The sequence below is a fragment of the Pseudogemmobacter hezensis genome (assembly GCF_013155295.1).
GTDB lineage: Bacteria > Pseudomonadota > Alphaproteobacteria > Rhodobacterales > Rhodobacteraceae > Pseudogemmobacter > Pseudogemmobacter hezensis.
This window is the reverse complement of sequence record NZ_JABJXT010000008.1, coordinates 114,391-168,080: the sequence shown is the minus strand read 5'-3', so window position 1 is coordinate 168,080 and position 53,690 is coordinate 114,391. Positions and strand designations below refer to the sequence as shown.

The 53,690-nt window shown below is 62.5% G+C and carries 64 protein-coding genes and 1 tRNA gene (2 of these 65 only partly in view); 44 read left to right on the top strand and 21 right to left on the bottom strand.

The window, feature by feature from the left end; genetic code table 11:
* The 23 genes from HOY34_RS11105 to HOY34_RS10995 all read left to right on the top strand — a co-directional run.
* On the top strand, positions 1-784 hold the 3' portion of the coding sequence (locus tag HOY34_RS11105; RefSeq protein ID WP_172362764.1) for a phage major capsid protein. Its footprint begins 491 nt before the window's first position; 784 of the gene's 1,275 nt are visible here — the last part of the coding sequence; its start codon lies off the left edge, out of view; it ends in the stop codon at positions 782-784.
* A 58-nt stretch (positions 785-842) separates the two neighbouring features.
* The gene (locus HOY34_RS11100) at positions 843-1,028 is read left to right on the top strand and encodes a hypothetical protein (RefSeq protein ID WP_216654720.1); all 186 of its coding nucleotides are present in this window, start codon (positions 843-845) and stop codon (positions 1,026-1,028) included.
* Positions 1,029-1,030: 2 nt separating this feature from the next.
* The gene (locus HOY34_RS11095) at positions 1,031-1,579 is read left to right on the top strand and encodes a head-tail connector protein (protein WP_172362760.1); all 549 of its coding nucleotides are present in this window, start codon (positions 1,031-1,033) and stop codon (positions 1,577-1,579) included.
* Entirely contained in the window at positions 1,576-1,923 is a 348-nt protein-coding gene (locus HOY34_RS11090) for a head-tail adaptor protein (RefSeq protein ID WP_172362758.1), read from the top strand. Before HOY34_RS11095 ends, HOY34_RS11090 begins: the two co-directional genes overlap by 4 nt.
* Positions 1,920-2,495, top strand: a complete 576-nt coding sequence (locus HOY34_RS11085; protein ID WP_172362756.1) for an HK97-gp10 family putative phage morphogenesis protein — start codon at positions 1,920-1,922, stop codon at positions 2,493-2,495. Before HOY34_RS11090 ends, HOY34_RS11085 begins: the two co-directional genes overlap by 4 nt.
* A gap of 3 nt (positions 2,496-2,498) precedes the next feature.
* On the top strand, positions 2,499-2,891 hold the full coding sequence (gp17, locus tag HOY34_RS11080; RefSeq protein ID WP_172362754.1) for a tail completion protein gp17: 393 nt from the start codon (positions 2,499-2,501) through the stop codon (positions 2,889-2,891).
* A 1-nt stretch (position 2,892) separates the two neighbouring features.
* Complete coding sequence (locus tag HOY34_RS11075; RefSeq protein WP_172362752.1) at positions 2,893-3,369, top strand: phage tail protein; 477 nt, start codon at positions 2,893-2,895, stop codon at positions 3,367-3,369.
* A 13-nt stretch (positions 3,370-3,382) separates the two neighbouring features.
* A complete protein-coding gene (locus tag HOY34_RS11070) occupies positions 3,383-3,721 on the top strand; it encodes a hypothetical protein (protein WP_172362750.1) in 339 nt (112 codons plus the stop codon).
* 357 nt (positions 3,722-4,078) lie between these two features.
* Positions 4,079-6,328, top strand: a complete 2,250-nt coding sequence (locus HOY34_RS11065; protein ID WP_172362473.1) for a phage tail tape measure protein — start codon at positions 4,079-4,081, stop codon at positions 6,326-6,328.
* Positions 6,325-6,990 (top strand): hypothetical protein, encoded by a 666-nt coding sequence (locus HOY34_RS11060; protein WP_172362748.1) that lies wholly within the window; start codon positions 6,325-6,327, stop codon positions 6,988-6,990. The genes HOY34_RS11065 and HOY34_RS11060 overlap by 4 nt, the downstream gene beginning before the upstream one ends.
* A gap of 22 nt (positions 6,991-7,012) precedes the next feature.
* Positions 7,013-7,246: a hypothetical protein gene (locus HOY34_RS11055; protein ID WP_172362746.1), complete on the top strand. Its 234-nt coding sequence runs from the start codon at positions 7,013-7,015 to the stop codon at positions 7,244-7,246.
* A gap of 142 nt (positions 7,247-7,388) precedes the next feature.
* Entirely contained in the window at positions 7,389-7,985 is a 597-nt protein-coding gene (locus HOY34_RS11050) for a hypothetical protein (RefSeq protein ID WP_172362744.1), read from the top strand.
* A gap of 12 nt (positions 7,986-7,997) precedes the next feature.
* A complete protein-coding gene (locus tag HOY34_RS11045; protein ID WP_172362742.1) occupies positions 7,998-8,216 on the top strand; it encodes a hypothetical protein in 219 nt (72 codons plus the stop codon).
* Positions 8,213-8,581 carry a DUF6950 family protein gene (locus HOY34_RS11040; protein ID WP_172362740.1) on the top strand — a complete coding sequence of 123 codons (369 nt, stop codon included), beginning with the start codon at positions 8,213-8,215 and terminating at the stop codon, positions 8,579-8,581. The genes HOY34_RS11045 and HOY34_RS11040 overlap by 4 nt, the downstream gene beginning before the upstream one ends.
* A complete protein-coding gene (locus tag HOY34_RS11035; protein WP_172362738.1) occupies positions 8,574-10,799 on the top strand; it encodes a phage tail protein in 2,226 nt (741 codons plus the stop codon). The genes HOY34_RS11040 and HOY34_RS11035 overlap by 8 nt, the downstream gene beginning before the upstream one ends.
* A 19-nt stretch (positions 10,800-10,818) precedes the next feature.
* Positions 10,819-12,210: a hypothetical protein gene (locus HOY34_RS11030; protein ID WP_172362736.1), complete on the top strand. Its 1,392-nt coding sequence runs from the start codon at positions 10,819-10,821 to the stop codon at positions 12,208-12,210.
* Complete coding sequence (locus tag HOY34_RS11025; protein WP_172362734.1) at positions 12,210-13,259, top strand: hypothetical protein; 1,050 nt, start codon at positions 12,210-12,212, stop codon at positions 13,257-13,259. The genes HOY34_RS11030 and HOY34_RS11025 overlap by 1 nt, the downstream gene beginning before the upstream one ends.
* A 232-nt stretch (positions 13,260-13,491) precedes the next feature.
* Positions 13,492-14,091 (top strand): hypothetical protein, encoded by a 600-nt coding sequence (locus HOY34_RS11020; protein ID WP_172362732.1) that lies wholly within the window; start codon positions 13,492-13,494, stop codon positions 14,089-14,091.
* 89 nt (positions 14,092-14,180) lie between these two features.
* A complete protein-coding gene (locus HOY34_RS11015) occupies positions 14,181-14,534 on the top strand; it encodes a hypothetical protein (protein WP_172362730.1) in 354 nt (117 codons plus the stop codon).
* A 286-nt stretch (positions 14,535-14,820) separates the two neighbouring features.
* On the top strand, positions 14,821-16,011 hold the full coding sequence (gene chrA / locus HOY34_RS11010) for a chromate efflux transporter (RefSeq protein ID WP_172362728.1): 1,191 nt from the start codon (positions 14,821-14,823) through the stop codon (positions 16,009-16,011).
* Between the two features lie 692 nt (positions 16,012-16,703).
* Positions 16,704-17,246: a lysozyme gene (locus HOY34_RS11005; RefSeq protein ID WP_172362726.1), complete on the top strand. Its 543-nt coding sequence runs from the start codon at positions 16,704-16,706 to the stop codon at positions 17,244-17,246.
* Positions 17,247-17,248: 2 nt separating this feature from the next.
* The gene (locus HOY34_RS11000) at positions 17,249-17,458 is read left to right on the top strand and encodes a hypothetical protein (RefSeq protein WP_172362724.1); all 210 of its coding nucleotides are present in this window, start codon (positions 17,249-17,251) and stop codon (positions 17,456-17,458) included.
* A 141-nt stretch (positions 17,459-17,599) separates the two neighbouring features.
* Positions 17,600-17,806, top strand: coding sequence for a hypothetical protein (locus HOY34_RS10995; RefSeq protein ID WP_172362722.1), 207 nt, complete (start codon positions 17,600-17,602; stop codon positions 17,804-17,806).
* Between the two features lie 199 nt (positions 17,807-18,005).
* Here HOY34_RS10995 and HOY34_RS10990 read toward each other — a convergent pair whose 3' ends face one another.
* The 8 genes from HOY34_RS10990 to sciP all read right to left on the bottom strand — a co-directional run bounded on the left by HOY34_RS10990 (position 18,006) and on the right by sciP (position 23,384).
* The gene (locus HOY34_RS10990) at positions 18,006-18,488 is read right to left on the bottom strand and encodes a hypothetical protein (protein ID WP_172362720.1); all 483 of its coding nucleotides are present in this window, start codon (positions 18,486-18,488) and stop codon (positions 18,006-18,008) included.
* Positions 18,489-18,492: 4 nt separating this feature from the next.
* Positions 18,493-18,975: a hypothetical protein gene (locus HOY34_RS10985; protein ID WP_172362718.1), complete on the bottom strand. Its 483-nt coding sequence runs from the start codon at positions 18,973-18,975 to the stop codon at positions 18,493-18,495.
* Positions 18,976-19,010: 35 nt separating this feature from the next.
* On the bottom strand, positions 19,011-19,721 hold the full coding sequence (locus HOY34_RS10980) for a hypothetical protein (protein ID WP_172362716.1): 711 nt from the start codon (positions 19,719-19,721) through the stop codon (positions 19,011-19,013).
* Positions 19,722-19,767: 46 nt separating this feature from the next.
* Positions 19,768-20,010, bottom strand: coding sequence for a hypothetical protein (locus HOY34_RS10975; RefSeq protein WP_172362714.1), 243 nt, complete (start codon positions 20,008-20,010; stop codon positions 19,768-19,770).
* Positions 20,011-20,758: 748 nt separating this feature from the next.
* Positions 20,759-21,076: a hypothetical protein gene (locus HOY34_RS10970; protein WP_172362712.1), complete on the bottom strand. Its 318-nt coding sequence runs from the start codon at positions 21,074-21,076 to the stop codon at positions 20,759-20,761.
* A 245-nt stretch (positions 21,077-21,321) separates the two neighbouring features.
* Positions 21,322-21,397 (bottom strand) — tRNA-Thr (locus HOY34_RS10965).
* Between the two features lie 883 nt (positions 21,398-22,280).
* Entirely contained in the window at positions 22,281-22,994 is a 714-nt protein-coding gene (gene ctrA, locus HOY34_RS10960; protein WP_172362710.1) for a response regulator transcription factor CtrA, read from the bottom strand.
* A 111-nt stretch (positions 22,995-23,105) separates the two neighbouring features.
* Positions 23,106-23,384: a CtrA inhibitor SciP gene (sciP, locus tag HOY34_RS10955; RefSeq protein WP_172362708.1), complete on the bottom strand. Its 279-nt coding sequence runs from the start codon at positions 23,382-23,384 to the stop codon at positions 23,106-23,108.
* Between the two features lie 127 nt (positions 23,385-23,511).
* Between sciP and mnmA the strand changes: the two genes are divergently transcribed.
* The 4 genes from mnmA to HOY34_RS10935 all read left to right on the top strand — a co-directional run bounded on the left by mnmA (position 23,512) and on the right by HOY34_RS10935 (position 26,877).
* The gene (mnmA, locus tag HOY34_RS10950) at positions 23,512-24,651 is read left to right on the top strand and encodes a tRNA 2-thiouridine(34) synthase MnmA (RefSeq protein WP_172362706.1); all 1,140 of its coding nucleotides are present in this window, start codon (positions 23,512-23,514) and stop codon (positions 24,649-24,651) included.
* 326 nt (positions 24,652-24,977) lie between these two features.
* Complete coding sequence (locus tag HOY34_RS10945; protein WP_172362704.1) at positions 24,978-25,853, top strand: hypothetical protein; 876 nt, start codon at positions 24,978-24,980, stop codon at positions 25,851-25,853.
* 209 nt (positions 25,854-26,062) lie between these two features.
* Entirely contained in the window at positions 26,063-26,401 is a 339-nt protein-coding gene (locus tag HOY34_RS10940) for a hypothetical protein (protein ID WP_172362702.1), read from the top strand.
* 122 nt (positions 26,402-26,523) lie between these two features.
* Positions 26,524-26,877, top strand: a complete 354-nt coding sequence (locus HOY34_RS10935; RefSeq protein ID WP_172362700.1) for a RidA family protein — start codon at positions 26,524-26,526, stop codon at positions 26,875-26,877.
* Between the two features lie 177 nt (positions 26,878-27,054).
* On the opposite strand, the gene HOY34_RS10930 is transcribed toward HOY34_RS10935, so the two are convergent.
* A complete protein-coding gene (locus tag HOY34_RS10930; RefSeq protein ID WP_172362698.1) occupies positions 27,055-27,288 on the bottom strand; it encodes a hypothetical protein in 234 nt (77 codons plus the stop codon).
* A gap of 289 nt (positions 27,289-27,577) precedes the next feature.
* Here HOY34_RS10930 and HOY34_RS10925 point away from each other — a divergent pair, with 289 nt between their 5' ends.
* The 3 genes from HOY34_RS10925 to HOY34_RS10915 all read left to right on the top strand — a co-directional run bounded on the left by HOY34_RS10925 (position 27,578) and on the right by HOY34_RS10915 (position 29,271).
* On the top strand, positions 27,578-27,817 hold the full coding sequence (locus HOY34_RS10925; protein WP_172362696.1) for a hypothetical protein: 240 nt from the start codon (positions 27,578-27,580) through the stop codon (positions 27,815-27,817).
* A 463-nt stretch (positions 27,818-28,280) separates the two neighbouring features.
* Positions 28,281-28,844 (top strand): hypothetical protein, encoded by a 564-nt coding sequence (locus HOY34_RS10920; RefSeq protein ID WP_172362694.1) that lies wholly within the window; start codon positions 28,281-28,283, stop codon positions 28,842-28,844.
* Between the two features lie 130 nt (positions 28,845-28,974).
* Positions 28,975-29,271, top strand: a complete 297-nt coding sequence (locus tag HOY34_RS10915; protein WP_253944384.1) for a DUF2218 domain-containing protein — start codon at positions 28,975-28,977, stop codon at positions 29,269-29,271.
* Between the two features lie 108 nt (positions 29,272-29,379).
* On the opposite strand, the gene metG is transcribed toward HOY34_RS10915, so the two are convergent.
* Together metG and HOY34_RS10905 are read right to left on the bottom strand one after the other, a co-directional pair.
* Positions 29,380-31,098, bottom strand: a complete 1,719-nt coding sequence (gene metG, locus HOY34_RS10910) for a methionine--tRNA ligase (protein ID WP_172362692.1) — start codon at positions 31,096-31,098, stop codon at positions 29,380-29,382.
* Between the two features lie 93 nt (positions 31,099-31,191).
* On the bottom strand, positions 31,192-31,629 hold the full coding sequence (locus HOY34_RS10905; protein ID WP_172362690.1) for a protein tyrosine phosphatase family protein: 438 nt from the start codon (positions 31,627-31,629) through the stop codon (positions 31,192-31,194).
* Positions 31,630-31,801: 172 nt separating this feature from the next.
* Between HOY34_RS10905 and HOY34_RS10900 the strand changes: the two genes are divergently transcribed.
* Positions 31,802-31,984, top strand: coding sequence for a hypothetical protein (locus tag HOY34_RS10900; protein WP_172362688.1), 183 nt, complete (start codon positions 31,802-31,804; stop codon positions 31,982-31,984).
* Positions 31,985-32,233: 249 nt separating this feature from the next.
* A complete protein-coding gene (locus tag HOY34_RS10895) occupies positions 32,234-34,141 on the top strand; it encodes an enoyl-CoA hydratase/isomerase family protein (RefSeq protein ID WP_172362686.1) in 1,908 nt (635 codons plus the stop codon).
* A 16-nt stretch (positions 34,142-34,157) separates the two neighbouring features.
* Here HOY34_RS10895 and HOY34_RS10890 read toward each other — a convergent pair whose 3' ends face one another.
* Positions 34,158-34,373, bottom strand: coding sequence for a hypothetical protein (locus HOY34_RS10890; protein ID WP_172362684.1), 216 nt, complete (start codon positions 34,371-34,373; stop codon positions 34,158-34,160).
* A gap of 159 nt (positions 34,374-34,532) precedes the next feature.
* Between HOY34_RS10890 and HOY34_RS10885 the strand changes: the two genes are divergently transcribed.
* On the top strand, positions 34,533-34,778 hold the full coding sequence (locus tag HOY34_RS10885) for a DUF2312 domain-containing protein (RefSeq protein WP_172362682.1): 246 nt from the start codon (positions 34,533-34,535) through the stop codon (positions 34,776-34,778).
* A gap of 61 nt (positions 34,779-34,839) precedes the next feature.
* Here HOY34_RS10885 and HOY34_RS10880 read toward each other — a convergent pair whose 3' ends face one another.
* The 4 genes from HOY34_RS10880 to HOY34_RS10865 form a co-directional block, all read right to left on the bottom strand.
* On the bottom strand, positions 34,840-35,673 hold the full coding sequence (locus HOY34_RS10880) for a metal ABC transporter permease (RefSeq protein WP_172362680.1): 834 nt from the start codon (positions 35,671-35,673) through the stop codon (positions 34,840-34,842).
* Positions 35,670-36,533: a metal ABC transporter permease gene (locus tag HOY34_RS10875; RefSeq protein ID WP_172362678.1), complete on the bottom strand. Its 864-nt coding sequence runs from the start codon at positions 36,531-36,533 to the stop codon at positions 35,670-35,672. Before HOY34_RS10875 ends, HOY34_RS10880 begins: the two co-directional genes overlap by 4 nt.
* Entirely contained in the window at positions 36,533-37,429 is an 897-nt protein-coding gene (locus HOY34_RS10870) for a manganese/iron ABC transporter ATP-binding protein (RefSeq protein ID WP_172362676.1), read from the bottom strand. The genes HOY34_RS10875 and HOY34_RS10870 overlap by 1 nt, the downstream gene beginning before the upstream one ends.
* An 86-nt stretch (positions 37,430-37,515) precedes the next feature.
* Positions 37,516-38,418: a metal ABC transporter substrate-binding protein gene (locus HOY34_RS10865; RefSeq protein WP_172362674.1), complete on the bottom strand. Its 903-nt coding sequence runs from the start codon at positions 38,416-38,418 to the stop codon at positions 37,516-37,518.
* Positions 38,419-38,615: 197 nt separating this feature from the next.
* Here HOY34_RS10865 and HOY34_RS10860 point away from each other — a divergent pair, with 197 nt between their 5' ends.
* Positions 38,616-40,157 carry a trimethylamine methyltransferase family protein gene (locus tag HOY34_RS10860; RefSeq protein WP_172362673.1) on the top strand — a complete coding sequence of 514 codons (1,542 nt, stop codon included), beginning with the start codon at positions 38,616-38,618 and terminating at the stop codon, positions 40,155-40,157.
* A 105-nt stretch (positions 40,158-40,262) separates the two neighbouring features.
* On the opposite strand, the gene HOY34_RS10855 is transcribed toward HOY34_RS10860, so the two are convergent.
* Both HOY34_RS10855 and HOY34_RS10850 read right to left on the bottom strand, forming a co-directional pair.
* The gene (locus HOY34_RS10855) at positions 40,263-41,486 is read right to left on the bottom strand and encodes a DMP19 family protein (RefSeq protein ID WP_172362671.1); all 1,224 of its coding nucleotides are present in this window, start codon (positions 41,484-41,486) and stop codon (positions 40,263-40,265) included.
* A 201-nt stretch (positions 41,487-41,687) separates the two neighbouring features.
* Complete coding sequence (locus HOY34_RS10850; protein WP_172362669.1) at positions 41,688-41,975, bottom strand: DUF6477 family protein; 288 nt, start codon at positions 41,973-41,975, stop codon at positions 41,688-41,690.
* A gap of 201 nt (positions 41,976-42,176) precedes the next feature.
* Between HOY34_RS10850 and HOY34_RS10845 the strand changes: the two genes are divergently transcribed.
* Positions 42,177-43,430: a DUF6456 domain-containing protein gene (locus HOY34_RS10845; protein WP_172362667.1), complete on the top strand. Its 1,254-nt coding sequence runs from the start codon at positions 42,177-42,179 to the stop codon at positions 43,428-43,430.
* An 81-nt stretch (positions 43,431-43,511) separates the two neighbouring features.
* On the opposite strand, the gene aqpZ is transcribed toward HOY34_RS10845, so the two are convergent.
* Entirely contained in the window at positions 43,512-44,207 is a 696-nt protein-coding gene (gene aqpZ / locus HOY34_RS10840) for an aquaporin Z (protein WP_172362665.1), read from the bottom strand.
* Positions 44,208-44,363: 156 nt separating this feature from the next.
* Between aqpZ and lipA the strand changes: the two genes are divergently transcribed.
* From lipA to HOY34_RS10820, 4 genes are all read left to right on the top strand, one after another.
* Positions 44,364-45,314: a lipoyl synthase gene (gene lipA / locus HOY34_RS10835; protein ID WP_172362663.1), complete on the top strand. Its 951-nt coding sequence runs from the start codon at positions 44,364-44,366 to the stop codon at positions 45,312-45,314.
* 209 nt (positions 45,315-45,523) lie between these two features.
* On the top strand, positions 45,524-46,564 hold the full coding sequence (locus HOY34_RS10830; RefSeq protein ID WP_172362661.1) for an aldo/keto reductase: 1,041 nt from the start codon (positions 45,524-45,526) through the stop codon (positions 46,562-46,564).
* 192 nt (positions 46,565-46,756) lie between these two features.
* The gene (locus tag HOY34_RS10825; protein ID WP_172362471.1) at positions 46,757-47,431 is read left to right on the top strand and encodes a hypothetical protein; all 675 of its coding nucleotides are present in this window, start codon (positions 46,757-46,759) and stop codon (positions 47,429-47,431) included.
* A 101-nt stretch (positions 47,432-47,532) separates the two neighbouring features.
* The gene (locus HOY34_RS10820; RefSeq protein ID WP_366926947.1) at positions 47,533-48,009 is read left to right on the top strand and encodes a lipocalin/fatty acid-binding family protein; all 477 of its coding nucleotides are present in this window, start codon (positions 47,533-47,535) and stop codon (positions 48,007-48,009) included.
* 58 nt (positions 48,010-48,067) lie between these two features.
* On the opposite strand, the gene HOY34_RS10815 is transcribed toward HOY34_RS10820, so the two are convergent.
* Positions 48,068-48,784: an NUDIX hydrolase gene (locus HOY34_RS10815; protein ID WP_172362659.1), complete on the bottom strand. Its 717-nt coding sequence runs from the start codon at positions 48,782-48,784 to the stop codon at positions 48,068-48,070.
* Between the two features lie 12 nt (positions 48,785-48,796).
* The gene (locus HOY34_RS10810) at positions 48,797-49,144 is read right to left on the bottom strand and encodes a DUF983 domain-containing protein (RefSeq protein ID WP_253944393.1); all 348 of its coding nucleotides are present in this window, start codon (positions 49,142-49,144) and stop codon (positions 48,797-48,799) included.
* A 368-nt stretch (positions 49,145-49,512) separates the two neighbouring features.
* Between HOY34_RS10810 and HOY34_RS10805 the strand changes: the two genes are divergently transcribed.
* From HOY34_RS10805 to HOY34_RS10785, 5 genes are all read left to right on the top strand, one after another.
* On the top strand, positions 49,513-50,127 hold the full coding sequence (locus HOY34_RS10805) for an RNA polymerase sigma factor (RefSeq protein WP_172362655.1): 615 nt from the start codon (positions 49,513-49,515) through the stop codon (positions 50,125-50,127).
* 3 nt (positions 50,128-50,130) lie between these two features.
* Positions 50,131-50,640 carry a hypothetical protein gene (locus tag HOY34_RS10800; RefSeq protein WP_172362653.1) on the top strand — a complete coding sequence of 170 codons (510 nt, stop codon included), beginning with the start codon at positions 50,131-50,133 and terminating at the stop codon, positions 50,638-50,640.
* 27 nt (positions 50,641-50,667) lie between these two features.
* On the top strand, positions 50,668-51,183 hold the full coding sequence (locus tag HOY34_RS10795) for a periplasmic heavy metal sensor (protein WP_172362651.1): 516 nt from the start codon (positions 50,668-50,670) through the stop codon (positions 51,181-51,183).
* A 350-nt stretch (positions 51,184-51,533) separates the two neighbouring features.
* A complete protein-coding gene (locus HOY34_RS10790; RefSeq protein WP_172362649.1) occupies positions 51,534-53,315 on the top strand; it encodes a 3'-5' exonuclease in 1,782 nt (593 codons plus the stop codon).
* Between the two features lie 139 nt (positions 53,316-53,454).
* Positions 53,455-53,690 carry the 5' portion of a DUF1489 family protein gene (locus HOY34_RS10785; protein WP_172362647.1) on the top strand. The gene runs 193 nt beyond the window's last position, so only the first 236 of its 429 coding nucleotides appear in the window; the start codon lies at positions 53,455-53,457; its stop codon lies off the right edge, out of view.

The window sequence follows — 53,690 nt, the reverse complement described above, 5'->3', positions numbered from 1 at the left end:
GCCGATGTACGACGAGGACATCACCACCACCATGACCACGGCCTCGGGTAACCCGATCAAGATCCCGACTGTGGACGACACCGCCGTGACCGCTGAGCCGCATACCGAAGGTGAAGCGCTGACCGACGATGGCGGCAAGGATGTGACCTTCGGTCAGAAATCGCTCGACGCCTATGTCTACGACACGGAGTTCGTGCGCTGGTCGATGGAACTCGGGCAGGACAGCATCTTCAACTTCGAGCAGCTTTTGGGTGAATTGCTTGGCGAGCGCCTTGGCCGGATCTCCAATCGTGAACTGACCATCGGCGCTGGCACCACCAACCCGCACGGCATCGTAACCGCGTCGTCCCTGGGCAAAACCACTGCCGCTGCTGCTGCGATCACCTCGGACGAAATCATCGACCTGATCCACTCGGTGAACCCGGCTTATCGCCAGTCGCCGAAAGTGCGCTTCATGTTCAATGACCTGACGCTGGCGGCGATCCGCAAGCTGAAGGACAGCGAGGGCCGCTATATCTGGAGCGGTGGCGATATTCAGAACGGTGTTCCGGGCACACTGCTTGGCTATCGCTACAGCATCAACCAGGCGATGGCAGGCGTGGCGACTGGCCAGCGCTCGATGATCTTCGGTGACTTCGGCAAATACTTCGTCCGCAAGGTCGGATCGCCGATCATCGGTGTGCTGCGCGAGCGCTTCTGGCCTGATCTGGGGATGGCTGGCTTGATCCGCTTCGACGGCGAGCTGGGCGACACCGCTGCCGTCAAGCACCTGATCCAGGCCTGATCGGCTTTCCGAGGGGGCGGGCAACTGCCCCCTTTCTCAAGCCGATATGGAGGATGCCATGAAGATCAAGATGCTGACGGGCCTGAGCGGCTCTGAATACAACCTCACCCCTGGCGATGAACGGGATTTCCCGAACGAGGAGGCCAAGCGCCTGATCGATGCGGGATTTGCTGTTGCTGCTTCCGGCGAGAAGCGCGAGACGGCCGTGAAGAAGCCTGCGGCAGAGACGCGAGCAAAGGGCTGATTATGTGGTATCCGGTCGCGGATGAGGTCACGGTCGAGTCGGTAACGGATGCCGAAGCTCTGGCGCAGGCGCAGCTTGATCCTGACGATACCGATTTTGCAGCAAGCATAGCCATGCTGATCGCGGCGGCCCGCGCTCATGTCGAAGCATATTGCAACCGACAGTTCGCAGAGCATGCGATGGTCTGGGCCTGTGACAGCTTCACCGATCTGCGCCGCCTGCCTGCTGCTCCGGCGAAAGATATCACCGCAATCAGCTATGTGGATGTTGCTGGCGAAGAACAGATGATCGAAGCTCAGGCCTACATCCTGCGCGCTGACGGTCTGAGCCCGTGGATAGCGCATGCTGACGGGAGGCCGTGGCCTGCCGCGAAACATGGATCGCGCATCACTGTCACTGGCACCTTCGGTGGTGATTGCCCGCCTGATGTGAAGCACGCCATGCTCCTCCTTATCGGCGACGGCTTCACCATCCGCGAGAATGTCGCACGTCCAGTCTGGACGGCGGTGGATGCTCTTCTCGCAAATCATCGCCGGGGAGCGTGGGCATGAAGGCCGGGGAGTTCAACCGTCGCGTCCAGTTTCAGCGTGGCACGCTGGTTGATGACGGCCTGCAAGCACACCTGCGCTGGAATAAAACTGACCCATCCCAGGACAATCACGGCGCCCCACGCTGGGCGGCCCGCAAGGATGTTTCGGACGCAGAGCGCGCGCAGGCGGGCTGGATAGAGGCCACCGTCGTCAGTCGCTTCACAGTGCGCTCCAGCGAGTTCACCCGGGGCCTGACCGCGAAGGACCGCCTGATCTGCGGCGGTCTGACCTTTGATATTCAGGGTATCAAGGAAATCGGCCGGTCTGAGCTGGAGATCACGGCCACGGCGAGGGCTGACCTGTGAAAACCACGGTCAGCCTGACGGGCTTCAAAGAGTTGGAACAGGCCCTTGCCCAGATTGAGAAGCAATCCACCCAGAAGGCGGTCGCACGCCGCGCGCTGAAAAAGGGTGGCGAGCCGCTGGCTGCGAAAATGCGGCAGAAGGCTCCGCGCGATGACGGTCAGTTGCAGGACAATATCGCGGTCAGCACCAGGATCAAAAACGAAGTGGGGAATGCGGCCTATGCGAGGGTGATGCGTGACAGCGGCGGGATCGATAAGGAAACCGCGCTCTCGGCAATGCGCGATGCTCGCCGCGCTGCCAAAGGAACCGTGCCGCCGGTGTTTATGTATGTCGGGCCGACTGTCAAAGCGCCTCACGCCCATCTGGTGGAGTTCGGCACCGCGCCGCACATCAACGGCGGAAAGTTCGCGGGAACCAAACACCCCGGCACCGCGCCACAGCCCTTTGCGCGCCCGGCCTGGGACGAGGACAAAGAGGCCGTCCTGAAGCGTATCGGCGAAGAGCTCGGCAAGGAAATCACCAAGGCTGCGCGGCGCGCCGCAAACAAGGCCGCCAAGGCCGCGAGGGGCTGACCTATGGAAACCGCACTCCGGGCGCTGCTGGCATCCTCGCCAGCGGTGTCTGCGCTCATTTCCGACACCCGCCTCCAGATCAACTGGGGCGTCCATCCGCAGGGTGTAGCCTTGCCCGCGCTGGTGCTGAACGTGATCAGCGACCGCGACAACAGCCTGCACATGCAGGGCACGGGTGGCCTGTGGCAGGGGCGGGTCCAGATCGATTGCTACGGCGCGGTCTATGCCGATGCCCTGGCTCTGGCCGATGCGGCTATCGCTTTGCTGCACGGGCACCGGGCAGCCCCCTTCGCGCTCATCCTTATGGATGCCCGCCGCGATCATCACGATACCGGGGCCGCAGATCGGCCTTACCGGATCGGACTTGATTTCATCATCAACTATCGGAGGGCCTGAAATGGGCGTCGAAGTAGCAAGCCGTGCCCGTGTGGCATGGCAGGACGAACTCTGGATCGGCCGGACTGCCACCGGCGGAGGCGGCCCGGACTGGGTGCAGATCCTTGGTATCGAGACTATTGCGATGCCGGATCGCGTCCCTGAAAGCATCCGCGTTACCCATATGCAATCGCCTGGGCGGGCCCATGAGGATGTCCCCGGCTTCATGGAGTCCGCAGATTACAGTCAGGATCTGCAGGACTGGGGCGAGGATGAGGAATTTCTCGAATTGCTGGATGACCTCGCGGCCCTCACAGAGGCCGGCACGCCGGAGTTCGTTCAGATCGCCTTTGTCGTCGGTGGACGGCAGCGGACCTACCGGGGCTATGTGAATTCCTTCACCCCGGCTGGCACTGTCGCCGAAAAGCGCACTGCGGCAGCCTCCTTCAAGATCCTCAACCGCATCACCCCGAACCCGGCGCTGCCGGTCACCCCATAAGGAGGGCTGAGATATGGCCGACGTAACCGGTGCGCTGCATCATGCTTTTGGTGGCAAAACGTACACTCTCCGCCTGACGCTTGGGGGTATTGCTAAGCTGCAGGACAAATACGGGAATGACGTGGGCGGGCTTTTGACCGGCGGCATCGAGGGAATTCCCCCGATGGGCTTGCTGGTCAGTGTCGTGGCCGAGGCCCTGGTCAAAGGGGAGAAGATGCCACAGGCGGAAGCTTATGAGCTCGCCGACGATATTGTGACGGCGGATCAAAGCATTGTCGGGCAGATCATTGTCGCTGCGTTTCCGGACGCTGAGGGAAACGGAAAAGCCCCGGGAACGAAGCGCAAGCGCTAGACCTCGGGGCGATCTGTAAGGCCTATATCAGGGCCGGGCTGGACCCGGCCCGATTTTGGGAAATCACGCTGCGCCTCGCATTCCTGGAAATGGAGGCGGCAGAAGACAGGGCGGCAGATCAGCGCGCTATGGTCTGGTGGGGTGCAATGATGCCTTACCTGAAAAAACCAATGCCGCTTGAAAAGTTTATGGGTGCAAGGCCTGACCCGAAGGACCAGGCCAGAGACTTCCACGACGCCTGGGACAGGATTGATCGGGCACTGGCGCGCGGGCGTTAGGCCTGCCGAATTTGCCCTGCTCTCTTGTTCTCAAACATCACGGCCGCAAAAGCCAAAGTAATCACCTCAAGGTAGAATCATGGCCGCATCCTCGATCATAGGCGCGCTCCGCGTTAACCTTGGCCTGGACAGCGCTCAGTTTTCCCGTGGCGTTAAACAGGTCCAGACCCGCGTCGGTGCGCTTGCCGACAGTCTGAATAAGCGCCTTGGAGGGCTGGGCAATATCCCTGGTATCCGGCAGCTGCAGGGTGCGCTTTCCGGCATCAGCGCAAATGCTGCGGCAGCGTTTGGCGCGATGGCAGGTACTGCGACGGCTGCGCTTGGGGTCATGTCGATCAGCGCCATCAATTCAGCGAAGGAGCTGCAGAACCTCTCACGGCTGGCCAATGCCACCCCTGAGGAGTTTCAGCGTATGGCCTATGCCGCTGATCAGGTCGGGATCAGCCAGGAGAAGTTCTCAGACATCCTGAAGGATGTGAATGACCGCGTCGGCGATTTCGTTGCCACAGGTGGCGGGCCGATGGCGGATTTCTTCGAAAGGATCGCCCCAAAGGTGGGGGTGACAGCGGATCATTTTCGAAAATTGTCCGGCCCCCAGGCGCTCCAACTCTATGTGGACAGCCTTGAAAAGGCCAATGTCAATCAGCAGGACTTCACCTTCTTTATGGAAGCGATGGCATCGGACAGCACGGCGCTGCTGCCCGTTTTGCGGAATGGCGGAAAGCTGGCGCAGGAATATGGTGATCGGCTGGCAGCCCTCGGTGGTGTGCGAAGCAACGAGACTGTCGCCAGACTTGCAGCAATGAAAACCGCGCTTGGTGAAGTCGGCGTGGTGATGACCGGGCTGAAAAATCAGATCGGCACGGCCTTTGCCCCTATTGTTGAGGCGGCTGCGAAATGGCTGGTGAAGCTCCTCGAGGTCGGATCACCGCTGCGTATAGTGATTGACGGCCTGACGGGTGCAATCGGATGGCTGGCCAGCGGGCTATCTGCGATTGCGAACATTACAATCCATGTCTGGACGGGGATTTGGGAGGCGGTCAAGGCAGGCGCAGCCTGGATAAATCAGACCACTGGCATCGGCACGGCCTTGCAGACTGTTTGGGATTGGACTTTCGGCGCTCTCGGCAAACTGGTTGGGCGCATCAGCAATCTTCTTGATGCTGTGGGCGGTATCGGCAACGCCTTTGTGCTTTTGGGAAAGATCGCCTCTGGCGTCTGGAATGGTATCGTTGAAACCGCAAAGGCAATTCCAACCGGCCTCCAATCGATATGGGCATCGGTCAAGGCCAGCTTCTTTGGCCTGATGTTTATGCTCATGCAGAAATGGTCAGAATTTGTGACCATGATGTACAACACCACCGCCGGAACGCCGATTGAAATGGATCTGCTGCGGAACGCCATGAATTCGGCTTCCGCCGGTCTGACGATTTTCAAGCAGGCAGAGATCGATGCGGCAGATGAGGCTGAAACGCTGGGCGCAAGCTTCAAGGGTGCCATTGCTGATGGCTTCAAGCCCGCCCAGGAGGCCCTCGCTGAACTTTGGGCGGGCACTGAGAAAACCAAAAGCGCCATGGATGAGGCGACTGATACAGCGGGCGGATTGGGTGGCGGCCTCGACGCCCTGGCGAATAAGGCGGGCGGCGGTGCGGCCAAGCTGACAAAGCTGCAGGAAATCATGAAGTCCCTGCGCGAAGAGGCATCGCTGCTGCGGGCCACCTTTGGCATGTCGGATCTGGATGCCGAAATCTGGGCCAAGCAGCGCGAGGCGGGCGTGCAGGCGACCAGTGTCCAAGGGCAGCAGATCGCAGGCACCATGACGCTGATCGACCGGATGAAGAGCCTCAAGTCCTCGACCGACGAATGGCGCGACAGCATGAAGGGCGCATTCGCCAGCTTTGTGACCGGGGCTAGCAGCTTCAAGGATATGATCGGGCAGATCATTGGGAAGCTGGCCGAGATGCTGGCCAATTCGGCCTTTGACAAGCTGTTCGCAGGCTTTGGCGGCGGCGGGAAAGTCGGCGGCTTCCTCTCGCTTCTTGGCTTCGATGGCGGCGGCTATACGGGCAGCGGCCCGCGCACGGGCGGCGTCGATGGCAAGGGCGGCTTTCCGGCCATCCTGCACCCGCAGGAAACGGTGATCGACCACACCAAAGGCCAGACCTGGGGCGGCGGCACCACGAATGTTCAGGTGGTGCCCAGCCCGTATTTCGACACGGTCGTCGATGGCCGCATCCGCCGGGCCAGCCCGTCGATCATCAGCGGTTCCGTGCAGGCCTCCTCCCGCGCGGCCCGGCAATCCAAATCCTTCTTTGGGAGGGGCCGTTGAGCATTGACGTTTTCGCCTGGCCTCCGGTTGGGGTGCAGGGGCGCAGCTGGAAGGTCGAGGATCCGGTCGCGGGTCTGCGCTCTGCCCTGACGGGGCGCGAGCAGCTGCAGGCCAGCCAGCGCCAGCGGCGTTGGGTCGAGCTGGATGTTTCAGCGCTGGCGCGTGGCCGGATTGGCGGGGGCTATATGGAAATGCTGGCCCAGCTGCTGCGCGGCGGGATCAATGCCGTCAGGCTGACCAGCTTCTCGCCCAACTGGCACCTCGATGCCGAACCGGATCAGGGGTTTCACTGGTACTCGATCCCGATGACGGCGGTGGCCGCGACCTCGAACGGCTTTCCGGCCTGGCGGATCGCGGATCTGCCGCCCTATCTGCAGGTGATCCGCCCGGGCGAGCGCTTTTCGGTCAATGGCACCGTCTATCAGGCGCTGAACAATGCGCAGGCCGATGCGGCCGGAACCGCGCTGATCCGCGTCATGACCCCGGTCAGCGGCTCGGGCGTCATTGATTTCTCGGCGCAGGAAAGCCGGGTTTTCCGACCCAGCGGCGGCATTCCGACCGGGCAGCAACCCACCGGGGCCGATTGGTCCTATAGCTGGACCTTCCGCGAGGTCTTTGCCGATGAGGTCGGCGGTTTCACGGAGCGCAACCCATGGGTCTGAGATCCATCAAAGGAGACTGAATATGTGGAGAGACATTCTTCTGATCGTCATAGCGATCCACCTGGTGCGCCGCTGGTATTTCCAGAGGCACATCTATGAGGCGATATGGGGTGTGCCCCGTTATGTCTGGCATGGCGGAGATGACGGCTTCCGCCATGCAGTCAGAAAAGGGACCAAGCCCGGCACGGGGCTGGTCCCGACGCTGAAACAGCGCTTCTATGGCCAATCCTCAGCCACGGATATTGTCGAGAATTGATGCCTGTTTCTTCGTGAAGTTGGGTGATCCCCGCGTAATCGGGGGCGCCATCTTCCCTGGCTGCGATGATGCCGCATAATCCGCGTATTTGCGCAGCCATTGAGTGAGAAAGCCAATGACCGAGTCAATCATAGGGTGATCCATGGACCTGAGGCGCAACATCCACCCAGACACACTTGGCGTGCTGTCTGGCCCGGCCTTCTATCCGGTGATGATGGTCTGGCTTGACTGGCCGGGCGAGACCTTGCGGGCGCATAGCGGCACAGGGCCGATCACCTGGGGCGGCGAGGTCTGGCAGGGCGTCGGCAAGTTCGGCGCGGTCGAGGTGCCTGAAGAAAGCAGCTCGGGCGTTCCGGTCGATGTCTCGCTGTCGCTGGTCTGCGATCTGCCGATGCTGGCCGAACATGCCGATGCGGTGATCCGGCAGCGCCCCGGCGCGATCTGGATGGGCGTCACCAGCGCCCCGGGCGGCAATGTCCTGATCGGCGAGCCGTTTGAGCTGGCGCGGGGCACCATGGATACGCTGGTTCTGACCACCGAGATCGAGGGGGCGGACGGCGCGACTGCGATCCTCTACCGCCTGACCGCTGGCCTGACCACCGGGCCGGGCTATCGGACCTCGGCGGCGGTGGCCCATAGCCATGAGGATCAGTCGCGGCACTATCCCAATGACACGGCGGGCAAAAAGCTGGTGCTGGCCAATGCCCGCGCCGAAAAGACGCTCTGGCCCGCGCCATAGGAGGCTCTTAAAATGTCGATCAAGCGCACATCCATTGCCGCAGCCATTCGCATGAAGTCAGTGCGACCGCTGCCAGATGCTATAGCTCTGCGTGCAAGCAAGAGTTTTCCCACACTGGTTCGAGCTGTCGAGCTCATCGGCGAGGCTGCCGATCTCCCTCAGAATTTGCCTGGCCTTGTCATTGAGGCCAAGAGCATCCCTGTCGGCATGAAGCTCTGGCCCGCGCCATGACCCCTGAGCATGTGCTGGAGACCGTGGAGGCGGTCATGTCGCAGCCCTTCGAATGGGGGCCCTGCGATTGCTGCTCTGCCTCTTGCGATGTGTTTCTGCGGTTGTGGGGCTTTGACCCAATGGCCCCTGTGCGCGGCTATATCGGCCCGCGTCAGGCCCTTGGCGTGATCGGCGGGGATCTTGGCGCATTGGCGGATCGGCTGGCGGCAGAGGCGCGATTGCGGCCAGGGCATCAGACCGGGGGGCTGGCGCTGTCCACGGATGGGCGCTCGCTGCTGATTTGCATCACACCCGGCCAATGGGCGGGCAAGACAAGGCGCGGCTTCGCAATCCTGCGATCCGCAGCAAGGGGCTGGCATGCGTAAGCTTTTCCTGATCACCACCGCAATCATCGGCACCCTGACTGCCAGCCCGGTCGAGGCCGCGCCCGTGGCGACCGTGGTGGCGCTGATGTCGGGGGGCGCGAGCTTTGGCGCGGCCATGACGGCGGTCTTTGGCACCTTCGGCGTGGCGGCGATGCAGCTAGGCCTCTCGATCCTGTTGAGCATGGCGGTCGCGCCGGGCAAGCCCAAGCAGGACAAGCAGCGGGCGGAACTGACCCGCCCCGGCGCTTTGCCAGCCTATCGCTATATCTATGGCAAGGGCTGGGCCCCGGGCACGCCTGTCGCCTGGACGGTTCTCGGTGACGTTCTCTATATCGGCTGGCTGGTGAACTCGCGCCCCTCAGCGCTGAGCACGCATACGATCCTTTTTGACAAGCGCGGCGTGACGCCTGAGGGCGATCCCTTTGACTTCGCAGGCCCTGGCGCGACGGGGGTCAATTCTGTCTTTGGCAACGGCCATGTGCGCTATTGGATCGGGCGCGGCGATCAGACCACCTGCCCGGACGCGATGGTCACCGGGTCTGAGGGGTATTTCAAGGCAACCGACGCCTGGCAGGGCCGCACCGTCGTCTGGGCCCGGCTGCATTGCGGTGACAATGGTCAGATGCGCGAGCGCTGGCCCTCAACCCCGCCAGAACTGAATGTCGAGGGCGACTGGTCGCTGATCTGGGATCCGCGCGACGACAGTCTCACGCCCAGCAGCAACCAGGCGCTGATCACGCTGGATGCGCCGATGAACAATCCGATCCGGCCCTATGCGGAAACCTATTTGCGGCTTGATACCTTCGCCTGGGCAGCAGATGTGGCGGACCAGGCGGTGCCTGCAAAAGGCGGCGGCACCCTGCCGCGGTATCGTGCCGATGGGGTTCTGGTCTGGTCAGACGGGGCCGAGCTGGAAGATCAGATCAACCCCTTGCTCGATGCCGGGGCTTCAAGGCTGATCCGCATCGGCGGCCAGCTGGGCATTGTGCCGGCCATTGCCCGCCCCGCGGTTCACACCATCACCGACTGGACCGATGGGCAATCGGTCGAGATGGTGCGCTGGCAGCCTGGCGACGACATCTATAGCGAGGCGGTGGCCTCTTACGTTGCGCCCGACCGGGCCTATGAGATGGCCGAGGCCCCGGTCTATATCGTGCCCGGTGCTGCAGCCGAGGATGGCGGCCTTGTGCGCAGGCTCGATCTATCGCTGGATTTTGTGGTGGATCATAGGCAGGCGCAGCGGCTGGCCAAGATCGTGGCCATGCGCTCGCGCATGCAGCGCACGGTCTCATGCGAGCTGTTCCCCGACGCGATGGTGCTGGTTGCCGGATCTGTCGCAGCGCTTGACGTGCCCGCGCCCTATACCGCCTGGAATGGCCTTTATGAGGTTGAGCAGATCCAGCCCGCCGCCGGGGTGAATGATGATCTTTCGATCACCATGCGGCTGCCTTGCAGCCTGCGCGAGACCTCGCCCGCGATCTATGCCTGGGATGCCGAGACTGAAGAGCAATTCGTCGAGGGGGCGGTGCTGGACCCATGGGTTGCAACCCTGTCGCCGCCAACGGGCGTCTCGATCATCAGCGGTGGTGAGGCGGCGGATATCTCTGCCAGCGGCACGATCACACCACGGGTACAGGTGTCCTGGGATCGCGCGGCCAGCTCGTCGGTGCTGCGCTACGAAGTTCAGATCATGGCGCAAACCCTTCGGCGACAGGGCGACGATTTTGTCCTGGTATGGCCTGCGCGGTGGAATGACCGCGCTATCGTCGGGGTCGAGGACAGCGCAGAGGCCCGGCTCTATTACTATGTGCCGATGGTCGATCTGGGGCATGGCTACCGGGCGCGGGTTCGCTCGGTCGGGATCTACGGCGAAAGCGATTGGGTGACCTCTGATGACATTGTCGCCTCGGCGCCAGAGCGGGTTATCCTTGCGCCGTCGATCCTGATGGCGACGGGCGGTATTGGTCGCGTGGATCTGACCCTGCGCCAGTCGAACGATGCCAATGCGGTCACCATGCAGCTGGCGGCCAGCCTGACCCCCAATGTGGCGGCATCGGCGATCATCGCCACGGTTCCGGCCGGATCGAATGTGACGGTTGCTCAGACCGAGAGCGGCCTTGGTAATGGTGTGACCCGTTATTACTGGCTGCGCGCCCGCGACAGCTTTGGCAATGCCTCGCCATGGTCGGCTATGGCCTCGGCAACTACCACAACCTGACAATCTGAGGGCCTCAAATATGGCTGTACTTCGCACCCGGGTCACCGGACCTGTTATGCTGCCCGATGGATCGGCGGCCCCCTCGGGCGGCAAGATCATCTTTCGCCTGCGCAGCTGGGATCGGCAGGCGGGCGCTTTGATCATGAAGGGCCCGGTTGAGGCCCCGGTGATCGGGGGCGCGATTGACTGCCTGCTTGAGCGGACCTCGAGCGGTGAGCGGGGCACGCTTTACGACGTAGTCTATGCCTATCCGAATGCCGCGATGCGGGGGGCCTGGGTCGAGGATCAGATGGGCTCGATCTCGCTGACGGGCGCTGGTCCCGTCTCGCTGGCCGATCTTCTGCTCTTGCCCGCGCCGATCCCGAACACCCCCGACGCGGTGGCGCAGGCCCTCGGCGCGGCGGCCGCAGCCAGAGCCGATGCCAGCCAGACGGAAAGCGACCGCCTGGCATCCGAGGGTGCAGCGATCATCGCGCAATCCACCGTGATCACCTATCCGACCGCTGAGGACATGGCGGCGGATCTGGCCTGGCTGAATACGCTGCCGGTGGGCACCACGGTCCGGGCGGGCGGCGTGGCTTATACGCGGGTGCATCCGGGTGGGCTGAGCCATCTGCCAGGCTGGACCTTCTTCGACCGTCCCGCCGCCACGACTGTTGAGGCCCCCAGTTCGCCCCCGGGCAGTCTCGCCAGCGCCAAGAGTATGCAGGAAGCGCAGGCCGCGCTTGGGGCTGCAGCGCGCCGGATCGCGGTCACAGGGGCAAACCGGGTCTATGCCGTGCATGCGGCGGATTTCGCGCCCGCCTACCACCAGGTGCTGCCCAACACGAACGGCACGATCATGATGGATGTGTCCGGGATCGCGCTGGATCGGGAATATGAGATCGTCAACAATGGGAACACCACGACGGGCGTCATCGTTGATTGTGGGGCCAGCGCCTATTTCAAGGCGCGCTGGCTTTCTCCCAACCAGACAGCCTTGCGCCGCTTCTACCTTGCGCCGGGCGAGACAGCAGTTTTGCGCCGGATCTTCGCGGGCCAGATCCTCGTTGATCGCCGGGTTGCGCCCTTTCTCTGGACCAATACCAACGGCACCCATTATTATCGCCAGCCCAACGGCCTCTGGACCTATTCGCTTGTCAGATCTGACCCGCTGAGTGCCGGTGCTGAGGGCCTGAACACGATTGGCACCCGTTTCTCGCTCGACGGGGCCTATTACATGGGTCTGACGCCCATTCCAAATGAGGCTGGTACCGACTGGACGGGCGAGCCTCCTCGGATGCTCAAGCAGGGCACCCAGCATGGTCTGCTGGCGCATCAGTTCACGCTGCGGAACCCGAATGCGGCAGTCTGGGATCACCGGATCCGGATCACTTTCACCAACGTCACCGATCTGAACGAGGTTCTCTGATGGCTTTTGAGCGCACCCGCTATGCGGCTTTCTTCGGCCAGTCCTATGGGCGTGAGGGCTTCCAGGTCGGCGGGGCCTGGGCGGCCTTCATCGAGTCGATCCGCCGCCTGATCGACAGCGATCCGACACTGATCCAGAGCCGGATCGGCGGCAGCCCGGCCATTGCCGCCACCCAGACCTTCCAGAACCTCAACTGCGCCTGGGATGGCTCGGCGGTTTTGCAAAAGAACACGGGCGCGGCTGACAATTACTGGCTGGAGAACGATGGCACCACGGCAGGCCCGCGCCTGATTGCGGCGCTGGCGGCCATGGCTGGGGCTGGCGTGGGCTATGGCGCACTCTGCTATTCCCACGGCGAACAGGATGCGGCCTTCACCACCACTACAGCCCTTGCCAATGAAGTCCGGGCCGGGATGGAAGCGATCCGCCAGGCGGTCAGGACCGCGATCAACCCCGGCAACCCCAATGGGATCCCGTGGTTTGTCGATCTGCTTGGCCCGCGCTTCACCCTGCATGAGATGAACGAATACCGCCTGCGCGATGCGATGCTGGATATGATCGGGGGCGACACCCGCACCTTTCGCGGGGCCGAGAAATACGCGGCCAACCTCGATGCGACCACCCACCCGGCCGAGGATTTCAGCGGCTATGCCCGGCTTGGCGCATGGGCGGGGCGCAAGGTGGCCAAATGGATGAGCGACCTGGGCGAGCTGCGCGGCCCGCAGATCGGGGCCGTCACCCGCAGCGGGGCGACGGTCACGGTCCCAATCACCACGCCGGGAGATGTGGCGCTGGTCAGACCGGATCGCCCCGATTTCTTCGGGCTGTGGGATGCCAGCGGCACCCGCCTGCCGATCACGGGCTTTGGCTGGACAGGCAACACGCTGACGATCACCGCAGGCGGCACACCTGCGACGATGCGCTATCCGGCCCGCTCCGACCGCCCGCACGACATCACCAATATCATCCGCCTGAACAACCCGGCTGACCCGGTGTTCCCGGGAGAGCCGGGCCTGCCGCTGGAAAGCGTCAGGACGGTTTCGCTGTAAGGGTTCGCGCTCACCCGATCACCTAAAGACAATGCTTAGGAGGCTTGTATGTCATCTGCTTGCGACCAACCTGATTTCGCCGATCTCACAGCCCGACCTCGTGTCATCTATCTCGCAGGCGCCACACTGCCTGCTGGGATGCGTGACGACTGGTCGCCGAATTGCGCCACTAAGATGGACTCCATGGGTGCCGCTGCAGGATACTCGGTCGGGTTGATTGAGGAGAATCGCATTGGCACAAATGGTACCACTCAGTTCAGATAGTCCGGCGGTCAAGCATTTCGAGAAAGTCGTTGGAAGTACACTTCAGGTTGTTCCGAGCACTTGTGACGGTGCATTTGGGCAATGCTATTGGAACGTCGATAAATTCGTGGAAAAATTTGGGGGAAAGGCAGCTTATGGCTGGCTCGTATTCCAACGCTGGGGCATTCTTGCCGAAGCCGTTCACCACGCAGTTGTGGAGATGCCCGACGGATCACTCTTGGATGTTACCAGCTCTCGAGTGGGCACTGGTGACAAGATCGGCTTTTTGCGAGACGATAGCGTAATCCCACCTAGGGATTTCCCGATCTTCATCAAGTCGCATTTTTTCCTGCTAAAAGAGTGTCAACCTGCAGAAGTCCTGATCGCATTGACGCATAGGCAGAACGAAATCGACGCCGCTCTTGTGCAGGCGATCAAGTCTGCGGGCATGCCTTTCAAGCTTGGAGAAAATATTGAGCTTCCAGAGGGTGACCACGTCGATGAGTTGCTCGCAGAGCTTGAGCAAAACCGTACCGAGATGTCCGCGACCATTCGGCTACTCGATTTGAATGCAGCCGCCGGCCTCTGACCCGCCTCACACCACGCTGAACCAGGGCCGTCCTTCGGGGCGGCCTTTTGCAATCTTCCGCCAGATACTGACAATGCCCAGGAGGCTTTATGACTGACACCAATCTCTGGGCCGAGATCAAGGCCGCGGTCCTGGCCGGGTCGGTTATGGCGGCTGTGGTCTGGGGGGCGCTTGGGGGCGCGACCAATGCGCTGGTGATCCGGGTGACGGCGCGGGAAGCCCTGCGCCATATCGCCCTTGGCGCGGCAATCGCGGCGGGGCTGGGCGGCCTCGGTGCGCCGCTGATCGGCCATTGGCTGGGCCTGCCGCCTGATACGCTTGGCGCGGGCAGCGGGGCGGCGGGCGGATCGGTTGCCTATCTGACGGGCTCGCTGGGGGCCGCGATCTTTGAGGTGATTATCCAGCGCATCCGTGCAGGGAGGCTGCCCCGTGATAATCCGTGATCCTCGCCCCGTTGTCGCCTGTCCGGTGCATGCGCTGATCGTGCGGGTGGTCTTTGCGCTGATTGTGGCCGGCCTGATTGCGGGGCTGTGAGCGGCTCGGCGCTTTGAGCCCAAAGCTGCCATTCACCAGACCACATCAGTGCTGGCAAAGGTGTGGTCGTGGGTCAATCTTCGCTAGTCATGCTCTCGTCATAGATCAGATACTAAGCAAGATCGATCATCTAATGTGGACGATGGCTTTCTTCCGTCCGCAAAGGCTTGTTGCCACGCAAACCGAGACTGACACATGACGCTTCATCCTAAAGGCACTCCCACAGAGGTGTTTGGTGCCTTCCTCAAGCTGGGCCTAACCTCTTTCGGTGGGCCAATCGCACACTTGGGATACTTCCGCGACGAAATTGTCACGCGCAGGCGCTGGCTCTCTGACGCTGACTACGCGGATCTTGTGGCTCTTTGCCAGTTCATGCCTGGCCCCGCTTCGTCTAAGGTCGGCTTTGCCCTGGGAATGATGCGCGCCGGATGGCTGGGGGCACTCGCGGCCTTCGTAGCCTTTACCTTGCCGTCTGCCCTGATCCTGCTCGCATTTGCACTAACTGCGTCGTCTGTATCCGGTCCTATCGGAGCTGGCGCTTTACATGGCCTGAAGGTCGTAGCTGTTGCCATAGTTGCGCAGGCAGTCTGGGGCATGGCGCGCGGCCTGTGCCCTGACCGTGAAAGAGCGACCATAGCGGTGATTGCAGTCGCCATGCTGGCCTTTCTTCCTGGTGCAGCTGGCATGATGGGCGCAATTGCAATGGGGGGATTGACAGGCCTGGTGTTGAGCCGAGGAACTGGCAGCCCTGTGGCCGGGCACATAAAAGTGCCTGTCACAAAAATTCAGGCCGGCATCGCGTTGGTTGCATTCTCAGTGCTTCTGCTGGGTTTGCCTCTGCTGGCGGGTCTTTCCCAATGGTGGGCCCTTCTGGACAGCTTCTATCGCGCAGGTTCACTTGTCTTCGGAGGAGGCCATGTCGTTTTGCCTCTGCTGGAGACGGAGGTTGTGGCTTCGGGCTGGGTGACGCCTGATCAGTTCCTTGCAGGCTACGGCGCAACACAGGCTGTGCCGGGCCCGCTTTTCACCTTCGCGGCCTATCTCGGTGCGATTCTCGGACCAGTACCAAATGGCGTTGTCGGCGCCACTCTCGCCTTGCTGGCCGTATTCTTGCCAGGCTTTTTGCTCCTCGTTGCCGTGCTGCCTTTTTGGGACGACCTTCGGGTGAAACCGCAGGCACAATCTGCGATGCAGGGCGCAAATGCCGCTGTCGTCGGCATCCTGGGTGCCGCGCTGTATTCGCCCGTGTTCACCAATGCGCTTGGGAACATGCAAGACTTCGCCCTCGCTTTGGCATGTTTCGTTGCGCTGGTGATGTGGAGAGCAGCGCCCTGGCTGGTTGTGCTGGTCGGTGCAATTGGGGGAGTGGCATTGTCGCTACTGTGATAGCACACCGCCCCGCAGCTAAGACGGAAGCAGTGCACCCGATGCCTGCTTTGTCCCGCATAGCTGACATCCGCCAACCCTGAGACGCCAGAACTTCCCATCACCCCCGGCCATCGCGCCGGGCTCTTCCACCTCCAACTCGCGGGCTCGCTCTTGCGAGCCTTTTTCAGTGGAGAATGACATGCTCAGCATCGCTCTGATGATCGGGCATAACGCCCAGTCGCAGGGGGCGGTCCGCGTAACGGATTGGCGCACCGACTATTCCCTCGCTGTGGCGATTAGGGATCTCGCCTCGCTCCGCTCTGTCGCTGTGTCGCGTTCGACTGGGGCTGGGCCTGCTGAGTGGGTATGAAGGCTTGCCGGGCAAGTTCGGTCATCCCGTAGCGATGTACGTAATCGGCCAGCGCCGTTTCAAGCTGGACGATCCGCGCGTGTAGATACTCATTCGACTGCATGGGCCGCCTCCTTCTCGCCACCCTGAGTGAGACTGATTAACGAAACATTAACGGCCCTTGGATCTATACCAAAGACCTTGCCCGCCACGCTTCTGCGGTTCGGGAATTCCCAATCAGCGCGGGCTTGAAGGGCGTGGGTGGTGGGTTACTCTTCCACATCACGCCTGGCCGCCGCGCCGGTTTTCACATCCACCCCACGGGCTCGCTTTTGCGGGCCCTTTTTCATTGGAGAACGACATGTTGAAATTCCTGACCGGGCTTTTCGCCTGGTTCGGGGGGCTTTTTGCTGCCCGCCCGAAATCCTCGGCCGCCACGGGCACCGCCGCCGTGCTGATCGCCGCGGCTGCTTTCGTCGGCCCCTGGGAAGGTGAGCGGCTTGAGGCTTACCTCGACCGCATCGCCAGCCCGCCGGTCTGGACCGTCTGCTATGGCGAGACCAAAGGCGTGAAGCAGGGCGACAAATACACGTCGCAGCAATGCGCAGATATGCTGATTGCCTCGCTGTCAGTCTATCACGCCCAGCTGGCCAAATGCATCCCGACGCTTCACCAGCAGCCGCGAGACGTGCAGGCCATGTTGACCAGCTGGACCTATAACGTCGGGGCGGGCGCGGCCTGTAGCTCGACGCTGGCGAAGCGGGCCAACGCGGGCGACTGGCGCGGGGCCTGCAATCAACTGCCCAGGTGGGACAAGGCGGGCGGCAAGGTGATCCGGGGCCTGACCAACCGCCGCGCCGCTGAGCAGACGCTCTGCCTGCAATCTCTCAAACAAGGAGCCTGATCATGAACTGGAACTTAGTCCGGGGCCTGACCTATGTCGCCACCTTCATTGCCGCGATCCTGGCGATGCTCGGGCTGGCCGATTTCGATCCGGCCACCGGGCACCTCGCGATTCACCCGTTCAATCTCTATGCCGCTGTCGGGGCGCTGGCCGGGGTGATCTCGTCGGCGCTGGCCTCGATTGCGCTGATCCGGGGCTGGGGGCGCAAATGACCGCGCTGCGCTGGCTGTGGAAGCCCGCCGCCCTGCTGCTGGCGCTGCTGGCCGCCTGGTGGCGGGGCAGGTCGGGGGCAAGGCAACAGGCGGCGGCAAAGGACGCCGTCGCCTATCAGGACACCATGGGGAGAATGACCGATGTTCAGGATGATCACGGCGCTGTGCCTGATGATGCCCGCCGCTGGCTGCGTGATCGGCCCCCGCACCAGCGGTGACGCGCTCTGCGACGGGACACGTGCGGCGCGGGCAGAGCATGCGGCGGCCCTGGCCGATTCGGCGGATGATCGGGCGGTGGTGAGCGGGGCGCGGCTGATCCGGCTGCTGGATGCGGGGTGCGCGGGGTAGGGGCGGCGCGGGGCTAATCGCGGAGTTGTAACGAAACCCACATGCCGTCCAAGTTCAGAGCCGCCCCGGGATGCCGTGGGCGGCTCATTTCGTTTCTGCGGGCGGCAGCTATGCGGGACATTGCTGCCGTTAAGCCTCGGCGCAAACATGCCGATCCCTTCGCGCAAGAGCTTAACGCGCGAGGCCCACGAGGGCCAGTTCAGCCCCCAAAAGCGCGTGCAAGCGCGGCTGCATCCTGGGGACAACCATCGGGGCTCGTGCCGATCAGCTGACCCGCGCGATACCATTCGCCCGGCGGAGAGAAATCACCGCTGCCGTTCAGTGCAAGACAAACGGCACCATCCGATCCATCCTCAGCGATACTGATACCCCAATTGTCCATACTGCCAGGCGAGGGATCATAGGCATTGAAGGCGATCCGCCCCTGACTTTCGAAAAGGGACGTGGAGAAGGCATGGTCGCGGGTTTGGGCGAGCACAAGAGCGCGCAGAGAAGGATCGCTCAGCGCGTCCTCGACAAGTGCCACCACCCGTTTATCGTCGAGAAAGGAGGTGCCGTTGAGTGGGTTGGCGGGGTGCAGGCCTATATAGGCCGAAAGCTCGCTCGCGTGGGCGAGGGATGGGGCGGAAAGCGCGGACAAGAGGAGGCAAAACCGCGCGCTTTTGAAGTTGAAAGGCATCATCGGCTCACTTCCACGGTGCATCGAAATTGCTGACCTGGCCGCTCACCGGATCGAGCACATAGGTGATCGTCGGGTCGCCTTCGAGTGTGTTCTCCATTGTATAACTGGCTCCTTCTTCGGTGACCTCGTAAACGCCCTCATAGGCGCAGGTGCCAAAAGTGCCCGAGCTGCGCAGCCCGTTTTCGTCGAGTGTGATCCAAGCATACATCACGCCGCAGGCCGCCGTGCCCATATAGAGCCGCAGCAAGGCGCTGTTCTCATGGGTTTCGATCCATTGGGGAATACTGTCGCCATCGAGGATCACTTCGACCGTGCCGGGGGTTTGGGCCCAATAGCCATAGGCATCGCCCACAGTGACGCGCGAGATCTCGACTTGCCCATGGGGAAGATCCACATAGAGGATACGCTCGGGGTCGATCAGTTCACGTAACTGGGCCTGAGCCGCGCTGGCGGAGAGGATCAAGGCGGAGGCGAGCAAAAGACGCATTAGAAGTCCTGTGATCAGGGCGAAAACGGAGGTGCTCAGTCGGGTCGCGAGTTGGCAAGGAAGGCGCGGTAGTCGTCCACAAGCCGATCATAGATATCAAGATCACGATTGGTGGCATCGGCCATCTTGCCCATCAGATGGATTGAATTCTTGCGCGAACAGGGCGGTAAGGGGTCCGCGTCGAACCGCCGCAATCCCGAATTGAGTTTCGCGCGCATCTCTTCGGAAAAGAGATCCGGGAGCGCCTCAGCCCGTGCAAGTTCGATCCTATCCCGTCCGCCGTGGCACTGTTCGGCATAGGCATGATGCAGGCGTGCCCGCCCGATGATGTAGTCTTTCAAGAACACCATCAAGTCTTCGAATCCTTCGTTCGAGCGGTTGGAAACCGGGAAGCGTTCATCCGCGGCAAGGCCTGTATAAGTTGAGTTTGGAATATGACGATCCGGCCAGAGCCAATCCAACGGCTGGATGCGCAAGACCTCGGACGAGTGGAGGATCTGCAGGGCGCAGACCACAGCGGCAATGCCCGCCAGCAGCTTGGGGCCAAGGGCACCATGGGTTCTTGCTTTGATGACGCCTATGGCCAATCCGATCCCGATCAAGGCGAGCACGATGCCGCCAAGATTGAAGTGACTCTCCGAAACGACATCGCCATTCACGACCAGACGGTTCGAGGTTCCGATGAAGACCCATGCGGGCAGAATCCCAAGGATGAGGGCGATTGCAGGTTTGAGATAGTTGCGCATTTCTGGCCTGTGATTGGGGCGTTTCACCACTGTAAGGGGGAGCGTATCAGCGGCACTGGAAGAGGTATTCACCGCCACCGCTTGGGGTATAGCGCCCCACCACATGCACGGGTCTCGTGCGGCATGCCTGCGTCGCGAGTGCGAAATCATCCTCTGTGACATAGGAACTGGCACTGATCCCCGGTCTGCTCACACCGACAATATTGTTGCTATAGACGTTTAGAGTCGCAGCTGATTGGCAGCCAGATATTGTGAGAACGGCGATCAGCGGCATGTAGGCGCGTTTCATAGATCCTCCAAAGCTTCGGTGGCGTCGGTTGCCTCTCGATTCTCGAGGAAACCTAGCACAGAAGATTTGATTAGCAGACCCCCAGGGTATTCTTCATGTGTTGAGCTAATGGGATGAGCTGCCTTCACACCAAACGCTGCTATTTTGGCGACCGTGAGTTGGGACAGTAGACCACGGCGAGCGGCGGGCCGGATCAGTGGGTAAGCCCGCAGTGCCGGTTACCGCTCCCGCAACTGTTCCTGCTGCCGCTCTTGCTCCTTCAGGCGTTCGGCATCCTGCACCCGCTAGCGTTCCTCGGCTTTCCAGCAGCCGCACTACCGCCTCGGCCAGCGTTCCCCGGTCGATCCCCTGCGCGGCCTCCCGTAGTCGCTCGGCCAGGCCGCGGGAGGATTCCGGTTCCGGGGTTTGTCCAGGTGCAGCCACGGCATCTGACACGGTGCGGCTCTGGCCTTCTCGACACCGACCATGATCCGCGCCTATTCTAAGGCCCGCCCCTCAATCCCGATAACGCTTGGCGTCTTCTTCGGCGTTGCCGGTACAAAGCTGCCATTCAGCGAGTTATAAGACGTGCCCGACCGTCCACTTTTGGCTCAAAACAACGTCTACCATCGGTGGAAGTTATCCCCCGGAAGTGGGGAATCCCACTTCGTCGGGAAAGGGATTTGCACTCCCCGAACCTGGGGACCGCAAGCCAGACCGGGGACCTCCGGTCTGGGAAACAAGTTCGCTGTCCAGTGTGGACGGGCGTTCACCCCATCAGTTCCGCATCCTGCGCGACGGTAACGATCGCGCTGTCGCCCTTGTAGCGGATGCTGAACCTGCGCTTTGGATAGGGGGCGATCATGCCCATGCGTTCAGAGGTCGCCGAGACGCCGAGCGCCAGCAGCACCTCGATCACCTCAAGCTGAAATTCGGGCGTTCCTGCGAGGAACCGGACCCGGGCCTGCTTCACACCTCGCAGCTGTGTGCTGAGGAAGCGGATATCGTCGTCGTCAATCTGCGTGAAATGCTGCTCTTCCTGAGGCATAGTGCTGCTCGCCTTCTTGTTGAGCGGCAGGGCTATCATGGGTGCGGGCCGGGGGCCATGTCAGGGATGCCGCACTCGGCAGGGATCGGCATGGGCAGTGTTCGCCGCTCTAACGTCAGACTGAACTATGAGCAGATGCGCCTCACCGGCGCCCGCTTCTATGCGGTGTGGTGGTGATTCTGGCGGGTGTTCCCCTGGCGGCGTGAGGCTGTTCCCCCGGTGTTCCCCCAAAGCAAAACCCCGCCGAATGGGCGGGGCTTTTTGCGTCTAAGTGTTTGATTTTATGGTGCCCCCAGACGGACTTGAACCGCCGACCCTCTGATTACAAATCAGATGCTCTACCAGCTGAGCTATAGGGGCTTTGTCCTGACGACATCCTGATAGCTGTCGGGTTTCCTAACACGGGGCTGATCGCTCTGCAATTGTGTATCGTGGCTGCTACGCGTGACCTTCGCCGGGTCGTTCTGGCTGTGATGAACTATTTCGAAGCAGAGTAATCGGCCCAGGTTGATTGGTCAGCCTGAGAGTGGCGGCATGGCGCGCCATGCCAGCACCGGAGCAGGGCGGCGGCTGCGAATGAAACCCTGACGCAAGGCCTTATGATGCAGCCAGGAGATCAGACGGGAAACCTTCCCATGGTTAAGGGGCTACATATGAGTTGCTGCTGGTTTCCTGGACACGAAGATAAGATCGTGACCATGGAACTGGAGTGCAGATATGACGAGCCGGAAGTGCCGTCGCGAGTTCAAAGCAGATGCCGTGAGGCTGATGACGGGCCGGTGGGGGCGGTGGCGCAGGCGGCGGGTGACCTCGATCTGGCGGAGAGTGTTTTGCGCCGCTGGGTGCGGGAGTTGACTGCAACACCGCCTGATGCATTTCCCGGGAATGGGCCGATCCGGGCCGAACTGGCCGATAGAAGAAAGAGGTCGCCCGGCTGCGGGTGGAGCGTGACATTCTGAAGAAAGCAGCCGCTTTTTCGCGCGAGAGACGGTATGAGGCTCGCCCTCGTCGCCAGCTGCGACGCGCCAGAAACGACAATGTGCCGAAGGCGACAATGAGGCCGATCAAAACCTCTGGCGGAGGCTTGAACCCCGATCACTTCGTTCTGTCCTCCGCTGACTGGGCCGACAGCATGACTGGGCCGCCTGCCTGGCCGGGCTGCTGCTGTGATATAACCCGCCCCGGAAGCGCGCCTTCGGGTCCAAAGGCGGAATTATATCAGCAAGACAGCGGCGACGAATGCTTAGGCTACTGCCGTTCCGCCAACCGCCGCCTCCAGCGGTTCGGGGTCACGCAGCACGTAACCGCGGCCCCAGACCGTTTCGATATAGTTGTTGCCGCCGGTGGCTTCGGACAGCTTTTTGCGCAATTTGCAGATGAATACGTCGATGATTTTCAGCTCTGGCTCATCCATGCCGCCATAAAGATGGTTGAGGAACATTTCCTTCGTCAGCGTCGTGCCCTTGCGCAGCGAAAGCAGCTCGAGCATCTGGTATTCCTTGCCGGTCAGGTGGATGGTTTTGCCTTCACTCTCAACAGTTTTTGCATCAAGGTTCACCGTGACAAGGCCGGTGCGGATCGTCGACTGGCTGTGCCCTTTTGATCGCCGGATAATCGCATGGATCCGTGCAACCAGCTCCTCGCGGTGGAAGGGTTTGGTCAGATAATCGTCTGCCCCAAAGCCAAAGCCGCGCAGCTTGCTTTCGGTATCGTCAGAGCCGGAAAGGATAAGAATGGGCGTCTCAACCCGCGACAGGCGGATCTGGCGCAATACCTCATGCCCGCTCATGTCAGGAAGGTTCAGGTCAAGCAAAATCAGATCGTAGTCATAAAGACGGGCAAGATCGATCCCGTCCTCGCCCATATCGGTGCAATAGACGTTCAGATTGGCATGGGTCAGCATCAGCTCGATGCTGCGCGAGGTGGTAGGGTCATCTTCGACAAGCAAAATACGCATATTTGAAATCTCCGGTCCGGGCTGTCAGGCTTCTTCGTTAACGAGACTGCCAGCCACTGGTTAAGGCAGGGTTACTTTTCCCACAGTGGCAGACCGATTTCTCAATGCAATCTAAAGTTGTCTGAATTTTTGAATTGAGGTGACCTTCAGGGCCTTCTCGCCATGTTTTTCGACGGCCTCGCACCAAAGGCCGAATTCCTCTTCCGAAAGGGCATAGCGTTCGCGTGCCTCTTCGGTGGTGATCAGGCCATAAACGACGGCACGAACGACCAGCGCCTTGCGGCTGGCCACCCATCGCCGGGTTTCGGGCGCGGGAAGGTCGGCACGGGTCAGGATCGAGCCATCCGGCAAGGTCACCTGACGAGGCCCGTCAACACGTCTGAGATACATCGCGGTTTCCGTTCAACAGGGTTACAGACCCCAGCCTGACGCGTTACGCTTAAACATTGCTGAACCGCGCCCTTGAGAGTATGGAAGATTTTCATATATTCCGGCATATCCCGGATCGGTGACCCTCATGCCCTTTGATACCAGCCTTAACTCGCTCGGCTTTGCCCGGGCCCCGAAAGACACCCGTGTCGTTGTCGCCATGTCCGGCGGCGTCGACAGCTCGGTCGTGGCGGCCCAGCTGAAGGAAGAGGGCTATGATGTTGTCGGCGTCACGCTGCAGCTTTATGACCACGGGGCGGCGCTGGCGAAAAAGGGCGCCTGCTGTGCGGGCCGCGACATCCATGACGCAAGGCGCGTGGCCGAGGCGATGGGCTTTCCGCATTACGTGCTGGATTACGAGAACACCTTCCGCGAGGCGGTTATCGAGGAATTCGCCGAGGCCTATCTGGCCGGCGCGACCCCGGTGCCCTGTATCCGCTGCAACGAGCGGGTGAAGTTCAAGGATCTGCTGGCGACTGCCAAAGAGCTGGATGCCGATTGCATGGCGACCGGCCATTATATCCAGCGCAAGCTGGGCAATGGCGGGCCAGAGCTGCACTCAGCCGCCGATGCCGCCCGCGACCAAAGCTATTTCCTGTTCTCGACCACGCCAGAGCAGCTGTCTTACCTGCGCTTCCCGCTGGGGCATCTGCAGTCCAAGGCGGAAACCCGTGCGCTGGCCGCGAAATACGGCCTGCCGGTCGCGGATAAGCCCGACAGCCAGGACATCTGCTTCGTGCCGAATGGCAATTATGCCAGCGTGATCGAGAAGCTGCGCCCCGATGCGGCCTCGCCCGGCGAGATCGTCGATCTTTCGGGGCGGGTCCTCGGTGAGCATCGCGGCGTGATCCATTACACCATCGGTCAGCGCAAGGGCCTGGGCATCGGTGGCCTCGGAGAGCCGCTTTATGTGGTGAAGCTGGATGCGGACAAGCGCCAGGTGATCGTGGGGCCGAAAGAGGCGCTTTCGACCCGGGTCATCCCGGTGCGTGAGATCAACTGGCTGGGCGACGCGCCGCTGACCAGCCAGCCCGAATGGCATGTGATGGCCAAGGTGCGCTCGACCCGGGCGCCGCGCCCGGCGATCATCCGGCCGCTCTCGGAAACCGAGGCCCAGGTCGAACTGATCGAGCCAGAGGATGGCGTCAGCCCCGGCCAGGCCTGCGTTTTCTACGAAAATGAAGGCAGCCGGATCTTTGGCGGCGGCTGGATCTGGCGCGGGTACTGAGCATCTTTGCCGATCCGAAGGCCGATATGACGGCCGGGCAGGGGCGACGGACCGGGCGCGACGGACCGGGCGCGACGGACCGGGGGCGAACCGGGGCGAGGGGCGCGACGGGCATCGCCCCCGATCTTTCTGCTGCAGCATGTTTGATGGCGTCTGCGGGGGGCTTTGACGCCAGGACTATCTTAACCGGATGCTATTAGGGCTGTCCCGGTTATTCTCTGCAGCTTACAAACGGATTTGCCAGTGCTTATCGGGGCGTATATGAGGTAGTGGCCCTCTCTCCTGACAGCAGGGGGGAAGGTTTTTAGCGGGGGTATTTTAACGTAATGCGCATTGTTTATCATCTGGGTGTGCATTGCACCGATGAAGAGCGACTGATCCGTTGCCTGTTAAAAAACCGCGCGACCCTGGCCGCAGAGGGCATTCTTGTGCCTGCCCCGACCCGCTATCGCAGGCTTTTGCGGGATACCGCGGTGCAGCTGCGCGGTGCTCCGGCCAATGTCGAGACCCAGGCGCTGGTGCTGGGGCAGATCATGGATGATGAGAATGCATCCCGGATGATCCTTAGCTGGGACAGTTTCCTTGCCTTCCCGCAATGGGCTTTGCGCGGCCGTCTTTATGGTTTCGCGGGCGAGCGGATTCGGGCCTTCACCCAGATCTTCCCGCATATCGAGGCCTCTTTCTTCCTGGCGATCCGCAACCCGGCCACCTGGCTTCCGGCGCTTTATGAAAAGCAAAAGGCCACCCGCAGCTTTGAAGAGTTCATCGAGGGCACCGATGTCACGCAGCTGCGCTGGTCGGATGTGGTGCAGCAGATCATCGCTGAAAACCCCGATGCGCCGCTGACGATCTGGTGTGACGAGGATACGCCGCTGATCTGGCCAGAGGTGCTGCAGGCGGTGGCAGGCTTCAAAGACGACACGGTTCTTGCGGACACCGACGAATTGCTTTCGATGATCATGGCGGGCGATGGGGTGGCGCGCATGCGCGGCTATCTGGCCAGCCACCCGCCCGCCTCGGTCAGCCAAAGGCGGCGTGTCGTCTCGGCATTCCTGGACAAATTCGGCCTCAGCGAGCAGCTGAATATGGAGTTTTCGCTGCCCGGCTGGACCCAGGACACCGTCGATCAGCTGACCATGACCTATCACGAAGATATCGAGCTGATCCGCAGCCTGCCGGGCGTAACCCTGATCGGCGCCTGAGCCAGTCTGCCCGCGCCGCTCTGGCCGCGCCGATCCGCCCGCGCCGGGCGCCCGGAGGGGCATCCGGATGAGGTCCGCGCCGCGCCTGTATGGGCCGAAGTTTCTGGGGCGGCACGATCGGCGGGAACCCGTGACATCATGCCCCGGGCGCTGGCCGTTCGGTGCCCGGGGCGGTATCTTTTCCTGCCAGAGGAATCGGAGAGCGATCTATGCAGCCTTCAGTGAAAGCCCGCCAGACTGCTGTCGCCGCGCTGCGCGCCACATTCTTTGCCGCATCTCTGGCCTGCTTTCCGCTTGCTGCGCAGGCTGGAAACTGGGCCTTTGAAGGGGTCTGGGACTGCGATGTCGGCACCTTCAGCTTTTCAGATACGGCCTACGAAGCCGGTGATGATCTGATGGAGATTGTGGATGTCGCGGCTGAGGGCGATACCTTCACCCTGACATTCGCCGATGATTACCAGCTTTCGCTGGCGATGAATCCTGATGGCACCATGACCTGGTTCTCTCCGGTCAGTGGCGACAGCTACCTGTGCCGCCGTAAAGATTAGGCGGCCGCCCTGGATGCCTGGCCTGGCCGGGGCGCATGCGGCTGACTTCTGGCCGGCGATGCTTTTCATCCAGACCTTCCAGCGCTATTCATGTCACAGGTCCAGCGATCAGGGAGATCAGAATGACTTCAGAAATCAAGCGTTACGGCGTTGGTGCCCGCATGTCGGAAGGCGTTTCCTACAACGGCATCATCTGGCTGGCCGGGCAGGTCGGCAATCCGGGCGACAGCGTGGCCGATCAGACCCGCACCTGCCTTGCCGAGGTTGACCGGATCCTTGCCGAGGCTGGAACCGACAAGACCCGCATCCTTTCGACCCAGATCTGGCTGGCCGATATGGCCGATTTCGCCGAGATGAATGCGGTCTGGGATGCCTGGGTGCCGCAGGGGAACACCCCGGCCCGCGCAACCGGCGAGGCCAAACTGGCGACGCCGGATTACCGCGTCGAAGTGATCGTGACCGCCGCGCTGAAGTAATCAACAGCGGTCAGAATGATGGGCCAGAAGGGGTTTCCCTTCTGGCCCTTATTTTTTGGAACCGGGGTTTTGCATCTGCTTTTGCTGCGCGCTTACGGGGGGGGGGGAGGCGCAGATCGCGGGCGCAGATCGCGGGCGCAGATCGTGGGCGCAGATCGTGGACTCTGGGCCGCGCGTTCAGATCAGAGCCAGCCCAAAGTAGGACAGCACGATCCCTACGGGGGGGCAAGCGATGGTCAGCTTGACCAAAATTTCCAGAATATTCGGTCCGGCAGCCATCATAATCCCCTTGTCTGGTGGCCCGTTGATGGGCCTTTGAGCCACGTCCGCATTTGCTGCATCGCGTGATCTTTGACGATAATGCGGTTCATCCTGTTGTAAAGGTGGGGAAGTTCTCACTTCCCCTGTCATTGCCCCTGTCATTGCTTGAAACGCGCACCACGGCGGCAGGCTGCGCGGCACCGGAACAGGGGCAGATTAAAGCAGGTCGGGCCTGAGCACATCTATGCTGCGGCCGCGAAAAATTTTCTGCAATGCCGCAATTTTCCTTCACGGTTTTCTCATCATTTCGATCTTTACTGGGGGGGCGGAACATTGTTCCCGGTCCTGGCCGGAACTGAGGACCGCAGCACCAGGATAATATGCGATACTGAGGGGGACTCGCCTGATCCTGGTTCTGCTATTGTCGAGGGGGATGACAATGACTGTATCCTTGCGAAAGCGCAGCGTTTTGCCGCGGGCATCAAGGCTTTCGATAGTGCTTTTCGGGCTGGCCTATGGCTTTGTGATGCTGCTTTTGATTCTGCCGCGTGATCTGTTGAGCGAGGGCAGGGCCTCTGCCGGGCTGGCGCCCTATGACAGCGCCACGATGACGCCGCCGGTGCCGGGCGAAAAGGCGCCGGATATGGCCCGCAATCATGTCGCGGCAAATCAGAACTGAGGCAGGCCGCAGCCGGATGAGTGCGCAACCTGCCGGTGACAGGTTTCAGCCTGCACGCAGCAGCGTATGGCCTGGGATTGTGCGCCTCCATATGCGCCGCCATGTGCACCTCTGTGCCTGATCCCGTGGTGGGGCGATTGGGGCTTGCTTATTGGCGACTGTTTCAGTAGGGAATGGGGGATCCAGCTATCGCCAGATCCGGAACATGCCCGATCAGGCGTTAAAACTCTGCCGTCCGGCGCGATATGGATGCGCCCCCGCAGTGTATGGCCCGGTTGGCTGTTTTCGATCACCGGGCATTTCTGCCACCTGACTGAAAACTGGATCCCTCTGATCCCCACACCTGTGCCGCCTTGTGATTGCACGCGGGGGTGTCGGCGATGCGCCATCCGGGGCATTGTCTGACAGGCAGCCCTGTCTTGCTGACCGCTCACATGCGGCCCGACCGGAGCCCGTTGCCCCGATGTCTGACCATATTGCCTCTGCCGATGCTGTGGCGCTTTCCACCTTGGGTCTCGATGTGTTTGAGACCGGGCTGCTTGCGGTGACGCGGCATTTCATGACCGCCTTTGCGCGGCCCGAGAGCCAGGCCTGGCAGAACGCCTATGCGATTGCGGCTGAACGCTGGGGGCAGGCGCGGGGGCCGCAGATCGCCCATGGCCTGCTGGCGGTGATCCAGGCCCTGCGCCAGGCCCGGCAAGAGGATTTCCACTATGCCAATCCGCTGTGCATTTCGTGTCGCGAGCAGGCGACCCCGGAAGAGGCAGCCTTTTGCCTGATGCTGCATGCCATGCGCCGTGACCGCGCCGATCTGGCCCGCACCCCGGTGCTGGAGGTGACGGGCGGGCGGATGGATCCGATGCTGATCCAGGTCGCGCTGTCTTTCTGCGCGCGCTTTCCGGCGGCCGAGGAAAGGCACGACATCGCCCCGGGCTGCCAAAGTGGCAGGCAGGACGATCTGCCGCAAAGGCCCTCATTGCGGCCGACGCATCGGCCGGGCGGGCGGCATCTGCGCCTGGTGCATTAGCGCATTCCGCTTTGCCAGGCTTTGGCTGTGCATTCCTGAACCGTATCGCCAGCGTGATCTGCGCAGCCTGCCCTTGCCCGCAGCGCCGCGACATTCCAGGATCAGACGGTGAACATGTAAGGATGAACAGATGCTGACCTCTTCCGCCCGCTTTGAAACCGCAAGTGGCTCGAAATATCTGCAACAACTGTGCAAGCATTTCGCCCATAAGATCGAGGTGGAATTTGACGCCCATCAGGGCCGCGCTGTGCTGGGCCCGGGCCCGATGGAGATCAGCGCCGATGAAACCGGGCTGTCAGTCCGCGTCTCGGGCGAGGATGTGCGCAGCATCATCGAGGCGCGCTACATCGTCGACAAACACCTGGTGACCTTTGCCTTCCGCGATGGCTTTTCGGGCTTTGCCTGGAAGATGGACGAGGCCGCCTGAGGCTGCCGCCAAACTGACTGCGCCCCCATATCTGTGGGGGCGCAGTCAGGAATGATTTGCGAAAAATCAGTGATTTACCATCAGTGATTTATCAGGGGGCTGGCGCGCTTAGCTGCGGATGCCTGCAAAGCGCTGCTGCCACTCGGCCCGTTCCTCATCAGTGATTTTGCCGAAGAGGTTTTCGGGAACGGTGAAGGCGTCATCTGCCGCGACCGCCGCCATGGCTGCAGCCACATCATCAGGCCAGGACCAGTCCTCTTTGGCCAGCGAGGCCATCATTGCCGCCGCCGCATCCGGGATGAAGGGGCGCGACAGAACCGCGTAAAGCCGGATCAGGTTAAAGCCGAAACGCACAATCGCCTGGGCAGCATCGGGATCGGTTTTCACCACCGACCAGGGGGCGGCGGATTGCAGATATTCATTGCCGGCAACCCAGATCGCCCGCAGCTCTGCCGCAGCTTTGCGCACCTCGATCGCGTCCATCAGCCGCTCATACTCGCGGATGCGGGTGGTCAGATCGGCGATCAGCGCGGTCTCTTGCGGGCCATAAGCGCCGCCTGCCGGAACCGTATCACCGAATTTCGACTTTGCGAATTTGGTGATGCGGCTGACGAAATTCCCCAGCACATCGGCCAGATCCTTGTTCACCGAGACCTGGAAATTCTCCCATGTGAATTCCGAATCGGCGCTTTCGGGGGCGTGTGACAAGAGCCACCAGCGCCAGTAATCCGAGGGCAGGATGGAAAGCGCCTGGTCCATGAACACGCCGCGCCCGCGCGATGTCGAGAACTGGCCGCCGTCATAATTCAGGTAATTGAACGACTTAAGGTAGTCGACCAGCTTCCAGGGCTGCCCCGAGCCAAGGATGGTCGCCGGGAAAGACAGCGTATGGAAGGGGACGTTGTCCTTGCCCATGAACTGATAATAGGTGACGTCATCGGCACCTTTGTCGGTGCGCCACCAGCGAAGCCAGTCGGCAGCCGGGCGGCCATGTGCGTCAGCCCATTCGGCAGTGCAGGCGATATATTCGATGGGGGCGTCGAACCAGACGTAGAAGACCTTGCCCTCCATTCCGGGCCAGGGCTGGTCGCCGCGTTTGACCGGAATGCCCCATTTCAGATCGCGGGTAATGCCGCGATCCTGCAGCCCGTCACCGTCATGCAGCCATTTCTTCGCAATCGAGGTGGTCAGGATCGGCCAGTCTTTCTTGCTGTCGATCCAGGCCTCGATCTGATCTTTCAGCTCTGACTGGCGCAGGTAAAGATGCCTGGTTTCGCGCAGCTCGAGATTGGTCGAGCCAGAGATGGTCGAATGCGGATTGATCAGATCGGTCGGGTCCAGCTGCTTGGTGCAGTTGTCGCACTGATCGCCCCGCGCCGATTCAAAGCCGCAATTGGGGCAGGTGCCCTCGATATAGCGGTCGGGCAGGAAGCGGCCATCATCGACCGAGTAGAACTGCTGCTCGGCCACTTCGCGGATATAGCCGTTGTCGGCCAGCACCCCGGCGAAAGCCTGGGTCAGATGGTGGTTTTGCGGGCTGGAAGAGCGGCCGAAATGATCAAAGCTCAGCCGGAAGCCTTTGGCCAGCTCTGCCTGGACTTCATGCATCTCGCGGCAATAGTCCTCGACGGGCTTTCCGGCTTTGGCCGCCGCCAGCTCGGCAGGGGTGCCATGTTCGTCGGTCGCGCAGATGAACATCACCTCATTGCCGCGCCCCCGCATATAGCGGGCGAAAAGATCCGCCGGCAGCTGAGAGCCGACAAGATTGCCCAGGTGCTTGATTCCATTGATATATGGAATGGCTGAAGTGATCAGGATCCGTGCCATCAAATGCGCCTTTCGACCGGTTCGGATCGGGGGTTTAACGTGACAAAGCCGCAAGGGCCAGAGCTTTGCGCATCCGGCCCCTGTAAAGCTGTCTCAGCCTTCGGCTTTATGGGCGGCCAGCGCCTCGATCTGGGGGGCCAGATGCGCCAGGTGATAGCCATGCGCCTCGGCGGCGGCGATCAGCTCTGCGGCGGGGCGGGTGCCCGCCTGCGACAGCGCCCAGACGATGGAAGAGCGGTTGCCGCTGGCGCAATAGGCCAGGATCGGGCCTTTGGCGGCGGCGATTGCCTCGGCCTGGGCGGTGACATTTTCCATGGTCAGTGCGCCGCCGATCACCGGATTGGCGAAGAATTCAAGGCCGGCGGCCTCGGCTGCGGCCCGCATCTGCGCGGTCTGCAGCTCATCGGGGATCTCGCCATCGGGGCGGTTGTCGATCACGGCGGCATAGCCCGCAGCTTTGATCGCGCCCAGATCACTGGGGTCGATCTGGGGCGAGACGGCATAGGTTTCACTCAGCGGGCGGATATTCATCTTGACGTCCTGATTGCAAATTCCGGCGCCAGACTAGCGCGGCAGGATGCAGGGGGGAAGCCCTGTGCGCCAACTTGACCTCGATCAATCCCAAAGCAGAAGAAATCCACTATCCGGGGCAGAGGTTAAGCCCGAAGCTACCGTTCGGGCGTCAGAGGTGAAGGGAAATCCGATGCTGCGAAATGGTCCGACAGGCGAGACGAGGGGCCGCGCCCCTGAAGGCGTCGCGGCCCCGGCGCAGGCCGATCTGGCCCCGCTTTGGGCCGAGATGTGTGCGCTTGCGGATATTCTGCCGGGGATCTTACCGAAGGCCACCTTCGGCAGCAAAAACGATCCCAGGCGCGGGCAGGCGTAACAGCCGCAAAGGGCTTTGCCGTTTTCTGGGGCCGTTTCTGATGTCGTGAACGGATTGCCAGGCCTGCTGGCAGCGCAGGCGGGTGCGCAGATAGCGCAGAACCGGGCATTTTGGCACATCTTTCCGCCCGAAGAGCCGCCCCGGCGGCGCAACCTCTTGTCAAGCAACCGTAATTTCCTGTTAAGTTTACAAATATGGAAATGTCGGGCGAAGAATGCCGGTCGAAGGCGGGGCATGAAGGGCGGAAGCATGACTCTGACAGGTGAGCGCGATGCGCGGGAGAATGCGGATGGCGCAGGGCTGGTTTCGCGTGACGCCGGCCCGGATGGGCGTGTCCTTTTGCTGGAAATCAACAATCCGCCGCTGAATGCCCTGACGCCGGCGATCCGGCAGGCGCTCTTTGACGCGCTGCAGGCAGAGATCATGGCTGCCGAGACCGAAAACCGTGCCCTGCGCCCGGTGGTGATTTCAGGCGCGGGTGGCTGTTTCTCGGCGGCAACCCTGGTCGAGATGGGCGCGGATGCGATCACGCCTGCGCCGACGCTTGCCGCAATCTGCGAAAGGCTTGACGCCTGGTCCGCCCCGGTGGTGGCCGCCGTGAATGGCCGGGCCGCAGGCCCCGGGGCCGAGCTGGCGCTGGCCTGCCATGCCAGGGTGGTCGCCAATGGCACGAAGATCATTTTCCCCGAGGCCGGGCTGGGCTTGCCGCCGATGGCGGGATCAAGCCAGCGGCTGCCCCGGCTGACCGGCCCGAAAGAGGCGCTGAACCTTTTGCTCAACGCCCGCACGATCAGCGCCGAAGAGGCGCTGGCGCTTGGCCTGGCTGATCAGGTGACCGAGGGTGACCCTCGTGCAGCCGCGATTGCCGGGGCGCTGCGCATGGGCGGGCCACGCCCGGTGATCGCCCGCGATGCGGGTCTGGCCGATGTGCCGGGATATGCCGCCGTGATCGCGCAGGCCCGCGAGACGCATCTGCGCAATCCGATGCCCGCGCCCGCGCGGATCATTGATTGCATAGAGGCCGCGCTTTACCTGCCGCCCGGCAATGGGCTGGCGCTTGAGGCGGTGGCCTTTGAGGATCTGCTGGCCAGCCCGGAAAGCCGGGGGCTGATCGCCGCCGCCCGGGCCGAACGCGCCGCGCATCTGCTGCCGCCAGAGATCGCCCGCCTGCAGCCCGAAGAGATCCGCGTGCTGGGGCTGGCCGGGGCCGGGCCGCAGCTGGCGGCGCTGGCTTTGCTGGCGCTTGGGCGCGGCTTGCGGGTGATCTGGGCTGCGCCCGAACAAGAGGGCGATATGGCCGCGCATGAGCGGATCACCGGCTGGGTGCGCGAGCGCCTGACGGCGGATATGCGGGCCGGACGGCTGACCCCGGCGCAGCTGGATTCGGATCTGGCCCGCTTTCAGACCCATCAGCCGATTGCCGCGCTTCAGGCGGCGGGGCTTTTGGTGCATGGCCGGGTCAGTGATCTGATCGACCGCATGCAGCGCCAGGTTCCGCAGATCGTGCAACTGGTGATCGGGGGCGCAAGGGGCAGGCCGGGGCTGACGATCGCGCCTTCGGGGCGGGTCTGTGAGATCAGCACGGCCGGCGCGGCCAGCCCGCAGGCGCTGGCGGCAAGCTGGCGGCTCTTGCGTGGTTTCGGGCTGCAGCCGGTGTTAAGCGCGGGGCTGCCGCAGATCGGTCGCCAGGTCGTGGGCGCGGGGCAGGCCGCCTTGCAGGCTATGCTGGGCATGGGGGTGCCGCGCCGCCTGCTGGCCTCGGTTCTGACCGGCTTTGGCCAGGAGATCCCCGATCTGCCAGACCCATTCGGCGAGGCCCCGCCGCGCGGTATGGAGGCCCCCGAGGTGCTGCACCGCTGGCTGGGCGCGATGGCGAATGAGGGCTATCGGCTGATCAGCGAGGGCGTGGTGCCCGGCACCCATGCGCCCGACGCGCCGGTGACGGTGCAAAGCGCGGTGCGGGCGATTGATTTCCTGATGGTGCATGGCCACGGATTCCCGCGCTGGCAGGGCGGGCCGATGCATCAGGCGGATCGTCGCGGGCCGATGGTTTTGCGCAGCGACCTCAGGCGCTGGCAGGGCGACGATGCCATCTGGCAGCCGAATCCGGTATTGGATCGTCTGGTCTCCAAAGGTGGGCGGCGGGCTGCGGCCTGAAGCCAGCTGAAAACCTTCAGCCCAGCGAGATCCCCAGGATCACCAGCGCAAGGCCCAGCACCGACAGCCCAAGCGAGGCGAAATTCACCGTGAACAGCTTGCGCAGCTCAAGGCGCATCTGATCGTCGCTGGCGCCTGAGCGGCGGATGCTCAGCCCTTTGATCACACACCAGACCAGCCCCAGCACGCCCAGAAGCGACAGGAAGGCCCCGGGCCAGATCAGATAGGTCATGCGCTGAAACTCCGCCAGTTTTTCACTCGCCCGCTGGCTAAACGCTGCGCGGGCCTGGCGCAAGGGGGCAGGCGGATCGCTGGCAGCGCTTGAATCCAGGGGGCTGGGCAGGCTATCTCTGCGTCTGAGGCAAATAATACGGCCAGAGCGGAGAGAAGAATGAACGACGCCTTCAATGTTACCGCAGATGAGCTGCGCCAGCTGATCGAGCGGATCGAGCAATTCGAAGCCGAAAAGAAAGACATCGCCGAGCAGCTGAAAGAGGTCTATGCCGAGGCCAAGGGCCGCGGTTTCGACACCAAAGCGCTGCGCAAGATCGTGTCTTTGCGCAAGAAAGATGCCAATGAGCGCCAGGAAGAGGATGCCATCCTTGAGGTCTATATGACCGCGCTCGGGATGAGCTGAGGCCGCCCGTCGTCAGGATCATTCAGTAAAAAAAACGGGGATCGCTGATCCCCGTTTTTCTTTATATGGCGCGGCTTTGTGCGCGGATCTGAATGCTGCGTCTTAAGAAGGCCAGCAGGAACATCGCGGTCAGCACCAGGATGATTGTCGCGGCGGGCGATGCGTCCAGCCAGAAGCTGGCCCAGATCCCGGTCATCATCGCCACAAAGCAGCAAAGCGAGGCCACGATCAGCATCTGGCCAAAGCGGCGGACCAGCAGGAAGGCAATCGCGCCGGGGGCGATCAGCAGGCCGACCGCCAGGATCAGCCCGGTCGCCGAAAGGGTCGCGACGATGGTCAGCGACAGGATCGCAAGCAGCCCGTAATGCAAGATCCCAACCCGCAGCCCCGAGGCCCGCGCCTGGGCCGGATCAAAGGCATGCAGCATCAGGTCTTTCCATTTGATCACCAGCGCCAGCGTCACAAAGCCCGCAATCAGCCCGGCGGTCCAAAGATCCTGGCTGCTGACCCGCAGCATATTCCCGAACAGGATATGGTCGAGATGGGCGTCGCTTTCGATCGAGGTGTAAAGCACGATTCCGGCAGCAAACATCCCCGAAAACACCACGCCCATCACGGTATCAGGCTTGATGCGGCTGTTTTCCGACAGCCAGCCGGTGGCAACCGAGGTGAACATGCCCGCGACAAAGGCGCCGATGATCAGCGGAAAGCCCCAGATATAGGCCAGCACGATGCCTGGCAGCACCGCATGACTGACCGCATCGCCCATCAGCGCCCAGCCTTTCAGCACCAGAAAGCATGACAGCAGCGCGCAGGGCACTGAAATCATGGCGGAAATCAGGAAGGCCTTTTGCATGAAGGGAAACTGGAATGGCAGCGTCAGCGTCTCGATCATTTCGCCACCTCTTCGCGCAGGGCCAGGGCCGCGCGGCGTTTCGCGGCCAGCAGCCCGTGTTTGGGGGCAAAGACGAAGACCAGCAGGAAGATCGCGGTTTGCAGGCAGACGATCACGCCCCCGGTCGCGCCATTGAGGAAATAGCTGATATAGGCGCCGACAAAGCTGGTGACGGTGCCGATGGCCACGGAAAGCGCGATCAGCCGCCCGAAACGGTCGCAAATCAGCCAGGCGGTGGCGCCGGGTGTCACCACCAGTGCAATCACCAGAAACGCCCCGACCGTCTGCATCGCAGCGACGACCGAGGCCGAAAGCAGCGTGAAGAAAATACCCTTCATCAGCCCCGGATGCAGCCCGACCGAACGCGCGTGGTTTTCGTCAAAGAACACCACCATCAGGTCTTTCCATTTTGCAATCAGCACCGCCAGGGTGACAAAGCCGATGATCGCCAGTTGCAGCGTGTCGCCGGGGGTGATCGCCAGGATATTGCCCATGGTGATGGTCTGGATCGAGACCGACATCGGGTTCAGCGAGACCATGAAAAGCCCCAGCCCGAAAAACGAGGTGAAGATCAGCCCGATCACCACGTCCGATTTCAGCCCCGTCCGGTCTGACAGAAACAGCATCGCCAGCGCCGCAAGGCCACCCGACAAAAACGCCCCAAGCGCGAAGGGCAGGCCCAGCATATAGGCCCCCGCGACGCCTGGCACCACCGAGTGTGACAGCGCATCGCCGATCAAAGACCAGCCTTTAAGCATCAGATAAGCCGAGAGAAATGCGCAAACGCCGCCCACCAGCGCCGAGACCCACATCGCATTCAGCATATAGGAATAGGTGAAGGGCTCCCAGAGGGTGGACATCACGGCTCTCCCCGGGTTTTGGTCTCATGGCCGTATTGCACCAGCGGGCGCTCATCATCGGTCAGGATTGAGACATGGCGCGGATCGTCATCGTCATGCAGCTGATCGCCCGAGAGGGTAAAGCGGCGCAATACGCCGCCGAAGGCCTCTTCCAGATTGTCATGGGTGAAGGTCTCGGCCGTGGGGCCATAGGCCAGAACCGTGCCGCGGACCAGCACCACCCGGTCGCAAAACTCGGGCACCGAGCCCAGGTTATGGGTGGAAACCAGCATCACCCGCCCCTCATCGCGCAGCTCACGCAGAAGGGTGATGATCTGTTCCTCGGTCTTCACATCGACGCCGGTGAAGGGCTCGTCCAGCAAGATCACCTGGCCATCCTGCGCCAGCGCCCGCGCCAGAAAGACGCGCTTTTTCTGGCCGCCCGACAGCTCGCCGATCTGGCGATGGCGGTAGTCGAGCATATTCACCCGCGCCAGCGCCTGATCGACCGCCGCCTTGTCCGCCGCAGAGGGGATGCGCAAAAAGCCCATATGGCCATAGCGCCCCATCATCACCACATCCTCGACCAGCACCGGGAAGGACCAGTCGACATCCTCGGACTGCGGCACATAGGCCACCAGGTTTTTCTTCAGCGCCTCGCGCACGGTCATACCCAGCAGCCGGATCTCGCCTTTGGCCAGCGGCACAAAACCCATGATCGCCTTGAAAAGCGTGGATTTTCCGGCCCCGTTCACACCCACCAGCGCCGTCACCGTGCCGCGCGGGATCCGGAATGCGGCATTGCGCAGCGCGGTATGGCCGTTGCGGTAGGTGACCGTCACGTCAGAGGCCGTGATGCCGCCGCCCGGATCACCGGCTGCTATGGCCTGGGTCTGGGGGGCTGGAGTTTGCGACATGATCTTCCTGGCTTTGCTGGAATGGTCTTAACGGGGAAACTCTGCCACGCGATTGCGCGGCAGAGAAGTGCTTTTGAGAACGAATCTCAGTTGGCTGCGCCTTCCAGCCCGATTGCAATGGTCTCTGACGTTGTTTTCAGCAGATCCAGATAGGTCGGCACCGGGCCATCTGCGGTGGAAAGGCTGTCGACATAAAGCACGCCGCCATAGGCCGCGCCGGTCTCACGCGCGACCTGCTCGGCGGGGGCGGTATTGACGGTGCTTTCGCAGAATACCACCGGGATATGGTTCTCTTTCACGCCGTCAATCACGCTGCGCACCTGTTGCGGTGTGCCCATCTGGTCGGCGTTCATCGGCCAGAGATAAAGCTCTTTCATCCCGAAGTCACGCGCGAGGTAAGAGAAGGCGCCTTCGCAGGTGACCAGCCAGCGCTGATCCTCGGGGATGGCATTGATGCGGGCGCGAAGGGGCTCAATCGCGGCCTTCAGCTGCTCTTTATAGGCGCTGGCATTGGCGGCATAGGTGGCGGCATTCTCGGGGTCCTGGGCGGACAGGGCCTTCTCGATATTGTCGATATAGATCAGCGCGTTATCCAGACCCATCCAGGCATGCGGATTGGCCTTGCCCTGATACGAGCCCGCCGAGATCGCAATCGGATCAATGCCATCGGTCAGGGTGGCCGAGGGGATGTCGCCCAGGTTCTCCAGGAACCCCGCGAACCAGAGTTCCAGGTTCAGCCCGTTCCACAGGATCAGATCGGCATCCATCGCACGAACCAGATCCTGGGGCGTCGGCTCATAGCCGTGGATCTCTGCGCCGGGGCGGGTGACCGAGACCACCTCTGCCGCATCTCCCGCCACATGCTGCGCCATATCGGCGATGACGGTGAATGTGGTCACCACCTTCAGCCTGTCCTCGGCCAGGGCCATGCCGCTGGTCAGCAAAAGCGCCGAAATGGTGGCGGCCGAAGCTCTCAGAAATCTGTTCATTGCTTGTCCTTCCTTGTTGCCTAGATGTAAATGCAAATCATTCTCAACTGTCAACCGCTGATTTTTGCGCCAAAGGGGCAGGGCTGTCGCATCTGGCCGCCAGAAATGTCGCAAATGGCGCAAAAGCGCCGCAAACACCTGGCGGTCTGCCTGGCCGCAGGAGTATCCCGTCACTAAGAGAGATCCAGGAGGATGAGATGTCGGATGTGACCGAAGGCCGTCGGGCGCGGGGTGGTGGTGCAGCACGGCGTGCAGAGCGCACCGCTGTCAGCTTTGAGACCGCCAAATTCATCAGCCGCAATATCCCGAATTTTGAGGTGCTGAACGAAGAGGCGCTTCAGATCATCGAATACAATGCCGAGACGGTGCTGGAAGAGATCGGCGTGAATTTCGTCGAGAACCCCGCCGCCCTGCAGCGCTGGCGTGAGGCCGGGGCCGATGTGCGCGGCGAGCGCGTGCATATCCCGCGCGGCCTTGCGCGCAAGCTGTGCTCGACCGCGCCGTCCAGCTTTACCCAGCACGCCCGCAACCCGGCCCGCAATGTCGATATCGGCGGCAACAGCCTGGTGCTGGCCCCGGTTTATGGCCCGCCCTTCGTGCGCGATCTGGAAGGCGGCCGCCGCTATGCGACCATCGAGGATTTCCGCAATTTCGTGAAGCTGGGCTATATGTCGAAATGGCTGCACCATTCCGGCGGAACGGTCTGTGAGCCGACCGATATCCCGGTGAACAAGCGCCATTTCGACATGCTGCTGGCGCATATGACGCTGTCCGACAAGCCCTATATGGGCTCGGTCACTGAACCCTCGCGGGCGCAGGATTCGGTCGATATGTCGAAGATCCTGTTCGGGTCGGATTTCGTCGATCAGAACACGGTGATGACGTCCCTCATCAACATCAACTCGCCGATGACTTTCGATGGCATCATGATGGGCGCTCTGGAGGTTTACGCCGCCAACAATCAGGCCTCGATTGTGTCTCCCTTTATCGTCGGCGGTGCGATGGCGCCGGTGACGGTGGCGGGCACGCTGACGCAGGTGCTGGCCGAGATCCTGGCGGGCGTGGCCTATAGCCAGCTGGTGCGGGCAGGCTCGCCGGTGATTGCGGGGGCCTTTGTGACCTCGATCGACATGAACTCGGGCGCGCCGACTTTCGGGACACCTGAGGCCAGCCATATCACCTATGGCACCGGACAGCTGGTGCGCCGTCTGGGGCTGCCGTATCGTTCGGCGGGGTCGTTCTGTGGCTCGAAACTGCCGGATGCCCAGGCGGCTTATGAAACGGCGAACAGCCTGAATATGGGGCTTTTGTCGGGCGTGAACTTCATGCTGCATGCCTGCGGCTGGCTTGAGGGTGGTCTGGTCTCATCCTATGAGAAATTCGTGATGGATGCCGATCAGCTGGGCGCTTTGCATGGCCTGGCCAAGGGCGTCTCGGTTGACGAAAACGCCCAGGCTATGGATGCGATCCGCGAGGTTGGTCCGGGCGGCCATTACCTCGGCTGTGCCCATACCCAGGCCAATTTCAAGACCGCCTTCTGGCGCTCGGACGTGCTGGATTACAAGCCGTTTGAAACCTGGGAGGAAGAGGGCGCGCGTGACACCGCGACGCTGGCCTCGCTGAAGGTCAAAAAGATGCTGGCCGATTATGTCGCGCCGGAACTTGACGCGGCAAAGCGTGAGGCACTTGAGGATTACGTGGCACGTCGCAAGGCCGAGATGCCCGACGCGTTTATGTAAGATATTGCGCCCGAACCGCATGACAGACAGGCCCGGCCATGGACAATGGCCGGGTTTTTCTCAGTGATCTGGCCCGTTCAGCCTGCCAGCTGTCTGGCCGCCACCTCAGGCCTGTGGCGGGGCGATAACCTCATCGCGCAGCGCCGCAAACGCGCGTCCGGACAGTTCCGCCAGCTGCTTATGCGCCACCACCTCAAACAGCACCGCGCGCTTGTTTTCGATGACGAGGGTGTAGGTTGCGCCACTTTGGGTGCCGATAAAGAAAAAGCCTCTGCCGATGCGCGGGTCACTTTTTTCACTGACACGGCTGGGAAATCCGACAAGGACGACCGGATCATTCGGAAAATTGCTCTGCGAGAAGTGCCAGGCGTAGCGCCCTGGCTTCCACAGGGTGACTGATTCCAGCAGCGGTGTGATCTGCGACATCGGTGCCCTGGTCACCCCACGGATCGCGTTATCCGGTTTTTCGCGGGCCAACAGCATGACCTGTTCGTCATCCACCAGTCCCAGCAATGGCCCTGCACTGGTTTCAAGGGACCAGAGCAGATCTGCTCCATGATAGCTGCCGCTCGTGATGCGTTTGATCTGAATGTAGCTGTCGTCAATCATCATGGCCGCCGCACAGGCCCGCAGCGCCCCAAGCGGGACCGAGCCCGCCTCGGCGTCGAGGGTGAGGATCCTCGCGGTCCGTTTGCGGGACTGGTAGAAGGGGTTGCGCTCGGGCAGGGCGGCAAGCAGCGCCTGCCATTTGGCGACAGGCAGGATCTCAACAATATCAGCCTGGCGCAGCCAGGTGTTCAGGTCGTCATAATAGCTGTCGCTGCCGATCTTGTAGAAGGCTTGGTCCAGGTCCTCCAGCGGGGCCGCCCGGTTTTGGAAGCCGTCTTGCAGCATGGCCTCTGGCAGATTGGCCTTATGCCAGGCCAGCGCCTGTTTCAGAATCGGGGTCAGCCCGGTGTTTTGGATCAGTGACAGGCCCTCAGAGGCAAGGACCGGGATATTGGCCTTGCCGGGCTGTTTGGCGCTATTGCCGAAAAACTGCGAATGGCCGCCGTTATTGACCTGCGCGATGTAGTAATCGGTCCAGTAAAGCCAGAACAGCTCTGCCGGGATTTCGGTGGGCAGGATCAGTGCCGCATGCATGGCGCTGTTGGCGAAATCAACCAAAGCTGCGGCAGCGGCATAATTGGGCGCATCAGGGGCGAATACGGTTTCGGGCAGACTGATTTTCGTGATCAAAGGCCCGGCGAACTGGCCCGCCGCCCCTTCATGTTTACCACCTTTGCCTGCAGCAGCTGGTGCCGCTTTTTTCCCGAACCATGAAAACATAGATCACCTCACTCATTAACGCGCCTGGCAGAAATTGGGCCCCCCGAAACTGGGCCACTCTCTGGTTGCAGGTCGAATGCGTCAGATTATTGGCCGGATTGCGTAAAACCTGCTTGGGAGGTGGTTTTATTCTTGCCCGGGCGGTGTCGGACAGGCCCCGAAAGGCCTGCCCCCCGGTTCGTTTCCCGGTTCGGGCTCCGGTCAGCCGGGCACGGCTTTGGGCTGCAGCAGACGAGTTTCCGCGATCAGGGCGACCAGCACCTCGATATGGTCGGAAATCGCATAGGTCGAATGGCCGCTGCGGCGGATTTCCTCCAGCCGGGCCTCGGTTTCAAACAGCCGCGATATGATGCGGTCAGAGCGATTTTCATGCGGAGCCAGGCGTTTCAGCACGCTCGCCCTGCGATAGTCTTTCAGTGCAAAGCGCACGGCGCGCATCAAAAGGCCTGGTCTGCGGATTTCGGAAAGGGCTGCGCGGAAATCGGGCATGTCTGGCTCCTTCTGCGGTTGAGAAGGGCAGTCTTGCGCAGAAAATGTTGCTGTTGCGCTGCATGGCGATTCATCGTTCGCCTTGGTTCAGACTGTTTAGGGTTTGGAAACAATTATGGACAAATCGTAACCAGTTAACGCCTGAGTAACCATGTTCCCGCTAAGCTGCCCGATACCTCAGCCGGATGTTCTGAACAGATGATGGAACAGACCACAGACTTTGACCCCATGGTTTCGCTGCCGGATCTGCCCGGCTGGGTGCCCGAACCAGTCAGGCTGTATCTTGGCCATACCGAAGAGGGGATATCGCTCAGGGCGCTGGCGCGGGCGCGGGGGGTGCATGCCTCGACCGTGATGCGACAGGTCAGGCGATACGAGTGCCGCCGCGACGATCCGCTGATGGATGCAGCTCTCAGCCTGCTTAGTCAGTCGGTGCGTATTCCCTCTTCCCCTGACGGCCAGAAGGTGCCCCAAAGCATGACACCCATCCCCGCGCAACCCCTGTCCCACACCGTCAGCCCGGCCCGGGCAGCTGCATTGGCCGCAGCCCCTGCAGGTCGGGGTGCTGCGTTACATCACGAACCTCTGTCGCCCGAAACTCAGTCCCCTGAAACCCTGCCGGATGAGGGCGAGCTGGGCCGTGAGGCCTTGCGGATCCTGCGCCGTCTGGCAGAGCCGGGGGCAGTTCTGGCCTTTGCAAATGACATGGAAAAGGCCGCCGTGCTGCGCGAATTGCCCGATGGGCGCACCGTCAGAACGGCGGTGCTGGAACGCGGGATCGCCCAGGCCTTTTGCCTGCAAGACTGGATCAGCTGCCGCAAAACGGGGCGGATCTCGACCTATGGCATCACCCAGGCCGGGCGGGCCGCATTGCGGCGCCAGATGGATGAGGGGCGCGCCGCATCCGGGGGCGCGGCAACGGGCCTTTCCGAGGCAGCAGCCCCCTTCACCACACCGCATCGCGCCTATGTCGAGCGCAGCATTCCCAGCGATGAGGGACCGCGCCGCACCCGTTTCAATACCGCAGAAAGCCCGGTCGCGGTGCTGGGGCGGCGGCGCGAGAAGAATGGTGAACTCTTCCTCAGCCATGACCTCGTCGCCGCGGCCGAGCGTCTGCGCGAGGATTTCGAGCTGGCGCAGATGGGGCCACGTGTGGCGCAAAACTGGGAGAACTTCCTCACCGCCGGTTCGCGCGGCAGCTTTCAGAGCGGCGCGGGGCCGGCTGAGGGGCCGGGCCGGGCGCGGGCCAGGGTGGCGGCTGCTCTGGATGATCTGGGGCCGGGGCTGGGGGATATTGCGCTCAGGGTGTGCTGCTTCCTGGAAGGGGTCGAAAGCGCCGAGCGGCGGATGGGCTGGGCAGCGCGTTCTGGCAAAATCGTGCTGCGGATCGCGCTTTTGCGCCTGCGCCGCCATTATGATGAGACCTATGGCCGCTCTGGGCCGCTGATCGGCTAGGCGCGGGCCGCTTAGCGCCGACAGAATGAAAAACGCGCGCCCTTTGGCAGGGCGCGCGTTCATGTCGTAGCTGAGGGCTGCTCAGTCAGCGCGGGTCAGGCCGATCTTATGGACGATGCCCGCCAGGGCCCCCCCGACCAGCGGCGCCACGATGAAAAGCCACAGCTGGCTGAGGGCCGCGCCGCCCGCAAAGACAGCCGGACCGATCGAGCGGGCCGGGTTGACCGAAACCCCGGTCACCTGGATGCCGACCAGGTGAATGCCGGTCAGCGTCAGACCGATGGCCAGCGCCGCAAGGATGGTCGAGGCGCCGGGTTGGGTCGCGCCCAAAATCACCGTCACAAACACGAAGGTCGCCACGATCTCAAAGACCAGCGCCGAGGTCATATTGAACTTGCCAAGATAATTCTCGCCAAATCCGTTCGAGCCAAGCGCATATTCCCCCATCACGAAGCCGGCCTTGCCGCTCATGATCAGGTAGAGAACCGCCGCGCCAAGCACCGCGCCCAGGACCTGGGCGATGACATAGGTCACGAAATCTGCGGGTGACATTTTTCCGGCCAGCAAAATGCCAAGGCTGACGGCGGGGTTAAGATGGGCGCCGGAGATCAGGCCGATCCCATAGGCCGCCGCAACGATCGAGATCCCGAATGCCAGCGAGATCCCGGTCAGACCGACGCCCTCAAGGCCGTTCGCCCCCGCAATCACCGCTGCGCCACAGCCGAAAAATACAAGGATGAATGTGCCGATAACCTCGGCTGTAAACTTTTTGGACATTGTCCCTCCTGGTAGCAGGGCCGGGGACAACCCCCGGCAAATCCTGAACAGTGGCCCCTGGGGATGTGTTCATGCACAATCCGTTGCCTTGGGGCCTGTTAATGTCTATGTTCATCCAAAGCCCCGGAAAAGGGGGAAAAAGCCAGAGGCCATGCCATGCGCGATCTGAAAATTCCCGACCAGCGGCACCCCGAAAAGGCGCATCGCCCTGATCAGGAACAGCCGAAGAAACCATCCTGGATCCGGGTGCGCGCCCCAAATTCCGAAGGCTATAAGAAAACCCGCGACATCATGAAGGAAAACCGCCTCGTCACGGTCTGTGAAGAGGCGGGCTGCCCCAATGTCGGCGAATGCTGGAGCCAGGGTCACGCCACCATGATGATCATGGGCGAGATCTGCACCCGGGGCTGCACCTTTTGCAATGTGGCGACCGGAAAACCGCAAAACCTTGATGCCTTTGAGCCAGGCCGCGTTGCGCATGCGGTGCAGAAGCTGGGCCTGAACCATGTGGTTATCACAAGCGTGGACCGCGACGATCTGGAGGATGGCGGGGCCGAGCATTTCGCCCAGACCATCCGCGCGGTGCGCCACCGCTCGCCCGGCACCACGATTGAGATCCTGACGCCCGACTTCCTGAAATGCGCCCCCGCCGCGCTGGAGAAGGTCGTCGAGGCGCGTCCCGATGTGTTCAACCACAATCTGGAAACCGTGCCCTCGCTTTACCATGAGGTCCGCCCCGGTGCCCGTTACTTCCACAGCCTGCGTTTGCTGCAGCGCGTCAAAGACCTTGATCCCTCGATGTTCACCAAATCGGGCATCATGGTCGGGCTGGGGGAAAAGCGCCATGAGGTCTTGCAGGTCATGGATGACATGCGCTCGGCCGATATCGATTTTCTGACCGTTGGCCAATATCTGCAGCCCACGCCGAAGCACCACCGGGTGGCCGATTTCGTGACCCCGGATGAGTTCGCATCCTATGAAAAATCGGCGCGCAACAAGGGCTTCCTGATGGTCTCGGCAACGCCTCTGACGCGCTCGTCCTATCACGCGGGCGAGGATTTTGCGCAGCTGCGCACGGCTCGCCAGGAGAAACTGGGCCGCGTCTGAGACTGCCTTGCCTGATTTTATAGCAGTTGGCCGTTGTCTGGCAGGCCCTGGGCAGCTGATTTTTTCCTGAAATGACTGCAGGCCCGGGGGCTGCTGCTTTGGCAGTTTTCCCTGGCCTGTTCTTTGTCTAGAACGCAGCGAAAGGCCGCCGGTTGCCCGGGCGCGGCCAGACCACCAGGGGGCAATGGCCCCGCAAAAGGACCACACCGATGAAGATGATACCGCTCGGACGCTCTGGCCTGACCGTTTCGGAATATTGCCTTGGCACCATGACCTGGGGCAGCCAGAACACCGAGGCCGAGGGCCATGCCCAGGCCGATCTGGCGCTTGAGCGCGGCGTCACCTTCTGGGACACGGCTGAGATGTATCCCGTCAACCCGGTCCGCGCCGAGACCGCCGGGCGCAGCGAGGAAATCATCGGCACCTGGCTTGCCAGCCGGGGTCAGCGCGACCGCCTGGTGATCGCCACCAAAATTGCGGGCAAGGGCCAGGTCATCCGCCCTGATCAGCCGATTGACGGCAAGGTGATGCGCCTTGCGGTTGAGGATTCGCTGCGCCGCCTGCAGACCGATTACATCGACCTTTATCAGCTGCACTGGCCCAATCGCGGCAGCTACCACTTCCGCCAGAACTGGGACTATGCGCCGACCGGCATCGACCGCGCCGCCGAGACGGCGGCGATGACCGACATCCTGACCGCAGCCCAGGCGCTGATCGCCGAGGGCAAGATCCGCGCCATTGGTCTTTCGAATGAAACCGTCTGGGGCACTGCGCGCTGGCTGCATCTGGCCGATACGCTGGGCCTGCCGCGCATGGTCAGCAGCCAGAATGAATACTCGCTGCTCTGCCGTCAGTTCGACACTGACCATGCCGAGCTGTCCCTGATCGAGGATGTGCCGCTGCTGGCCTATTCGCCGCTGGCCACCGGGCTTTTGTCTGGCAAATATGCGGGCGATGTCACCCCCTCTGACAGCCGCCGTGCCGTGGTGCCCACCCTTGGCGGCCGCATCACGCCGCAGGTGTTCCCGGCGGTCGCCGCCACCCTGGGGGTTGCCGCCCGCCATGGGCTGGATCCGGTGCAGATGTCGCTGGCGTTTTGCCGCAGCCGCCCCTTTGTCACGCTGCCGATCATCGGCGCGACAAAGCTCGCCGATCTGGAAACCTGCATCGACGCCGCCGCACTGACGCTGTCGCCCGAGGTGCTGGCCGATATCGATCAGCTGCACCGCGATCACCCGCGCCCGTTCTGAGGCGCCCGTCCTGAGGCGCGGGGGCATTGGCACGGGGGTATTGCACGGGCTGGCATTTCGGCCCGGCTTTCGGCCAGTAGTCAGGCCCTCGGCCAGGCGGATGTGACTTGTTCCTCTGCGGGTTTCAGGTCAGTCTCTGGCGCAATGACATAACTGGGCAGGAACGGCAGGGCAGCCGATGAAAGTGATCTGGTGAGCGTGTTCGGAAATCGTATTTCGCAGCTGCTGAGTGCGGCGGTTCTGGCCTTTGGTCTGTCGGCCTGCCTGCCGGGCTTTGGTGGCGACAAAGGTGAGGGCGGCGCAGCCGGTGGCGGTGGCACGGCGGGCTCTGTGCTTACCGGGGGCGCGATTGAGGCAACGCCGCTGGATGCGCCTGGCCCTGCGACCGGCAGCGCCGCCCCCACATCTGATCCCGCATCAGATCCTGCGCCAAATGCGGCAACAAATGCAGCTGGCCCATCTTCTGCACCTGCCGAAGCGCCCGCGGCAGCTGCCCCGGCTGAAAAGCCGGCGCAATCCTCCGCGGCGGCAGGTGTTGCAGCCGGGGAGGCTACAGGGGCGACCGATGCCGAAGGGGCTGCCTCGGCGACAGAGGCCCCAAAAGCCGCCGCGGCCGACTCTGAAACCCGTAAAAGCGAGGCCTGGCTTGCCTGTGAAAAGCGCAAGGGCATCTGGGCCGCTGCCGGAAATGGCATGTATTCCTGCGTGTCCAGGACGAAGGATGGCGGCAAAAGCTGCACATCATCCAGCCAGTGTTCGGGGCAATGCCTGGCCCGCTCGGGCACATGCTCTCCTTTTGATCCGCTTTTCGGCTGTAATGAGGTTCTGGACGATTCCGGCCGGAGGATGACGCAGTGCATCCAGTAATCGCGGGATCAGCAACAGAGGCGGGCGCAGCCACAAAGAAAAAGCGGCGCGGCTTATTTCAGCGGCATGCAGGGAGGACAGGGCTGTGGCTGGCAGCTCTGGTGCTGGCGGCCTGTTCTGCGCAAAAGCCCGCAGATCAGACGCGCTCATTCCGCAGTCCAGGTGCTGACATCTGGTCGGCTGCGGCCTTTTCGCCAGCTGGGATCGCCGGGGGCTGGCATCAGGTCGCGGGCTTTTCCGAGGGGGGCGGCCAGGGCTGCCGGGCAGGGGCTGCCGAGTTCACGCAAAACGGCGCGGCGGGCCTGAACATCCGGGCAAGACTGTGCCTGAACGGGCGCGAAGTCAGCGTCTCTGGCCCGGTAACGCCGGTTGGTCCGGGACGGCTAAGCGTGCCGGGCATGGGCGACTGGTGGGTGATCTGGGTCGACAGCGGTTATCGGACGCTGGCCATCGCCACCCCTGATGGCAGCTTTGGCTTTGTGCTTGATCGCGGCCAGATCCCGCGCGACAGACTGCGTGCAGCGGCCGAGATTTTCGATTTCAACGGCTATCGCCGCGATATGCTGCTGCCCTTCTGAAGGGGGGCAGCGGCCTGAAGGGGGCAGCGGCATGGGACGATGCGGGGCGATGCTGGCCTCAGGCGCTGCCTATGCGGCGAAAACAGGGGCAGGGGCCGGAATTGTCGAAAAACGGCACCCCGGGTTGCTGACCGCCGCGCAAAAGGTTGCTGACCTCGGCCAGAACGACCTCTGTGATAAAGGGCAGGTCCAGCTGACGCGCCTGATCCAGGCCCAGCCAGGCCAGATGCGAAAGCTCATCTGACGCATCTGAGAAATCATCGGGATCCCCCGCCAGCGCCGCCGCATCTGCCAAAAAGAACCGCGCATCAAAACGGCGGCTGCGGCCAGGCGGGGTGATCGCACGAAAGACAAAGCGCATCGGCGCCCCGCCCGGATACGGGCCAGTGTGAGGGCCAGTCTGGGGGCCAGTGTGGGGACCAGTGTGGAGGCCAGCCTGCGGGCTAATCTGCGCGCCAGTCTGTGGGGCTGATCGCAATACGAGGCCGGTTTCCTCATGCAGTTCGCGCAATGCGGCGGCCACCAGACGTCCGGGCGCAACGCCGCCCTCAGAAAGCCTGGTCAGACATTGCGCAGTCAGGCCGGCCAGATCATCCTGCCCGCTGTCTGACGGGTCCAGCGCCCCACCTGGAAAGACGAATTTTGAGGGCATGAAGGCGGCCGCCGCCCCGCGCTGGCCCATAAGGACGCGGGGGGCGGCGGATTTTCCGGTGCCGTCATCGCGGCGGATCAGGATGACAGTTGCCGCGTCGCGGATCTCCTCAGCCCTGTTCATCGCTTGCGCTCGTCAGTCTCGCTCATTCGGGCCGAAACCATGCATGCGCCGCGACCATTGCAGGCCAACAAACGCCCCCTTGACCCGGGGCAGCAGGAAAAGACAAAGCGCCACACTCGCCACCGACATCAGGACGGCGGTGATCAGCGGGTCCGGGTTCCAGCGCGCATAGATCGCCAGCATCAAAGGCCCGATCACATGGCCAACGATCAGGATCGTCACATAGGCCGGGCCGTCATCGGCCCGCTGATGGTAAAGCTCTTCGTTGCAGACCGGGCAATGGTCACGGACTTTCAGATATGACGACAGCATCGGCCCCGCGCCGCAGGCGGGGCAGCGGCAACGCCAGCCGCGCAGCATCGCATTGCGCAGCGGCCGCTCTGGCAGGCTTTCGTGCTGGCTGTCCTGTCCGGCAAGCAGCCCGATCGGGGCAGCAGGATTTTCAGTATTGCTGATGGTCATGGCTGGCTCTGCGCCTTTCTGATTCTCTTCCCTGCCTCTAATCTAGGCGGCCTAAGACGTATTTTACAGAGAACTATCGTCGCAGGGGCTGCACATGGGCTGTACAGGGGGCCCCACCGGACATGGGGGCGCGCTCTGGGCCGGGTCTGACACGTTTTTCACTTTTCATGACAGACATGCGACGGAAACCCCTTTGCGCCACGTATCATTTGCAAGAGCAGAGGGGCGCTTTGCTTATGGTCACGATTTTGGGTTAACAATCGGGAATGAATATGCCCCGGGATTTGCCTTGCCAGGACGAGGAAGCCTTGCTGCTGGCCCGCTATGCCAGCGGCGATGCCGAGGCGGCGCGGCTTTTGACGGCCCTGCTTTTGCCGCGGCTGCTGGCCTTTGCCAGCCGGATGTGCGGCGGCGACCGGGCTGAGGCAGAGGATATCGCCCAGGAGGCGATGTTCCGTCTGTGGCGGGCCGCCCCTGGCTGGCGCGAGGGCGAGGCGCGTGTCTCGACCTGGGCCTATCAGGTGGTCTCGAACCTGGCGACGGATCGCTATCGCAGCCGCAAGCGGCGCGAGCGTCATACTGGCGGCACCCCGCTTGAGCTGACCGACGCGCCCGATGCTGCGGATCCCGGCCCCGGCGCCGAGGCGCAGCTGATTGCGGCGCAACGGATGGCGGCGCTGGACCGGGCGCTGAATGATCTGCCGCCGCGCCAGCGTGAGGCGGTGGTGCTGCGCCATCTTGAGGGGTTCTCGAACCCCGAGATCGCGGCGGTGATGAATGTGGGTGTCGAGGCGGTTGAAAGCCTGACGGCAAGGGGGCGGCGGGCGCTTGCGGCTGCTCTGGCGGGGCAGCGGGCGCTGCTGGGATTTGAGGGAGAGTAAGCGATGGCAGACAATCAGCTCAGCATGTCGGAACTTGATCGGGTCTTTGCCAGGCTGCGGGCCAGTGAGGCTGCCCCCTCGGATGCGCTTTTTGCCCGGGTGATGAATGATGCAATCGCGCAGATGCCGGCAGCGGCGGCGCAAACTGAGCAGGCTGCCGGTCTGGCTGTTGATCTGGCAGTTCGGGGCGATCTGGCCCCGGCTTCCCACTCGGGCAGCTCAGCCGGGATGCCCGCCGCGCCCAGAACTGCAGCGCCCAGAACCGCGCGGTCTCGGCCTGGGGTGTTTGTATCTGGGCCGCCTGTATCTGGCCTGTCACGGCTTTGGGCGGCGCTGAGTGCGGGTTTTGGCGGCGCCGGTGTGGTGGCCTCGCTTGGGGCGGTGATGATGGCGGCGCTGTTTCTGGGCTATACCGATCCGGCCGGGCTTGGCGATAACTTCCTGCCGGCCTCTGCCGCAGAGGATGGTCTCGAGATCGAGCCGGTTGCCATTTATTTTCTGGCCGGAGGCTGATTGGACATGAGTGATAACGGGTCTCATATGGCTGGGAATGATAAGATGGACAGCCCCTCGGATACAGGTGCCGCGACTGCTGCTGCGGTCGTCAGAACACGCGGCTGGGTGCGGGCTTTGCTGGTGGTGTCGCTGGCGCTGAACCTGGCCATTGGCGGGCTTTGGGCCGGGATCTGGCTGGGGCATGAGGGCGGCGGCGGGCGACGTGACAACGGGCTTGGGCCGCTGGCAACCGCAATGCGCGGCGAGGACTGGCGGGCCATGCGTGAGGCCTGGGTCAGCCGCCAGCCAGAGATGAAGCGCGGCCATCAGCAGCTGCGCGAGGATTACGATCCCCTGCTGGCCGCGCTGCGGGCCGAGCCATTTGACCCGGCCGCGATGCAGACGGCGCTTGCGACGATATCGCTGCACAACAGCCGCCGGCTGACCAGCGCCAGCGATGTCATCGGTGCCTATCTTGCGACGCTGAATGATAAAGAGCGGCTGGCCTATGCGCATCGTCTGGAAGAGGCCCTGCGCCCACCGCCAAAGCGCAAAGACTGAGCCCCCAAGCCAGGGCACCTGTGGTTTTTCGGGCTGTCCTTCCCGCCTTGCTGTGATGATCCGTGACTTTGCTTCAGGATCTTTGATCCGGGTCAGAAATCCGGGCCAGAAACCTGGGCCTGCGATCCGGGGCTAAGAATCGGGCCTGAGATTCGGGCCTGAGATTCGGGTAAGGGGCAAAGGACCAGGGCAGCTTCTTCTTTGCGTCTGTTGCGGCGCGGGGGTAGAGGGGGCATGCTGTTCTGTGCGGCCATGAATACCTCGGGCTGACCGGGCCATGCGCGTGCCCGGCTTTCCCGGGGCGGATGCTGTTGCAGACGGTCGCTTGCGTTTTGCCCAAAGGCCCGTCCATGTCCCTTTCCCCTGCTGATCTTCTGGCCAGCCTGCTGGCGGCCCCGCCGCGCCCCACCGATGAAGCCCCGCGCGACGCGCGTGGCCTTTATGGCCTGGTCGATCACCTGGGTGTGCTGCGCTATATCGGCTCGACCAGCTCTCAGCGGCAAAGCCTGCATGAGCGTATCCATCATCGGCACCGCAGCGGATCTGAGGGGATGAGCCACTATTTCTCGGCCATGTATAATGTTGGCCGCATGTGGCGCGACCGCAATGATACGCTCAGCCGCGAGGATGGCACACTCGCAAAGACGCTGCGCCGCGCCTTTATAAGCGATCATTGCCGGGCGATCTGGCTGGTCTTGCCCGACAGCGCCAATATCGCCTGGGCTGAGGCCGAGGTGATCCGCCTGGCCCCGGAGGGGGCCACAGCCTGGAATCGCCGCCAGACCCCGCCCGGCGAAGAGCCGGTGGCGCAGGTCGAGGCGACGCTGGCGCGGCTGGGCTGGGGGGCTGCTGAGCGGGCCGCGCTGGAGCGTCAGCGGCTGCGCTTTCTGACGGCCCGGGTGACCTCGGGGATAAAGGGCATGCCTCTGGCCGCGGCGAAGGCCCCGTCACAGCTTTCGTCACGGCTCTCGTCACGGCTCCCGGCACAGCCTGTGTCAAAGCCTGGCGTGGCACCTGTTCCAAAACCGCCCGCAGGGATGACACCCTTTCCCAAGGGGCCGTTTCGCTTCTTTGCGCTGGATGTCGAGACGGCCAACCATGACCGTGGCAGCATCTGCCAGATTGGTGTTGCCGCCGTTCGCCCCGACAATTCGGTCGAGACCTGGGTGACCTATGTCGATCCGCAGACCGACCGCTGGGCCTTTACCTGGCTGCACCGGATCAGCGCGAAAACGGTGCGCGGCGCCCCGATCTTTGCCCAGGTTCTGCCGGTGCTGCAGGCCGCATTGCAGGGCACGACGGTCTATCAGCATTCCAGTTTTGACAGCGGGGCGATTGCGGCGGCCTGCCGCCACAACGGGCTTCCGGTGCCCGACTGGCGCTGGCGCGATTCCGTGCAGGTGGCCCGCGCCGCCTGGCCAGAGCTGCGCGGCAATGGCGGTCATGGCCTGGCCAGCCTGCGCCAGCATCTGGGCCTTCAGTTCGAGCATCACGACGCCGGAGAGGATGCCCGCGCCGCCGCCGAGGTGGTCTTGCATGCCGAAGGGGCGCGGCTGACCCTGACGCCCGGGCTCGGCGCTGGTCCGGGCCCGGCGGCAAAGCCCGTGGCGCAAGCCGATGAGGATTTCAGCCTGATCGAGGATGATCCCGCGCCTGCGTCCCCGCCGGCCCTGGCTGAACCGGGGCAGGGCGCAGGTCCGCCCCGATCAGAAGGCACAGCGCCCGCAGACGGCGATGAAACACCTGCGGATACACCGGCAGATACACCGGCAGATACACCTGCGCATATGTCTGCAGCCTTGCCTGCGCTGATCGGGGTTACCGAAATCACCCAGGGCAATATCGACCACAATCACATCTATCTGCGCCCGTTTTTTGAACGTTTCCCGGCGGATGCGATTGGCGGCTCCGGCCGTGCCAGCGCCGCCGCGCGTGAGATTTCGCTTGACTGGGGGGGCGATCAGCTGGTGATGACCGATCTCGATGGCAGCAAACGCTTCTTTCGCAAACGCGGCTGGACGCGGGATTTCTTTATCCGTTTCGGGGTGAAGGCGGGAGACCGCGTCGCGGTGACCCAGACCGCCCCATATCGCTATCGCATCGCCCTTTGCGCCAAAGACGCGGAGGGCTGAGCCGGATCCGCTGCGGCTGTCTTAAACAGGCTGCAGCCTGGTTTCGGGCGCGGGGGCAAGTGCTTTTGCGACAGCCCTCACGCGCCACTCTTCACGCAGCAGCGCTTGCGGCTGCGGGGGCCGGGGCTATGATCGCCGCATGGGATTCGTTAACCTTCTTAAACTCAGCGTCGGCTCTGAAAGCGTCGCCGATCTTGTCGCCTGGCAAGAGCAGAACGCCGTGCATTGGCCGCAGGGGCGGGCGGGCCATGTCACCCGCATGTGGCCAAAACGCGAGGCAGAGCTGCTGGCGGGCGGCTCGCTTTACTGGGTGATTAAGGGGGTGATCCTGTGCAGGCAGCGGGTGCTGGCGCTTGAGCAGGTCGATCACGGCGA

What these genes read in the sequence shown, in the direction of transcription:
- HOY34_RS10865 (WP_172362674.1), bottom strand. Translation starts at nt 38,418, where the DNA reads ATGAACAGATTTCTGAGAGCTTCGGCCGCCACCATTTCGGCGCTTTTG.
- HOY34_RS10970 (WP_172362712.1), bottom strand. Translation starts at nt 21,076, where the DNA reads ATGATAGCCCTGCCGCTCAACAAGAAGGCGAGCAGCACTATGCCTCAG.
- HOY34_RS11065 (WP_172362473.1), top strand. Translation starts at nt 4,079, where the DNA reads ATGGCCGCATCCTCGATCATAGGCGCGCTCCGCGTTAACCTTGGCCTG.
- HOY34_RS10925 (WP_172362696.1), top strand. Translation starts at nt 27,578, where the DNA reads ATGACTGTATCCTTGCGAAAGCGCAGCGTTTTGCCGCGGGCATCAAGG.
- HOY34_RS10860 (WP_172362673.1), top strand. Translation starts at nt 38,616, where the DNA reads ATGTCGGATGTGACCGAAGGCCGTCGGGCGCGGGGTGGTGGTGCAGCA.
- HOY34_RS10915 (WP_253944384.1), top strand. Translation starts at nt 28,975, where the DNA reads ATGCTGACCTCTTCCGCCCGCTTTGAAACCGCAAGTGGCTCGAAATAT.
- metG (WP_172362692.1), bottom strand. Translation starts at nt 31,098, where the DNA reads ATGGCACGGATCCTGATCACTTCAGCCATTCCATATATCAATGGAATC.
- HOY34_RS11095 (WP_172362760.1), top strand. Translation starts at nt 1,031, where the DNA reads ATGTGGTATCCGGTCGCGGATGAGGTCACGGTCGAGTCGGTAACGGAT.
- HOY34_RS10945 (WP_172362704.1), top strand. Translation starts at nt 24,978, where the DNA reads ATGCGCATTGTTTATCATCTGGGTGTGCATTGCACCGATGAAGAGCGA.
- HOY34_RS11035 (WP_172362738.1), top strand. Translation starts at nt 8,574, where the DNA reads ATGCGTAAGCTTTTCCTGATCACCACCGCAATCATCGGCACCCTGACT.
- HOY34_RS10815 (WP_172362659.1), bottom strand. Translation starts at nt 48,784, where the DNA reads ATGAACAGGGCTGAGGAGATCCGCGACGCGGCAACTGTCATCCTGATC.
- HOY34_RS10935 (WP_172362700.1), top strand. Translation starts at nt 26,524, where the DNA reads ATGACTTCAGAAATCAAGCGTTACGGCGTTGGTGCCCGCATGTCGGAA.
- mnmA (WP_172362706.1), top strand. Translation starts at nt 23,512, where the DNA reads ATGCCCTTTGATACCAGCCTTAACTCGCTCGGCTTTGCCCGGGCCCCG.
- HOY34_RS10890 (WP_172362684.1), bottom strand. Translation starts at nt 34,373, where the DNA reads ATGACCTATCTGATCTGGCCCGGGGCCTTCCTGTCGCTTCTGGGCGTG.
- HOY34_RS11100 (WP_216654720.1), top strand. Translation starts at nt 843, where the DNA reads ATGAAGATCAAGATGCTGACGGGCCTGAGCGGCTCTGAATACAACCTC.
- chrA (WP_172362728.1), top strand. Translation starts at nt 14,821, where the DNA reads ATGACGCTTCATCCTAAAGGCACTCCCACAGAGGTGTTTGGTGCCTTC.
- HOY34_RS11090 (WP_172362758.1), top strand. Translation starts at nt 1,576, where the DNA reads ATGAAGGCCGGGGAGTTCAACCGTCGCGTCCAGTTTCAGCGTGGCACG.
- HOY34_RS11075 (WP_172362752.1), top strand. Translation starts at nt 2,893, where the DNA reads ATGGGCGTCGAAGTAGCAAGCCGTGCCCGTGTGGCATGGCAGGACGAA.
- HOY34_RS10975 (WP_172362714.1), bottom strand. Translation starts at nt 20,010, where the DNA reads ATGAAACGCGCCTACATGCCGCTGATCGCCGTTCTCACAATATCTGGC.
- HOY34_RS10795 (WP_172362651.1), top strand. Translation starts at nt 50,668, where the DNA reads ATGGCTGGGAATGATAAGATGGACAGCCCCTCGGATACAGGTGCCGCG.
- HOY34_RS10980 (WP_172362716.1), bottom strand. Translation starts at nt 19,721, where the DNA reads ATGCGCAACTATCTCAAACCTGCAATCGCCCTCATCCTTGGGATTCTG.
- HOY34_RS10900 (WP_172362688.1), top strand. Translation starts at nt 31,802, where the DNA reads ATGCTGCGAAATGGTCCGACAGGCGAGACGAGGGGCCGCGCCCCTGAA.
- HOY34_RS10855 (WP_172362671.1), bottom strand. Translation starts at nt 41,486, where the DNA reads ATGTTTTCATGGTTCGGGAAAAAAGCGGCACCAGCTGCTGCAGGCAAA.
- HOY34_RS11045 (WP_172362742.1), top strand. Translation starts at nt 7,998, where the DNA reads ATGTCGATCAAGCGCACATCCATTGCCGCAGCCATTCGCATGAAGTCA.
- HOY34_RS10940 (WP_172362702.1), top strand. Translation starts at nt 26,063, where the DNA reads ATGCAGCCTTCAGTGAAAGCCCGCCAGACTGCTGTCGCCGCGCTGCGC.
- HOY34_RS10930 (WP_172362698.1), bottom strand. Translation starts at nt 27,288, where the DNA reads ATGACAGGGGAAGTGAGAACTTCCCCACCTTTACAACAGGATGAACCG.
- HOY34_RS10990 (WP_172362720.1), bottom strand. Translation starts at nt 18,488, where the DNA reads ATGATGCCTTTCAACTTCAAAAGCGCGCGGTTTTGCCTCCTCTTGTCC.
- HOY34_RS10920 (WP_172362694.1), top strand. Translation starts at nt 28,281, where the DNA reads ATGTCTGACCATATTGCCTCTGCCGATGCTGTGGCGCTTTCCACCTTG.
- HOY34_RS11025 (WP_172362734.1), top strand. Translation starts at nt 12,210, where the DNA reads ATGGCTTTTGAGCGCACCCGCTATGCGGCTTTCTTCGGCCAGTCCTAT.
- HOY34_RS10850 (WP_172362669.1), bottom strand. Translation starts at nt 41,975, where the DNA reads ATGCCCGATTTCCGCGCAGCCCTTTCCGAAATCCGCAGACCAGGCCTT.
- aqpZ (WP_172362665.1), bottom strand. Translation starts at nt 44,207, where the DNA reads ATGTCCAAAAAGTTTACAGCCGAGGTTATCGGCACATTCATCCTTGTA.
- HOY34_RS11040 (WP_172362740.1), top strand. Translation starts at nt 8,213, where the DNA reads ATGACCCCTGAGCATGTGCTGGAGACCGTGGAGGCGGTCATGTCGCAG.
- HOY34_RS10985 (WP_172362718.1), bottom strand. Translation starts at nt 18,975, where the DNA reads ATGCGTCTTTTGCTCGCCTCCGCCTTGATCCTCTCCGCCAGCGCGGCT.
- HOY34_RS10895 (WP_172362686.1), top strand. Translation starts at nt 32,234, where the DNA reads ATGACTCTGACAGGTGAGCGCGATGCGCGGGAGAATGCGGATGGCGCA.
- HOY34_RS10880 (WP_172362680.1), bottom strand. Translation starts at nt 35,673, where the DNA reads ATGATCGAGACGCTGACGCTGCCATTCCAGTTTCCCTTCATGCAAAAG.
- lipA (WP_172362663.1), top strand. Translation starts at nt 44,364, where the DNA reads ATGCGCGATCTGAAAATTCCCGACCAGCGGCACCCCGAAAAGGCGCAT.
- HOY34_RS11000 (WP_172362724.1), top strand. Translation starts at nt 17,249, where the DNA reads ATGAACTGGAACTTAGTCCGGGGCCTGACCTATGTCGCCACCTTCATT.
- HOY34_RS10830 (WP_172362661.1), top strand. Translation starts at nt 45,524, where the DNA reads ATGAAGATGATACCGCTCGGACGCTCTGGCCTGACCGTTTCGGAATAT.
- HOY34_RS10870 (WP_172362676.1), bottom strand. Translation starts at nt 37,429, where the DNA reads ATGTCGCAAACTCCAGCCCCCCAGACCCAGGCCATAGCAGCCGGTGAT.
- HOY34_RS11055 (WP_172362746.1), top strand. Translation starts at nt 7,013, where the DNA reads ATGTGGAGAGACATTCTTCTGATCGTCATAGCGATCCACCTGGTGCGC.
- HOY34_RS11050 (WP_172362744.1), top strand. Translation starts at nt 7,389, where the DNA reads ATGGACCTGAGGCGCAACATCCACCCAGACACACTTGGCGTGCTGTCT.
- HOY34_RS11030 (WP_172362736.1), top strand. Translation starts at nt 10,819, where the DNA reads ATGGCTGTACTTCGCACCCGGGTCACCGGACCTGTTATGCTGCCCGAT.
- HOY34_RS10790 (WP_172362649.1), top strand. Translation starts at nt 51,534, where the DNA reads ATGTCCCTTTCCCCTGCTGATCTTCTGGCCAGCCTGCTGGCGGCCCCG.
- HOY34_RS10845 (WP_172362667.1), top strand. Translation starts at nt 42,177, where the DNA reads ATGGAACAGACCACAGACTTTGACCCCATGGTTTCGCTGCCGGATCTG.
- HOY34_RS10875 (WP_172362678.1), bottom strand. Translation starts at nt 36,533, where the DNA reads ATGTCCACCCTCTGGGAGCCCTTCACCTATTCCTATATGCTGAATGCG.
- ctrA (WP_172362710.1), bottom strand. Translation starts at nt 22,994, where the DNA reads ATGCGTATTTTGCTTGTCGAAGATGACCCTACCACCTCGCGCAGCATC.
- HOY34_RS10810 (WP_253944393.1), bottom strand. Translation starts at nt 49,144, where the DNA reads ATGCTGCGCGGCTGGCGTTGCCGCTGCCCCGCCTGCGGCGCGGGGCCG.
- HOY34_RS10885 (WP_172362682.1), top strand. Translation starts at nt 34,533, where the DNA reads ATGAACGACGCCTTCAATGTTACCGCAGATGAGCTGCGCCAGCTGATC.
- HOY34_RS11005 (WP_172362726.1), top strand. Translation starts at nt 16,704, where the DNA reads ATGTTGAAATTCCTGACCGGGCTTTTCGCCTGGTTCGGGGGGCTTTTT.
- HOY34_RS11070 (WP_172362750.1), top strand. Translation starts at nt 3,383, where the DNA reads ATGGCCGACGTAACCGGTGCGCTGCATCATGCTTTTGGTGGCAAAACG.
- HOY34_RS10800 (WP_172362653.1), top strand. Translation starts at nt 50,131, where the DNA reads ATGGCAGACAATCAGCTCAGCATGTCGGAACTTGATCGGGTCTTTGCC.
- HOY34_RS11015 (WP_172362730.1), top strand. Translation starts at nt 14,181, where the DNA reads ATGACTGACACCAATCTCTGGGCCGAGATCAAGGCCGCGGTCCTGGCC.
- HOY34_RS10905 (WP_172362690.1), bottom strand. Translation starts at nt 31,629, where the DNA reads ATGAATATCCGCCCGCTGAGTGAAACCTATGCCGTCTCGCCCCAGATC.
- HOY34_RS10805 (WP_172362655.1), top strand. Translation starts at nt 49,513, where the DNA reads ATGAATATGCCCCGGGATTTGCCTTGCCAGGACGAGGAAGCCTTGCTG.
- sciP (WP_172362708.1), bottom strand. Translation starts at nt 23,384, where the DNA reads ATGTATCTCAGACGTGTTGACGGGCCTCGTCAGGTGACCTTGCCGGAT.
- HOY34_RS10995 (WP_172362722.1), top strand. Translation starts at nt 17,600, where the DNA reads ATGTTCAGGATGATCACGGCGCTGTGCCTGATGATGCCCGCCGCTGGC.
- gp17 (WP_172362754.1), top strand. Translation starts at nt 2,499, where the DNA reads ATGGAAACCGCACTCCGGGCGCTGCTGGCATCCTCGCCAGCGGTGTCT.